The organism is Xanthobacter sp. ZOL 2024 (genome assembly GCF_052932325.1).
The window spans coordinates 3,850,797-3,906,207 of record NZ_CM128808.1; the positions used below are offsets into that span (position 1 = coordinate 3,850,797).

53 protein-coding genes and 2 tRNA genes are annotated in these 55,411 nt (G+C 67.6%); 42 read left to right on the top strand and 13 right to left on the bottom strand.

Annotated elements, in window-relative coordinates:
- Nucleotides 1–122: 122 nt before the first annotated feature.
- On the bottom strand, nt 123–407 hold the full coding sequence (locus ACU4E7_RS17635) for a helix-turn-helix domain-containing protein (RefSeq protein ID WP_447019654.1): 285 nt from the start codon (nt 405–407) through the stop codon (nt 123–125).
- 252 nt (nt 408–659) lie between these two features.
- Between ACU4E7_RS17635 and ACU4E7_RS17640 the strand changes: the two genes are divergently transcribed.
- Nucleotides 660–3,068 carry a DUF3141 domain-containing protein gene (locus ACU4E7_RS17640; RefSeq protein ID WP_447019655.1) on the top strand — a complete coding sequence of 803 codons (2,409 nt, stop codon included), beginning with the start codon at nt 660–662 and terminating at the stop codon, nt 3,066–3,068.
- Nucleotides 3,069–3,146: 78 nt separating this feature from the next.
- Here the strand turns inward: ACU4E7_RS17640 and ACU4E7_RS17645 are convergent, their stop codons facing one another.
- Together ACU4E7_RS17645 and ACU4E7_RS17650 are read right to left on the bottom strand one after the other, a co-directional pair.
- Complete coding sequence (locus ACU4E7_RS17645) at nt 3,147–3,842, bottom strand: SDR family NAD(P)-dependent oxidoreductase (RefSeq protein ID WP_447019656.1); 696 nt, start codon at nt 3,840–3,842, stop codon at nt 3,147–3,149.
- A gap of 75 nt (nt 3,843–3,917) precedes the next feature.
- Nucleotides 3,918–4,250: a Rieske 2Fe-2S domain-containing protein gene (locus tag ACU4E7_RS17650; protein WP_447019657.1), complete on the bottom strand. Its 333-nt coding sequence runs from the start codon at nt 4,248–4,250 to the stop codon at nt 3,918–3,920.
- 195 nt (nt 4,251–4,445) lie between these two features.
- On the opposite strand from ACU4E7_RS17650, the gene ACU4E7_RS17655 reads away from it, so the two are divergent.
- The 3 genes from ACU4E7_RS17655 (at nt 4,446) to ACU4E7_RS17665 (ending at nt 6,589) form a co-directional block, all read left to right on the top strand.
- Nucleotides 4,446–5,261, top strand: a complete 816-nt coding sequence (locus ACU4E7_RS17655) for an indole-3-glycerol phosphate synthase TrpC (protein WP_447019658.1) — start codon at nt 4,446–4,448, stop codon at nt 5,259–5,261.
- A 93-nt stretch (nt 5,262–5,354) separates the two neighbouring features.
- The gene (locus ACU4E7_RS17660; protein WP_447019659.1) at nt 5,355–5,987 is read left to right on the top strand and encodes an alpha/beta hydrolase; all 633 of its coding nucleotides are present in this window, start codon (nt 5,355–5,357) and stop codon (nt 5,985–5,987) included.
- Entirely contained in the window at nt 5,984–6,589 is a 606-nt protein-coding gene (locus ACU4E7_RS17665; protein WP_447019660.1) for a hypothetical protein, read from the top strand. Before ACU4E7_RS17660 ends, ACU4E7_RS17665 begins: the two co-directional genes overlap by 4 nt.
- Nucleotides 6,590–6,689: 100 nt before the next feature.
- On the opposite strand, the gene ACU4E7_RS17670 is transcribed toward ACU4E7_RS17665, so the two are convergent.
- Together ACU4E7_RS17670 and ACU4E7_RS17675 are read right to left on the bottom strand one after the other, a co-directional pair.
- Nucleotides 6,690–6,881 carry a hypothetical protein gene (locus ACU4E7_RS17670; protein ID WP_238122677.1) on the bottom strand — a complete coding sequence of 64 codons (192 nt, stop codon included), beginning with the start codon at nt 6,879–6,881 and terminating at the stop codon, nt 6,690–6,692.
- A 145-nt stretch (nt 6,882–7,026) separates the two neighbouring features.
- Nucleotides 7,027–7,102: transfer RNA gene (locus ACU4E7_RS17675), tRNA-Lys, on the bottom strand.
- Between the two features lie 335 nt (nt 7,103–7,437).
- On the opposite strand from ACU4E7_RS17675, the gene ACU4E7_RS17680 reads away from it, so the two are divergent.
- Nucleotides 7,438–8,397, top strand: a complete 960-nt coding sequence (locus tag ACU4E7_RS17680; RefSeq protein ID WP_447019661.1) for an AEC family transporter — start codon at nt 7,438–7,440, stop codon at nt 8,395–8,397.
- A 4-nt stretch (nt 8,398–8,401) separates the two neighbouring features.
- Here the strand turns inward: ACU4E7_RS17680 and ACU4E7_RS17685 are convergent, their stop codons facing one another.
- Nucleotides 8,402–9,583 (bottom strand): UbiH/UbiF family hydroxylase, encoded by a 1,182-nt coding sequence (locus ACU4E7_RS17685; RefSeq protein WP_447019662.1) that lies wholly within the window; start codon nt 9,581–9,583, stop codon nt 8,402–8,404.
- Between the two features lie 200 nt (nt 9,584–9,783).
- On the opposite strand from ACU4E7_RS17685, the gene ACU4E7_RS17690 reads away from it, so the two are divergent.
- From ACU4E7_RS17690 to recO, 10 genes are all read left to right on the top strand, one after another.
- A complete protein-coding gene (locus ACU4E7_RS17690) occupies nt 9,784–10,533 on the top strand; it encodes a TerC family protein (protein WP_447019663.1) in 750 nt (249 codons plus the stop codon).
- A 92-nt stretch (nt 10,534–10,625) separates the two neighbouring features.
- Nucleotides 10,626–11,600: a quinone oxidoreductase family protein gene (locus ACU4E7_RS17695; RefSeq protein ID WP_447019664.1), complete on the top strand. Its 975-nt coding sequence runs from the start codon at nt 10,626–10,628 to the stop codon at nt 11,598–11,600.
- A 226-nt stretch (nt 11,601–11,826) separates the two neighbouring features.
- On the top strand, nt 11,827–14,043 hold the full coding sequence (locus ACU4E7_RS17700) for a RelA/SpoT family protein (RefSeq protein ID WP_238122672.1): 2,217 nt from the start codon (nt 11,827–11,829) through the stop codon (nt 14,041–14,043).
- A gap of 31 nt (nt 14,044–14,074) precedes the next feature.
- The gene (locus ACU4E7_RS17705; protein WP_238122671.1) at nt 14,075–14,848 is read left to right on the top strand and encodes a pyridoxine 5'-phosphate synthase; all 774 of its coding nucleotides are present in this window, start codon (nt 14,075–14,077) and stop codon (nt 14,846–14,848) included.
- A complete protein-coding gene (gene acpS / locus ACU4E7_RS17710) occupies nt 14,848–15,249 on the top strand; it encodes a holo-ACP synthase (RefSeq protein WP_447021661.1) in 402 nt (133 codons plus the stop codon). Before ACU4E7_RS17705 ends, acpS begins: the two co-directional genes overlap by 1 nt.
- A 31-nt stretch (nt 15,250–15,280) precedes the next feature.
- Nucleotides 15,281–15,685, top strand: coding sequence for a DUF1622 domain-containing protein (locus tag ACU4E7_RS17715; RefSeq protein ID WP_447019665.1), 405 nt, complete (start codon nt 15,281–15,283; stop codon nt 15,683–15,685).
- Between the two features lie 166 nt (nt 15,686–15,851).
- Complete coding sequence (gene lepB, locus ACU4E7_RS17720; protein ID WP_238122669.1) at nt 15,852–16,604, top strand: signal peptidase I; 753 nt, start codon at nt 15,852–15,854, stop codon at nt 16,602–16,604.
- On the top strand, nt 16,574–17,311 hold the full coding sequence (gene rnc / locus ACU4E7_RS17725; RefSeq protein ID WP_238122668.1) for a ribonuclease III: 738 nt from the start codon (nt 16,574–16,576) through the stop codon (nt 17,309–17,311). Before lepB ends, rnc begins: the two co-directional genes overlap by 31 nt.
- 2 nt (nt 17,312–17,313) lie before the next feature.
- Nucleotides 17,314–18,420 (top strand): GTPase Era, encoded by a 1,107-nt coding sequence (gene era, locus ACU4E7_RS17730; protein WP_447019666.1) that lies wholly within the window; start codon nt 17,314–17,316, stop codon nt 18,418–18,420.
- 23 nt (nt 18,421–18,443) lie between these two features.
- Nucleotides 18,444–19,181 (top strand): DNA repair protein RecO, encoded by a 738-nt coding sequence (recO, locus tag ACU4E7_RS17735; protein WP_238122666.1) that lies wholly within the window; start codon nt 18,444–18,446, stop codon nt 19,179–19,181.
- Here the strand turns inward: recO and ACU4E7_RS17740 are convergent.
- A complete protein-coding gene (locus tag ACU4E7_RS17740) occupies nt 19,172–19,426 on the bottom strand; it encodes a hypothetical protein (protein WP_238122665.1) in 255 nt (84 codons plus the stop codon). The genes recO and ACU4E7_RS17740 overlap by 10 nt on opposite strands.
- Before the next feature lie 272 nt (nt 19,427–19,698).
- On the opposite strand from ACU4E7_RS17740, the gene parC reads away from it, so the two are divergent.
- Entirely contained in the window at nt 19,699–21,936 is a 2,238-nt protein-coding gene (parC, locus tag ACU4E7_RS17745) for a DNA topoisomerase IV subunit A (protein WP_447019667.1), read from the top strand.
- A gap of 4 nt (nt 21,937–21,940) precedes the next feature.
- Nucleotides 21,941–23,752, top strand: a complete 1,812-nt coding sequence (locus ACU4E7_RS17750) for a chloride channel protein (RefSeq protein ID WP_447019668.1) — start codon at nt 21,941–21,943, stop codon at nt 23,750–23,752.
- Between the two features lie 109 nt (nt 23,753–23,861).
- Here ACU4E7_RS17750 and ACU4E7_RS17755 read toward each other — a convergent pair whose 3' ends face one another.
- A complete protein-coding gene (locus tag ACU4E7_RS17755; RefSeq protein WP_447019669.1) occupies nt 23,862–24,440 on the bottom strand; it encodes a flavodoxin family protein in 579 nt (192 codons plus the stop codon).
- 157 nt (nt 24,441–24,597) lie between these two features.
- Here ACU4E7_RS17755 and ACU4E7_RS17760 point away from each other — a divergent pair, with 157 nt between their 5' ends.
- The 12 genes from ACU4E7_RS17760 (at nt 24,598) to ACU4E7_RS17815 (ending at nt 33,927) form a co-directional block, all read left to right on the top strand.
- The gene (locus ACU4E7_RS17760) at nt 24,598–24,912 is read left to right on the top strand and encodes an FtsB family cell division protein (protein WP_238122841.1); all 315 of its coding nucleotides are present in this window, start codon (nt 24,598–24,600) and stop codon (nt 24,910–24,912) included.
- Nucleotides 24,913–25,074: 162 nt separating this feature from the next.
- Nucleotides 25,075–26,088, top strand: a complete 1,014-nt coding sequence (gene pdhA, locus ACU4E7_RS17765) for a pyruvate dehydrogenase (acetyl-transferring) E1 component subunit alpha (protein ID WP_447019670.1) — start codon at nt 25,075–25,077, stop codon at nt 26,086–26,088.
- Nucleotides 26,089–26,097: 9 nt separating this feature from the next.
- On the top strand, nt 26,098–26,451 hold the full coding sequence (locus ACU4E7_RS17770) for a hypothetical protein (protein ID WP_238122660.1): 354 nt from the start codon (nt 26,098–26,100) through the stop codon (nt 26,449–26,451).
- Nucleotides 26,452–26,456: 5 nt separating this feature from the next.
- The gene (locus ACU4E7_RS17775) at nt 26,457–27,815 is read left to right on the top strand and encodes a pyruvate dehydrogenase complex E1 component subunit beta (protein WP_447019671.1); all 1,359 of its coding nucleotides are present in this window, start codon (nt 26,457–26,459) and stop codon (nt 27,813–27,815) included.
- 13 nt (nt 27,816–27,828) lie between these two features.
- Complete coding sequence (locus ACU4E7_RS17780) at nt 27,829–29,184, top strand: pyruvate dehydrogenase complex dihydrolipoamide acetyltransferase (RefSeq protein WP_238122657.1); 1,356 nt, start codon at nt 27,829–27,831, stop codon at nt 29,182–29,184.
- Between the two features lie 229 nt (nt 29,185–29,413).
- Entirely contained in the window at nt 29,414–29,653 is a 240-nt protein-coding gene (locus ACU4E7_RS17785; protein ID WP_238122656.1) for a YdcH family protein, read from the top strand.
- Between the two features lie 110 nt (nt 29,654–29,763).
- The gene (locus tag ACU4E7_RS17790; protein WP_447019672.1) at nt 29,764–30,417 is read left to right on the top strand and encodes a nucleoside 2-deoxyribosyltransferase; all 654 of its coding nucleotides are present in this window, start codon (nt 29,764–29,766) and stop codon (nt 30,415–30,417) included.
- A complete protein-coding gene (lpdA, locus tag ACU4E7_RS17795) occupies nt 30,410–31,825 on the top strand; it encodes a dihydrolipoyl dehydrogenase (protein WP_447019673.1) in 1,416 nt (471 codons plus the stop codon). Before ACU4E7_RS17790 ends, lpdA begins: the two co-directional genes overlap by 8 nt.
- A gap of 91 nt (nt 31,826–31,916) precedes the next feature.
- Nucleotides 31,917–32,195 (top strand): GlsB/YeaQ/YmgE family stress response membrane protein, encoded by a 279-nt coding sequence (locus ACU4E7_RS17800; RefSeq protein ID WP_447019674.1) that lies wholly within the window; start codon nt 31,917–31,919, stop codon nt 32,193–32,195.
- 9 nt (nt 32,196–32,204) lie between these two features.
- Entirely contained in the window at nt 32,205–32,459 is a 255-nt protein-coding gene (locus ACU4E7_RS17805) for a GlsB/YeaQ/YmgE family stress response membrane protein (protein WP_238122652.1), read from the top strand.
- A gap of 52 nt (nt 32,460–32,511) precedes the next feature.
- Nucleotides 32,512–33,465, top strand: coding sequence for a lipoyl synthase (gene lipA / locus ACU4E7_RS17810; protein ID WP_447019675.1), 954 nt, complete (start codon nt 32,512–32,514; stop codon nt 33,463–33,465).
- A 6-nt stretch (nt 33,466–33,471) separates the two neighbouring features.
- On the top strand, nt 33,472–33,927 hold the full coding sequence (locus ACU4E7_RS17815) for a type II toxin-antitoxin system RatA family toxin (RefSeq protein WP_238122650.1): 456 nt from the start codon (nt 33,472–33,474) through the stop codon (nt 33,925–33,927).
- A gap of 16 nt (nt 33,928–33,943) precedes the next feature.
- On the opposite strand, the gene ACU4E7_RS17820 is transcribed toward ACU4E7_RS17815, so the two are convergent.
- Both ACU4E7_RS17820 and ACU4E7_RS17825 read right to left on the bottom strand, forming a co-directional pair.
- Nucleotides 33,944–34,435, bottom strand: coding sequence for a CinA family protein (locus ACU4E7_RS17820; protein WP_447019676.1), 492 nt, complete (start codon nt 34,433–34,435; stop codon nt 33,944–33,946).
- Nucleotides 34,432–35,625 carry a bifunctional 2-C-methyl-D-erythritol 4-phosphate cytidylyltransferase/2-C-methyl-D-erythritol 2,4-cyclodiphosphate synthase gene (locus ACU4E7_RS17825; RefSeq protein WP_447019677.1) on the bottom strand — a complete coding sequence of 398 codons (1,194 nt, stop codon included), beginning with the start codon at nt 35,623–35,625 and terminating at the stop codon, nt 34,432–34,434. The genes ACU4E7_RS17820 and ACU4E7_RS17825 overlap by 4 nt, the downstream gene beginning before the upstream one ends.
- Nucleotides 35,626–35,922: 297 nt before the next feature.
- Between ACU4E7_RS17825 and dusB the strand changes: the two genes are divergently transcribed.
- The 11 genes from dusB (at nt 35,923) to hflX (ending at nt 50,021) form a co-directional block, all read left to right on the top strand.
- A complete protein-coding gene (gene dusB / locus ACU4E7_RS17830) occupies nt 35,923–36,867 on the top strand; it encodes a tRNA dihydrouridine synthase DusB (RefSeq protein WP_447019678.1) in 945 nt (314 codons plus the stop codon).
- Nucleotides 36,868–36,884: 17 nt separating this feature from the next.
- A complete protein-coding gene (locus ACU4E7_RS17835; protein ID WP_238122840.1) occupies nt 36,885–38,009 on the top strand; it encodes a two-component system sensor histidine kinase NtrB in 1,125 nt (374 codons plus the stop codon).
- Between the two features lie 7 nt (nt 38,010–38,016).
- Nucleotides 38,017–39,459 (top strand): nitrogen regulation protein NR(I), encoded by a 1,443-nt coding sequence (gene ntrC, locus ACU4E7_RS17840; protein WP_238122646.1) that lies wholly within the window; start codon nt 38,017–38,019, stop codon nt 39,457–39,459.
- A 215-nt stretch (nt 39,460–39,674) separates the two neighbouring features.
- On the top strand, nt 39,675–41,915 hold the full coding sequence (locus ACU4E7_RS17845; protein WP_447019679.1) for an ATP-binding protein: 2,241 nt from the start codon (nt 39,675–39,677) through the stop codon (nt 41,913–41,915).
- Nucleotides 41,916–41,918: 3 nt separating this feature from the next.
- A complete protein-coding gene (gene ntrX / locus ACU4E7_RS17850) occupies nt 41,919–43,286 on the top strand; it encodes a nitrogen assimilation response regulator NtrX (protein WP_447019680.1) in 1,368 nt (455 codons plus the stop codon).
- A gap of 142 nt (nt 43,287–43,428) precedes the next feature.
- Nucleotides 43,429–44,805, top strand: a complete 1,377-nt coding sequence (gene trkA, locus ACU4E7_RS17855; RefSeq protein WP_238122643.1) for a Trk system potassium transporter TrkA — start codon at nt 43,429–43,431, stop codon at nt 44,803–44,805.
- A 12-nt stretch (nt 44,806–44,817) separates the two neighbouring features.
- Nucleotides 44,818–46,233 carry a potassium transporter TrkG gene (locus tag ACU4E7_RS17860; protein WP_447019681.1) on the top strand — a complete coding sequence of 472 codons (1,416 nt, stop codon included), beginning with the start codon at nt 44,818–44,820 and terminating at the stop codon, nt 46,231–46,233.
- A 118-nt stretch (nt 46,234–46,351) separates the two neighbouring features.
- On the top strand, nt 46,352–47,152 hold the full coding sequence (locus ACU4E7_RS17865) for a class I SAM-dependent methyltransferase (protein ID WP_447019682.1): 801 nt from the start codon (nt 46,352–46,354) through the stop codon (nt 47,150–47,152).
- Between the two features lie 34 nt (nt 47,153–47,186).
- Nucleotides 47,187–48,047, top strand: a complete 861-nt coding sequence (locus tag ACU4E7_RS17870) for a D-amino-acid transaminase (protein ID WP_238122640.1) — start codon at nt 47,187–47,189, stop codon at nt 48,045–48,047.
- Between the two features lie 190 nt (nt 48,048–48,237).
- Nucleotides 48,238–48,492 carry an RNA chaperone Hfq gene (gene hfq, locus ACU4E7_RS17875; RefSeq protein WP_238122639.1) on the top strand — a complete coding sequence of 85 codons (255 nt, stop codon included), beginning with the start codon at nt 48,238–48,240 and terminating at the stop codon, nt 48,490–48,492.
- A gap of 59 nt (nt 48,493–48,551) precedes the next feature.
- Nucleotides 48,552–50,021 carry a GTPase HflX gene (gene hflX, locus ACU4E7_RS17880; protein WP_447021662.1) on the top strand — a complete coding sequence of 490 codons (1,470 nt, stop codon included), beginning with the start codon at nt 48,552–48,554 and terminating at the stop codon, nt 50,019–50,021.
- A gap of 17 nt (nt 50,022–50,038) precedes the next feature.
- Here hflX and mazG read toward each other — a convergent pair whose 3' ends face one another.
- Complete coding sequence (gene mazG, locus ACU4E7_RS17885; protein WP_447019683.1) at nt 50,039–50,932, bottom strand: nucleoside triphosphate pyrophosphohydrolase; 894 nt, start codon at nt 50,930–50,932, stop codon at nt 50,039–50,041.
- Nucleotides 50,933–51,201: 269 nt separating this feature from the next.
- Between mazG and tsaA the strand changes: the two genes are divergently transcribed.
- Complete coding sequence (tsaA, locus tag ACU4E7_RS17890) at nt 51,202–51,672, top strand: tRNA (N6-threonylcarbamoyladenosine(37)-N6)-methyltransferase TrmO (protein WP_447019684.1); 471 nt, start codon at nt 51,202–51,204, stop codon at nt 51,670–51,672.
- Between the two features lie 478 nt (nt 51,673–52,150).
- Here the strand turns inward: tsaA and ACU4E7_RS17895 are convergent, their stop codons facing one another.
- Together ACU4E7_RS17895 and ACU4E7_RS17900 are read right to left on the bottom strand one after the other, a co-directional pair.
- Nucleotides 52,151–52,999 (bottom strand): MBL fold metallo-hydrolase, encoded by an 849-nt coding sequence (locus ACU4E7_RS17895; RefSeq protein WP_238122636.1) that lies wholly within the window; start codon nt 52,997–52,999, stop codon nt 52,151–52,153.
- A gap of 201 nt (nt 53,000–53,200) precedes the next feature.
- A tRNA-Pro gene (locus tag ACU4E7_RS17900) sits at nt 53,201–53,278 on the bottom strand.
- Nucleotides 53,279–53,580: 302 nt separating this feature from the next.
- Here ACU4E7_RS17900 and ACU4E7_RS17905 point away from each other — a divergent pair.
- A complete protein-coding gene (locus ACU4E7_RS17905) occupies nt 53,581–53,934 on the top strand; it encodes a septal ring lytic transglycosylase RlpA family protein (RefSeq protein ID WP_443266882.1) in 354 nt (117 codons plus the stop codon).
- Nucleotides 53,935–55,411: the final 1,477 nt, after the last annotated feature.

Consider the following 55,411-nt stretch of genomic DNA (forward strand, 5'->3'; position numbering starts at 1 on the left):
CCAGCTGCCCAGAAAGGCCAGCACCGCCACGATGAGGATGATGGCGACGATGATGTAGTGGCGGGCGGCGAGATTGTGCAGGATCATGGGTCGTCCGTTGGGCTGGAAGGAAGGGGTCGGAATCAATCGTCGTTGGAGGCGTTGAGGTCGCCCACAGCCACGGCATGATCGGCCGGCATGACACGCACCCCCGGTGAACCGCCGTTGGTGAAGGCGATGCCGGCGGCCTCGAGCACCCGCCGCATGCGCTCGCGGGTGCCGGCCAGGGCCGGCATGATGGTCTCGTCGCTCTCGACGATCTGGACCGTTTCGGCGGTGACGCCGACATGTCCGGCGAGGTCCTTGCGGGTCCACCCCAGCAGCGCGCGCGCTGCCTTGATCTGCCGGCCGGAAATTGAATTCAGCATGGGCGCCTCATGGGGTGAGCGAGAACGTCCCCCTATCGCACGCCCGCCAGGACGGGTCGAGAGCGGAGCCTTGCCTCTGTGGGGCCGTCCGAGGCCGCCAGTGGAAAACCGCGCTGTGCAATCCAGGCGCAATGCTGGCGCAATCTAAATGCAATACGTCTGCTCTACTCTTTTGCGTTGCAGCAATCCGGGGGGCTGGTAAGGTCCGTCTCGGTCGGTTTCATAACGCCGCCCCGCGGCGAGGAGGATCGTTTGAACGCTCAACTCTCGCCCACGAAATTCACCAATCCCTTCTTTGCTTCGGTGACCGACGGCAATGCGTGGACGGCGCGGCAGCGTGCCCTGGCGATGACCGCGCAGCTTTCTGAATGGTCGGCCATGAGTGAGCTGATCTCGAAGGCGGCGGGTCGGCATTTCATGAACATCTCGGCCACCCATGGCCAGCGGCTCCGCGCCACGTTCAATGAGCTGACCGCCCTCATGGGCACCATCACCAATACCGAGCGCTCCGCTTCCGAACGGGCGAAGGACGCGCAGGCTTATATGGTGGATCGCCTGCAGCGTGCCGTGCTCACGTGCGACACCCTGCGCCAGCGCGGTGACAATTTCTTCGAGCACGAGGCCGCCGGCTGCCCGCCGGTGCTGATCTATGACTACGAAGTGGTGCTGGACGGCCGCTCCCTGCCGCGCCCGTGCAACTACGCGCTGTTGAAGATCACCCCGCCGGATGGGGTAGAGGTCTACCCCTGGAAGCGCCCCTATGTGATCATCGACCCGCGTGCGGGGCACGGCGCCGGCATCGGCGGGTTCAAGTCCGACAGCCAGGTGGGGGTGGCGCTGAAGGCCGGGCATCCGGTCTATTTCGTCTCCTTCAGCCGCAATCCCGAGCCCGGCCAGACCCTGGCCGACGTGGCGCGGGCCGAGGCCACCTTCGTGCGTTATGTGCAGGATCACCATCCGGATGCCTCCAAGCCGGTGGTGATCGGCAATTGCCAGGGCGGGTGGGCCACCCTCATCCTCGGCGCCTCCAATCCGGACATCACCGGCCCGCTGGTGCTGAACGGTGCGCCGGTGGAGACCTGGTCTGGCGACGTGGGCGCCAACCCCATGCGTTACAACGCCGGCGTGCTCGGCGGCCAGATCATGCCCATGTTCTGGTCGGACTACGGTGACGGCGTGTTCGACGGCGCCTGGCTGGTGCTCAATTTCGAGATGCTCAACCCGAGCCGCACCTGGTTCCGCAAATATTACGACCTGTTCGAGAAGGTCGACACGGAGCGCCATCGCTTCCTGGAGTTCGAGAAGTGGTGGTCGGGCTTCTTCCTGCTCAACGAGCCGGAGATCGTGTGGATCGTCCGTGAGCTGTTCGTGGGCAACAAGCTGGCCCGGAACGAGGCGCGGCTAGAGCACGGGCGCGTGCTGGACGTGAAGCAGATCCGTTCGCCCATCATCGTCTTCGCCAGCCATGGTGACAACATCACGCCGGTGAAGCAGGCCATCAACTGGATCATGGACACCTATGCGGACGAGACGGAAATCCGCATCCGGGGCCAGCGCATCGTCTACATGGTGCACGATAAGGTGGGCCATCTCGGCATCTTCGTGTCGTCCTCCATCGCCAAGCGCGAACATACCGAGGTGTCCTCCACCCTGAAGACCATCGAGGCGCTCGCGCCCGGTCTTTACGAGATGACGATCGACGAGATCCACGGCGAGGGTCAGGACGCGCACTTCACCGTCTCTTTCGCCGAGCGGAAGATGAATGAGCTGCCGGGCTTCGCCGACGGGCGGGAAGACGAGGTTCCCTTCGCCGCCGTGCAGCATCTTTCCGAGCTCCAGGGCGAGCTTTATGACGTCTTCCTGCGGCCGATGGTGCAGGCTTCGGTGACGCGGGCGAGCGCCGAGATGGGCCGCATGCTGCATCCGCTGCGGGTGCAACGGGCGCTCACCTCGTCGCGCAATCCGCTGATGCTGCCGCTGGAGGGCGCCGCCAAGGTGATCGGCGAGGGCCGCAAGCCGGTGCCCGATACCAACCCGTTCGTGCTGGCCGAGAAGCTGATGGTCGATGCCTTCGAGCAGACCATCGACATCATCCGCGACGTGCGCGACGCCTGGTATGAGGTCACCTTCTTCTCCATCTATGCCACGCCGTTCATGCGCTGGTTCGGTCGCAACTACAATTTCGAGCGGACCCGCAAGAGCAAGGAAGAGCTGGTGGGCCTGCCGGAGGTGCGCGCGGCGCTGCTGCACGTGAATTCCGGTAGCTTCGTCGAGGCCGTCATCCGCATGCTGATCCTGCTGGCCGAGGCCCGCGGCAACGTGCGGCGCGATCGCCTGGAGCGCTCCGCCCAGGTGCTCACCAAGGACGAGCCGTTCCAATCCCTGCCCATGGCGCGGCGGGCGGAGATCATCCACGAGCAGAGCCTGATCGTGGAATATGCCCGCGAGCAGGCCATCGAGAGCCTGCCCGAGCTGTTGCGCACTCCGGAGGATCGCCGCCGCGCGGCCGAGGTGGTGCAGTTCGTCCCAGGCCCGCTGGATGAGATGGACCCGCACACCCTGACCATGCTGCAGCGCATGCGCGCGGTGCTGGGCCTCGAGCCCGCCACCGTGGACGTGGTGCGCGATCCGCTGGCGGAAGTGGCCGAAGCTGCGCAGTAAACGGCGCGACTTTTTCAAGGTTCGGGTAGGGCGGCCGGGTGAACCCCGCGCCGCCCTTTCTTTTGGGCCGCCCCCGGCTCAGAACTTCTCCACCCAGGGCCGCAGGTCCACCTCGAACGACCAGGCTGAGCGGTGCTGGCGGTGGAGCGCGGCATAGGTCTCGGCAATGGCATCGGGATCGAGCCACTTGTCTTCCGGCCCTGGCTCGCCGGCGGTGGCCCAGGATGAAGAGATGCCACCGTCGATGAGGATGTGAGCCACGTGGATGTTGCGGGGCCCGAGTTCCCGCGCCAGGCTCTGCGCCAGCCCCCGCAGCGCGAACTTCTGCATGGCGAAGGGAATGGAATGGGGCATGCCCTTCACGCTGGCGGTGGCGCCGGTGAAGAAGATGGAGCCTCCGCCGCGGGCCAGCATCCGCCGCGCCGCCGCCTGGGCAGTGAGGAAGCCGCCGAAGGCACCCACCGCATAGGCATTCATCACCTCGCCCGGATCCAGCTCTTCCACCGGGCCGCGATAGCGGGCGGCGGCGTTGAAGATCACCAGGCGGGGGGTGCCCAGCGCCCGCTCCACCTCGGCGAACACCGTTTCCACATCCTGCGGGTTCTGCACGTCACCGGCGAGCGCCAGGGCGCCGGTTTCTTCCAGAACCGGCCGGAGCTTGGCGATGTCCCGGGCCATCAGGGCGATGTGCATGCCCTCCTGCCGAAACCGGCGGGCGAGGGCCGCGCTGAGGCCCCGTCCGGCGCCGATGATGAGCGCGACGTTGTCTTCCATGGTCTGTCGTCCTCGTGTGCGCGGGCGTGGAGGTATCCCCCACGGCCCAGTCGATCACTTCACCCGTAGTCCCGCTTAAGGGGCGGCGAACAGCGGGGCGACGCCCTCGGTATCGATGTAGACGACGCCGTCCTCCACCTTCACGGGATAGACGGCAAGGGCGCTTTCCTGTGGCTCGATTGGGGCACCGCTGGTCACGTCCCAGGTCCAGTTATGGACCGGGCAGGTGAGCACGCGCCCGTCGAACTCGGCATCCGCCAGCGGAGTATTGGTGTGGGGGCACACCCCCTGCACCGCGGTGAGGTCACCCTCCTCCGGCCAGGCGAGCACGATGAGGTGTTGATCGGCAATCACCAGGCGCATGCCGCCCTCGGGGACGGTTTCCGCCTTACAGACCCGCGTAAACATCGAAAAATCTCACGAATGAACAAAGACCAGCCCATGATGATCCTTCGGCGCCAGGCTGAAAAGCCTGCTGCCCGCCCACCTTGTGCAGCAGGCTGGCCAAAGGCCGCGAAATCTGTGAGGCTCGGTGAACCGTCGCCTTTTTCGCGATCGGTGTCGTCGTTTTGCGTTTGACCGTTTCACACTGGATTTTCAGACATGACCTTGCCCGCAGGCAGCCGCCTCACCCCTTTTGTCGCCCAACGCACGGAGCAGCTGAAGAAGGCCAAGGCCCGACGCTCGCTGGGCCAGATGCAGGGCAAGATCGGCGAAATGCCCATGACCATCGGCTTTCAGGGGGCGCTGGCCGCAAAGTTCAAGGAAACCGGGGCGCCGGGCGTCATCTGCGAGCTGAAGGGTGGCTCGCCGTTCGACCCCGGCTTCCGCACCATGGTGCCCTACAAGGCCCTGGCCGAGGATTTCGAGGCGGTGGGGGCGGCGGCCCTGTCTGTGGCGGTGGAGCGGCAGGCTTTCAAGGGCTCGGCCTCGGATCTGGCCACCGTGCGCGGCGCCGTCGCGCTGCCGCTGATGGCGCAGGACATCATCTTCGACGTCTATCAGATCCTCGAGGCCCGTCTCGCCGGCGCCGACGCGGTGATGCTGTCGGCCGGGCTGCTGGGCGAGCAGCTGGGCGACTTCCGCGGTCGGGCCGCCGCCGTCGCCCTGGATGCCCTGGTGGCGGTCCATACCCCCGCCGAACTCGAATTGGCGTTGAAGGTGGGGGCGGATTTCATCTGCGTCACCAACCGCGACATTCACAGCTTCGAGCTGGCGATGGGCACCTGCGAGACGCTGTTGCCGCAGATCCCCGCCGGACAGGCCTTCGTGGTCGCCGAAGGGGGGCTTGCCACGGCGGATGACCGCGCCCGGCTTGGCGCCCTGGGTGCCAAGGCCATGCTGGTGGGCAGTGCTCTGATGAAGGACGAGGATCCCGCCGGCGTCCTGGAGCAGATCCTGGGCATCGAGACCGAATAAGCCGCGCGATCTGGCAAGCTCGATCTGGCAAGAAAGTTGCTCGTCCGCTGCTTGGGTCGGCGTCGGTGCCGACCGCCATCTGCGGGGATGCTCATGAACATCGTCGAGGGGCCGCGGATCGCCGCCCTGTCCTGCGGTAAGCCGGTCCATCTGGTCATCCTTCTCCACGGGGAAGGGGAAGACGGCGCGGCCATCATCGACCAGGCTTTGAACTGGGCGCCGACGCTGCCGAAGGCGGACTTCATCGCCCTCGAGGCGCCTGCGATCCCTGGCGATCGCCTGTGGTTCGGGGCCGGTACCGGCATCGAAGCTACGGTTGCCGCCCTCGACAGCTTCATCGACAACGCTCTCGCCCAGCGCCGCCTGCCCGACAGCCATCTCGCCCTCGTGGGGTTTTCCCAAGGCGCGGCAATCGCCCTGGTGACGGCATTGCGCCGACCACGCCCCATGGCCGCGGTGGTGGCCTTTTCCGGGGTGGTGCCCGATGACGTGCCCCTCGCTCTGGGCACCTCCACGCCCATTCTTTTGATCCATGGCGAGGACGACGACGCCATTCCCTTTGCCGCCATGATGGCCACGAAGGAACGCCTGAAGGCGGCGGGCGTGCCAGTGAAAAGCCTGCGCCGCCCGGGGCTTGGACACCGCATGGACGACGAGGGGATCATGGCCGCAGGCATCTTCCTGACGGATCACGTCGCCGCCCGCCCGCGGGAGATCCAGCCATGAGCATGCGGGTGCCCGAGCCGCTGCGCCGTTTCATCTGGGATATCCAGTCCATGGTGGAGCTTGCGGACGATCCGCGCGAGATCCTCATGATCGGCGCCGACCTGATGCGGCGCCTGGTGGCCCGGGACGATTGGCTGCCGCCTGACCTGCGCGCCGCCGGGTCCACTCCGCGCCTTTACAAGCTCTATCACGACGAGATGGAGCGGTTCTGCGTGGTCGCCTCAATGCTGGGGGAAGGGCAGGGCTGGCCGCTGTTCGCCGACCAGACCTGGGAGATCTGCGGCGTCCTGAGTGGGACCCTGGAGCGCCGCTCCTTCGTGGTGCTGGGCGAGGGGGCGCCGCAGGCAGTGAGCGAGGGGCGGGAGCTGGCAGCGAGCGAAATCGCGACCGCCCGCGCCCGTGAGGGACAGGCGAGCGAGATCCGCAATCCCGGGCCCGGCGCAGTGCTCTCCATCCACGTCTTCGGCGCCGACATAGGCACGGTCCCGCGCCTGAGCATCGGAGCCGATGGCGCGCGGGCCCCTCTGGTTCTGGGCTACGCCAATCCGGACCATGCGCCGGCCTTTGACATCCTCACCATCCAGGCCGACATCGTCGACTGAGGTGCGGCAATGTCGTGTCCGCGCCCGGCGCCTGTCGCAGACCGGACAGGTTCCGACACGGGGCCGGAACCTGTCCGCCGCAAGCGGCCGCAGCCGAGCCCTATTTTTTCACCTTGCGCAGCATCATCTCGATGGCGGTGACGGATTCCGAAACGTTGAGCCAGTTTTCCGCCTGCTCGTCATTCTTGAATTCCCGCCCGAGATTGATGGGTTCGCCCTGTCCTTCCACATGAAGGAAGCAGGCCCATTTGCCGCTCGGTAGCTGCTCCACGGTCACCTTATGATCCGCCATACCTGCGATCCTCCGCCTTCGGTCCGCCCGATGGGGCGAACACCCTCCCGGCGCCTCTCCGCGCGCGCAGCGCAGATGCAAGCCGGCGGCCAGCACGGACCTGACGCACGTTCTCGCAAGGTGTCGACGATGGGTGATGGGAGGATGGTGAGCCCGTCGGGATTCGAACCCGAGACCCCATGATTAAAAGTCACGTGCTCTACCGGCTGAGCTACGGGCTCACTCCCGGCAGTGGTTAGGCTGTGGCGGCGGCAGGGTCAAGGGCGGTGGGCGGCCAGGAGGTGGAAACCGCGGTGCGCCTGTGAAAATCCTGCGTTTCGCGGGCGGGACGCCGCGGGCGGCATGCTGGCCGGGAGCTGGAGGGCGAATTGAGGCGCTTGACGATTCCCGCGGCGCGGAAAATGGCCTAGCCTGCCGGTACCAAAAGACCAAGATCAGAGGAAACCCATGCCGCCCCGCGCCATCGAGCCCTAATCCGCGCCCGTGCCGTGACCTTGCTGCCCTTCCCTGTTTCATCTGGCGCCCCAGAGCGCTGCGCGGTGAGCGATGCCGTCTCATGAGTGACCTGTTCGGCTTGGCCTTTCCCTTCTTTGGCTTGATTTTCCTTGGCTATTTCTGCGGACGGGTGGCACGGCTGCCGGAGGCGGGGCTGGCCTGGCTGTCGTTCTTCATTATCTATGTGGCGCTGCCGGCGCTCTTCTACCGGATCGTCGCGCAGACGCCGTTCGAGGAACTGGTGAATCCCGGCTTCATCCTGGCGGTGGTGACCTCCACGGCCACCGTCGCGGTGATCGCGCTGGGCATCGGGCTGTGGGCGCGCCGCGGCAATCTGGGCGAGGCCGCCATCGCCACCACCGTGGGCGCGTATGCCAATGTGGGCTATATGGGCCCAGGCCTGAGCCTGGCGGCGCTGGGGCAGGGGGCGGCAACCCCCGCCGCGCTCATCTTCGCCTGTGACAGCCTGTTGTTCTTCACGCTGGTGCCGCTGCTGATGGCGGCCCAGGGGCGGGGCGAGCGCCTGCTCTCCACCTTGGGCTTCATCGCCAGGAGGGTGCTGACCCACCCGTTCAACATCGCCACGCTGCTGGGCGTGCTCGCCGCCGCTCTCCATGTCCGCGAACCCGAAGCGGTGGGGCGGATGCTGGATTTTCTGAAGAATGCCGCCGCCCCCTGCGCGCTCTTCACCCTGGGGGTGACGGTGGCGCTGCGACCGCTGCGCCGCATTCCCACCGAGCTTGCGCCGCTGCTGGCTTTGAAGCTGGTGGGGCATCCGGCGATCGCGCTAGTCTGCCTTTCCTTGTTCGGTGGCTTCTCACCCGCCTGGGCGCAGACCATGCTGCTGATGGCGGCGCTGCCACCGGCGCTGAACTGCTTCGTGCTGGCCCGGCAGTACCACACCTATGTGGAGGAGGCCTCCACCGCCGTCATGCTGGGCACGGTGGCGTCCGTGGTGACGGTCACCACCATGCTTTATCTGCTGCGGGCGGACCTTCTGCCGCTGAACCTGCTTCCGTGAGGAATCAGGCGGCCCGCTCGCCGATGCCGAGGCGCATCACCGCCCGCCGCAGGGGGCCGACCCGATCCAGCAGATAGAGGCCGAACCCCCGCATGCTCTGGATCGGCAGGAAATCGGAGAGCAGGGACCGGTTGAGGACGTCCACCGCGCGCATGCGCCCCTCGATGTCCGAGCGCCGGGCACGGTCGTAGCGGGCCAGCAGTTCGGCTCCACCCACATCCTCGCCGAGGGCGGCGGCCCGATCCACCAGGGCCACCAGCTCGGCGACGTCGCGCAGGCCGAGGTTCAGCCCCTGCGCGCCGATGGGCGGCATGATGTGCGCGGCTTCGGCCACAAGGGCGATGCGCGGGGCCACCAGCGTCTCGGCGGTTTCCGCCGCCAGCGGGAAGGCGCCGCGCCCGGGCTCGACCGTGAAGCGCCCGAGGATGGAGCCGGCGCGGGCTTCCAGCTCCCGCGACAGGTCCGCTTCGGAAAGGCCCATCAGCCGGATCGCCTCGCGTTCACTCACCACACAGACGATGCTGGAGCGATCGCCGGGCAGGGGCACCAGGGTGAAGGGGCCGCTCTCGGTGTGGAATTCGGTGGAGGTTTCCTCATGGGGGCGCGTGTGCCGCACGGTGGCGGTAAACGCCACCTGCGGATAGGCATGGGCGCGCATGCCGATGCCGGCGGCGGCGCGCACCAGGGAGCCGCGCCCGTCCGCCCCCACCACCAGCCGGGCCCGCAGCGGTGCGCCTTCGGCCAGCTCCACCGTGGCGGCGGTGTCGTCCACCTCGACGCGGGTCACGCTGGTGCGCGCCACATGCAGGCGCGGCTGTTCCAGCGCTGCAGCCAGCAGGCCGAGGCGGAGCGCATCGTTCTCGATATTGTAGCCGAAGGCCTCGAGGCCGATCTCGGCGGACCGGAAGGTGACCTCCGGTGCCCGCACCAGGCGGCGCGTGGCGTCGGCAATGCGCATGTCGCGCAGGGGCGCGGTGGAGGCGGCGAGGCGGCTCCACACGCCAAAATCGTCCAGGATGCGCACCGAGCCTTCCAGCAGCGCGGTGGTGCGGTGGTCCACGTTCCGCTCTGGGCCGGTGACGAGAGCTGTCGAGATCCCGCGCGCCGCAAGGCCAAGTGCCAGCGCCAGCCCGGCGGGGCCCCCGCCGACCACGACGACGTCGTGCATCTCATGCGCTGCCATCATCTTCTCCTCGATCTGCGAACGGCACACTCCCGCCGCGCCGCGCGAGCCTAGACGACATTGACGCCGGATGCCGCGCGGTCTGTTGCCCCATCATAGCAGAGGTGTGCGCGCCCGCCTTGAACCGGCGCGGGGTGCGCGCGACAAGGGTGCAACTTGCGCTGGGGCAGCCCGGGAGCTGTGTCGCATCGTTCGGAGGATCCATGCTTGAGCTGATCACCGCGCCGGAGGCATGGGCGGCCCTCGTCACCCTCACCGCCATGGAAATCGTTCTCGGCATCGACAACGTGGTGTTCATCTCGCTGGTCATCCAGCGCCTGCCGCCGGAGCAGGGCCTGCGGGCGCGGCAGATCGGCCTGTCATTGGCGCTGGTGCTGCGGATCGGCCTGCTGTTCGCCCTGTCCTGGCTCATCCGCATGCAGACGCCGGTGTTTTCCCTCGCCGGTCATGACTTTTCCTGGCGCGATGTGATTCTGATCTGCGGCGGGGCGTTCCTGGTGGCCAAGGCCACGCGGGAGATGCACACCGAGGTGGAGGGCGACGACACGTTTGGCGATGACGACACGGCCCTCAACCTAGCGGGCCGGGCCTTCGCGGTGATCGTGGCCCAGGTGGTGGTGCTGGATCTGGTATTTTCGGTGGATTCCATCCTCACCGCCATCGGCATGGCCGAGCACGTGTCCATCATGATCACGGCGGTGATCATCGCCGTCGGCATCATGTTCTGGGCTTCCGGGCCGCTGAGCGCCTTCATCGCCACCCATCCGACCACCAAGATGCTGGCCCTCTCCTTCCTGCTGCTGGTGGGGGTGACGCTGGTGGCGGATGGATTCGGCGTGCATATCCCCAAGGGCTACATTTATGCGGCGATGGCCTTTTCGGTGGGGGTGGAGATGCTGAACGTCTCCGCCGCCGGCCGCCGCCGGCGCAAGCGGGCCGATGCATCGGACTGAGCGTGGACATCTCGCGCCCCGCCCCGTGGGTGCTTGCGGGGCGCGATAGCACCCCTATGATCCCCTCCATTCGTCGAATGGGAGGCTGAGGCATGGTCCACGCGGTCAGAGTGCATCACACGGGTGGACCGGAGGTGCTCACCTATGAGGAGGTGACTGTTCCCCCTCCCGGGCCGGGCGAGGTGCAGATCCGCCATACCGCCATCGGTCTCAATTTCATCGACGTCTATTTCCGCACCGGCCTCTACAAGGCCGCCGCGCTGCCGTTCATTCCCGGCAACGAGGGGGCGGGCGTGGTCACCGCGGTGGGCCCCAATGTCACCGATTTCCATGAGGGTGATCGGGTGGCTTATGCCATGACGATCGGGTCCTATTGCGAGGTGCGCAACATTCCGGCGGCGACGCTGGTGCATCTGCCGGCTTCCATCGACGATCGCACCGCCGCCGCCATGATGCTGAAGGGCATGACCGCCCAATATCTGGTGCGCCGCACCCATCAGGTGAAGCCGGGCGACGTGATTCTGGTGCAGGCGGCAGCGGGTGGCGTCGGCCTCATCCTGTGCCAGTGGGCCAAGCATCTGGGCGCGACCGTGATCGGCACGGTGGGATCCAAGGAAAAGGCCGAGCTCGCTTTGGCGAATGGCTGTGACCAGGTCATCCTCTATCGGCAGGAAGACTTCGTGCAGAAGGTGAAGGAGATCACCTCCGGCAAGATGTGCGACGTGGTCTATGACGGCGTCGGTCAGGCCACCTATCCCGCCTCTCTCGACTGCCTGCGGCCGCTCGGCCTTTGGGTGAGCTTCGGCAATGCCTCCGGCGCGGTGAAGAATTTCGATCTTCTGGCGCTGTCGCAGCGGGGCTCGCTCTATGCCACCCGGCCCACCCTCGCCACCTTCGTCGCCAAGCGCGCCGACCTGCTGGCCACGGCCAACGACCTGTTCGAGGTGGTGCTGAACGGCGCGGTGAAAATTCCCATCCACCAGACCTATGCTCTGAAGGACGTGCAGAAGGCGCATAAGGATCTGGAATCGCGCAAGACCACGGGTACGACCCTGCTGCTGCCCTGAGGCCTTGTGCCACCGCGCTCGCTCCCGGCCCTGCCCGAATGCCTGCCATGCGCGATGCGCGCGGCAGGGCCGCTTTTGCCAGACATCCTGTCAAATCCTTGGAATAAGGGCGCATTAGCGGCTTGCGCGGAACATTTTCCGCACGATATGTACGAAAATGAAGAGGTGCGGCGGCCCGCAATCGAGCGGTATCCGCTGGCCCGTGCTGCGACGGATCGTTCCGGCAATGATGCGCCAATACGAACTCGTCGAGCGCGTTCGACGGTATAATCCCAACACCGACGAGGCGCTGCTCGACCGCGCCTATGTCTACGCCATGAAGGCGCACGGCAGCCAATTGCGTGCGTCCGGCGACCCGTATTTTTCCCATCCGCTGGAAGTGGCGGCCATCCTCACGGATCTGAAGCTGGACGACGCCACCATCGTGGCGGCGCTGCTGCATGACACCATCGAGGATACGGACGCCACCAAGGCCGAGATCGAGCGCCTGTTCGGCGCCCAGATCGCGACGCTGGTGGAGGGGCTCACCAAGATCAAGAAGCTGGACCTCGTGTCCAAGCAGGCCAAGCAGGCGGAAAACCTGCGCAAGCTGCTGCTCGCCATCGCCGACGATGTGCGGGTGCTGCTGGTGAAGCTGGCCGATCGCCTGCACAACATGCGCACCCTGAAATGGGTGCCGCCGGAAAAGCGCGATCGGGTTGCCCAGGAAACGCTCGACATCTATGCGCCGCTGGCCGCCCGCATGGGCATGCAGGAAATGCGCGAGGAATTGGAGGACCTGGCCTTCCGCCAGCTGTCCCCCGAAGCCTACGACTCCATCACCACCCGCGTTTCCGAGCTGCGCCAGCACAACGGGCCGCTGGTGCAGGAGATTGAGCGCGAGCTGACCGAGGAACTGGAGCGCCGCGGCATCCATGCCGAGGTGAAGGGGCGGGAAAAGCGGACCTTCTCCATCTGGGGGAAGATGGAGCGCAAGGCCATCGGCTTCGAGCAGCTCTCCGACCTCTACGGCTTCCGCGTCATCGTCGACAGCGTGGAGGATTGTTACCGGGCGCTCGGTGTGGTGCACACCAAGTGGGCCATCGTGCCGGGCCGCTTCAAGGATTACATCTCCACCCCCAAGCCCAACGACTACCGCTCGGTGCACACCACGGTGGTGGGGCCGCGCCGGCAGCGCGTCGAGCTGCAGATCCGTACGCGGGATATGGACGAGATTGCGGAGTACGGCATCGCCGCCCATGCGCTTTACAAGGATCCCTCCGGTGCGCCGGGGGTGATGCTCTCCAGCGAGACGCGCGCCTATGCCTGGCTGCGCAAGACCATCGAGAACCTTTCCCAGGGTCTCTCGCCCGAGGAGTTCCTCGAGCACACCAAGCTCGAGCTGTTCCACGATCAGGTGTTCTGCTTCACCCCCAAGGGGCGGCTGATTGCGTTGCCGCGCAAGGCGACGCCCATCGATTTCGCCTATGCGGTGCACACCGATGTCGGCAACACGGCGGTGGGCTGCAAGATCAACGGCACCATCGCCCCCCTGGTGTCGGAGCTGAAAAACGGCGACGAGGTGGAGATCATCACCTCCAAGGCGCAGACCCCGCCGGGGGCGTGGGAAACCATCGCCGTCACCGGCAAGGCGCGGGCCGCCGTGCGCCGCGCCACTCGGGCGGCTGTGCGGGCGCAATATTCCGGGCTCGGCCGCAAGATCGCCGAGCGCGCCTTCGCCAAGGCGGGCAAGGCGCTCTCCGATGAGGAGATGGCGCGCGCCGTGCCCCGCCTGGCGCGGGCCGCCGCCGACGATGTGTTCGCCGCGGTGGGGCGGGGCGAGATCAAGACCGATGATCTGATCCGCGCGGCCTATCCCGAATGGGTGCCGCCGCGCCTGGAGGATCGGGCGCTGGGCGCCGCCGCGGCCAATGCCGAGGGCTGGTTCGAGCTGCGGCGCGGCCATAATCTCAAGTTCAAGATCCCCGGCGGCGCCACGGATGAGCGGCTCGATGCCATTCCCATTCGCGGCATCAACGGCGACCTGCCGGTGCGCTTCGCGCCGGATGGCGGGGCCGTGCCGGGAGACCGCATCGTCGGCATTCTCACCCCCGGCGAGGGCATCACCATCTATCCCATCCAGTCCCAGTCCCTGCAGGGCTTCGAAGATGCCCCCGAGCGTTGGCTGGATGTGCGGTGGGATGTGGATGAGCTCTCCGAAGCCCGCTTTCCGGCGCGGCTGGCAGTGACCGCTCGCAATGAGCCAGGCTCCCTGGCCCAGGTGGCGAGCGCCATCGGCGATCGCGGTGGTAATATCGAAGGGTTGCAGATGCGCACCCGTTCCGCCGACTTCACCGAGATGATGATCGACATCGAGGTGTTCGATCTGCGCCATCTCAATGGGATCATGTCGGGCCTGAAGGACCGGGACGTGGTCTCCAACGTGGAGCGGGTCAACGACTGACGCCCGCCTCAATGCGCCGAAGGAACCAGCCATGACGCAGGCCAAGCCGGTGCGGCTCGGGGTAAATGTGGACCATGTGGCCACCGTGCGGAACGCCCGTGGTGGCGCGTTGCCGGATCCGGTGCGGGCGGCGCTGCTGGCGCAGGCCGCCGGTGCCGACGGCATCACCGCCCACCTGCGGGAGGATCGGCGGCACATCCGCGATGCCGACATGGAGCGGCTGAAGGCAGAACTCGCGGTGCCCCTCAATTTCGAGATGGCCGCCACTGACGAAATGGTCGCCATCGCCCGACGGGTGCGGCCCCATGCCTGCTGCCTGGTGCCGGAGAAGCGGGAAGAGCGCACCACCGAAGGCGGGCTGGATGCCCTCGGCCAGGAGCGGGATCTGGCGCCACGCATCGGCCTCCTGAAAGAGGCGGATATCCGCGTATCCTTGTTCATCGCGGCCGAAGGCGCGCAGATCGCGGCGGCGCGGCGCCTTGGCGCGGACATTGTCGAGCTTCACACCGGTGCCTGGTGCGATGCGCTGGCGGAGGGGCGCCGCGCGGATGCGGATGCCGAATTCGAGCGGCTGCGCGCCGGGGCGGCCGAAGCCGCTGCGGCGGGTCTTGAGGTGCATGGCGGCCACGGCCTCGATTTCGCCACCGCCGAGGCGATGGCCGCCTTTCCAGAGGTGGTGGAGCTCAATATCGGCCATTTCCTGGTGGGCGAGGCCATCTTCGTCGGCCTGCCCACGGCCATCGCCAACATGCGCGCGGCGATCGTGCGGGGCGTCGCCCGGCGGGCGCGGGGGGCGGCGGCATGATGATCCTCGGCATCGGCTCCGATTTCACTGACGCGCGTCGGATCGCCCGTTCCATCGAGCGGTTCGGGGATCGCTTCCTGGACCGGGTGTTCACGCCGGCGGAGCGGGCCAAGGCCGACGCTCGGCGTCTGCGGGCCGAGACCTATGCCAAGCGCTTCGCTGCCAAGGAGGCTTGTTCCAAGGCCCTGGGCACCGGGCTGAGCCATGGGGTGTTCTGGCGCGACATGGGGGTGGTGAACCTGCCCACCGGCCAGCCCACCCTGGAACTGACCGGCGGCGCCGCCCGGCGCCTGGCCAGCCTGGTGCCGCCGGGGTTCGTGCCGCACATTCATCTGAGCCTGACCGATGAGGGCCACCTCTCCGCGGCCTATGTCATCATCTCCGCGACGCCACGGGGCTGAGCGCCGGCACGGCTGGTCGGGGAGGGGCGGAATGGAAGCGTTTCTGAGTGCGACCTTGCACTGGACCACCCGGGGTATCGAGGTGGCTGGGACTCTCGTGATCGTGATCGGCATTCTCGGCGCCGGCTACGTCTTCCTGCGGGATCTGCTCCGGGGCCGCGCGCCACAGGACGCGTTCCGGGTCTGCCGTTCGGCGCTGGGCATGGCGATCCTGATGGGGCTCGAACTGCTGGTCGCGGCCGACATCATCAGCACGGTGGCCATCGAGCCCACCTTGTCCAGCTTGGCGGTGCTGGCCGGCATCGTGCTCATCCGCACCTTCCTGTCCTTCTCCCTGGAAGTGGAGATCGAGGGGCGATGGCCGTGGCAGACGCCGCGGCGGCGCGGCACCGACAAGGCCGAGCAAGCGCGCGCGCAGGGGCCGGGCGGCCAGTGAAACGCCCGGCTCGCGGTCGCCTGCCGTTGGGGTGCGCGTTGCCGCAGGACCGGGAAGTCTTTATAGGGGGCCGATGCCCGCGAGGGGCGGCGGGTTTCCGTCGTCGTCTCAGTTTTGGCGCAGTTTGCTGCACGCTGCGCCTCGCTCTCATTTTCTCGGACTCTCGATGACCGCGACCAGCGATTCGAAGAAGGACGGCGGCTTTCTCGAAACCGTCCAGGTGATCGTCCAGGCGCTGCTGATCGCGCTCCTGATCCGCACCTTCCTGTTCCAGCCCTTCAACATCCCCTCGGGATCCATGAAGGACACGCTGCTGATCGGGGATTACCTGTTCGTCTCCAAATACAGCTACGGCTATTCGCGCTTCTCGCTGCCGCTGTCGCCGGATCTGTTCTCTGGCCGCATCTTCGGCGCTGAGCCCACCCGGGGCGACGTGGTGGTGTTCAAGCTGCCGCGGGACAATGAGACCGATTACATCAAGCGCGTGATCGGCCTGCCCGGCGACAAGATCCAGATGATCGACGGTGTGCTGCACATCAATGGCGTGGCGGTGAAGCGCGAGCGGCTGCCCGATGTGACGCAGGACGATGGCACCGGCCGCATGGTGCCGGTGAAGCGCTGGCGCGAGACGCTGCCGAACGGCGTCTCCTATGAAACCCTCGATCTCGTAGATAACGGTTTCTACGACAATACCCCGGTTTATGACGTGCCCCTGGACCACTATTTCATGATGGGGGACAACCGGGACAATTCCGCCGACAGCCGCGTGCTGAGCCAAGTGGGCTACGTGCCGTTTGAAAACCTCATCGGCAAGGCCCAGATGATCTTCTTCTCCATTGATGAAGGCGCCTCGGCATGGCAGGTGTGGCGGTGGCCCTGGACGGTGAGATGGGATCGGTTGTTCAAAATGGTGGACTGACGGGCAGGTTCGATGACCTCGCCGCAGTCGAAGAGCGCATCGGCTATCGCTTCAACGACCGCGCGCGGCTAGATCTCGCCCTCTCCCACATCAGTGCCGTGAAGGGTGAAGCGCCGCGGGTGCGCTCCTATCAACGGCTGGAATTCCTCGGCGACCACGTGCTCGGCTCGGTGGTGTCGCATATGCTCTATGAGGCGTTTCCGGGCGCGGAGGAGGGCGAGCTCTCGCGCCGCCTGGCCGAGCTGGTGCGCGAGGAAGCCTGCGCCGAAGTCGCGGCCGACATGAACCTCGGTCCGTTCATCCGGCTCGGTCCGGGGGAGGCCCATTCCGGAACCCACAAGCGCCGGGCGATCCTGGCGGATGTGACCGAGAGCGTGGTCGCGGCGGTGTTCCTGGACGGCGGCTATGAGGCGGCCAACGCCTTGGTGGAACGCTATTGGCGCCACCGGCTGGAAGCGCCGCGGCGGCCGTTGCGGGATGCCAAGACGGTGCTGCAGGAATGGGCCCAGGCCCGTGGCCTGCCGCCGCCGACCTATCGCGAGGTGGCGCGTTCCGGGCCGGATCACGCGCCGCGGTTTACCGTGGCGGTGGACCTGCCGGGCCAGAATTCCGTTGAGGCCGAAGGGGCCTCGAAACAGGCGGCGCAGAAGGCCGCCGCTGCCACTTTCCTGATGCGGGAAGGGGTTTGGAAGGAAAACGAGAACTGAACATGACCGACAGGCGACGGGGTAAGGGACAGAGCGACGGGCAGGACGGCTCCGGGAACATGCCGGAGACCGATGCCGCGCGCCCGCCGGCGCCGCATGAGCTGGAGGCCGCGCCCGAGTTCGAGGACGACCTCGACGCGGACTTCGAGGACGACGACGAGGCGGACGAGGACGGGCTGACGGCCGACGAAACGCCCGAGCTGCCCTCGGGACCGACCCGCTGCGGCTTCGTCGCCCTCCTCGGCGCGCCCAACGCCGGCAAGTCCACCCTCACCAACGCGCTGGTGGGCACCAAAGTGTCCATCGTCTCGCACAAGGTGCAGACCACTCGCTCCATCGTCCGCGGCATCGCGCTGGCCGGGTCGGCGCAGATCGTGCTGGTGGATACCCCCGGCATCTTCGCCCCCAAGCGGCGGCTGGAGCGGGCCATGGTCACCAGCGCCTGGACCCATGCGGCGGATGCCGATGTGGTAGCCCTGCTGGTGGATGCCAACCGGGGCCTGGATGCGGACATCGAGGCGCTGATTGCTCCCCTGTCCGAGATCCGCCGGCCGCGGGCGCTGATCCTCAACAAGATCGACCTCATCCGCCGCGATAGCCTGCTGGCGCTGGTCACCGAGCTCACCGCCAAGCTGGCGTTCGATCGTGTGTTCATGATCTCCGCTCTCACCGGCGACGGCATCGAGGACGTGCGCCGCTGGTTCGCCGAAACCGTGCCGCTCGGCCCCTGGCTCTATCCGGAAGACCAGATTTCGGACGCGCCCATGCGCATGCTGGCGGCGGAGATCACCCGCGAGAAGATGTTCCTGCGGCTGCATGACGAGCTGCCTTACCGCTCCACCGTCGAGACGGAGAGCTGGAAGGAGCTGAAGGACGGCTCGGTGCGCATCGAGCAGACCATCTTCGTGGAGCGGGAAAGCCAGAGGAAGATCGTGCTCGGCCGCGGGGGCCAGGCCATCAAGACCATTTCCTCGGAATCGCGGGCCGAGCTCGCCGAGATCCTGGAGGCGCGGGTGCACCTGTTCCTGTTCGTGAAGGTGCGCGAGAACTGGGCTGACGATCCCGAGCGCTACCGCGAGATGGGGCTGGAGTTCCCGCGCGGCGAATAGCGGCTCGGCGGGGGAGCGCGGCCGTGGAATGGAGCGACGAAGGCATCGTGCTCGGGGTGCGCCGCCACGGCGAGAGCAATGCCATTGTGGAGCTGCTCACCGCCCGGCGCGGCCGCCATCTCGGCATGGTGCGCGGCGGCGCCTCCCGGCGCCAGGCGCCCATGCTGCAGCCCGGCAATACGGTGAGTGCCACCTGGCGCGCCCGGCTCGACGAGCACATGGGCAATTACACCCTGGAGCCGCTGGTCATCCGGGCGGAAGTGTTCATGCGCGCGCCGCATGCGGCCTATGGCGTCAGCCATATGGCGCAGCTGCTGCGGCTGCTGCCGGAGCGCGATCCGCAGGACGGGCTCTACGCCACCCTGGGCGCGATCCTCGATGCCTTCGAGGTGCCGGCGGCGGCGGCGGTGCTGCTGGCCCGGTTCGAGCTGGCGCTGCTCGGCGAGCTGGGCTTCGGCCTGGAACTGGAGCGCTGCGCGGCCACCGGCCAGAGCGATGACCTGATCTATGTCTCGCCCAAGAGCGGCCGCGCGGTATCGCGCGGGGCCGGCCAGCCCTATGCCGACCGGCTTCTGCCCTTGCCTCCCTTCCTGGTGGGAGACCCCACCGCACCGGCACCGGGGGATGTGGAGGCGGCGCTGCGGCTCACCGGCTTCTTTCTGCTGCGCCGGGCGCTGGAGCCGCGGGGCCTCGGTTTCTCCGAGGCCCGCGCCCATTTCATCGCCGCTTGGCTGCGGCAGACGGCGCCCGATCACCAATAGGGTCGGGGCCGCGGACGCACCCAGGCGCTGCCACAGCGGGTGACCCAATGCCAGCGGCCACCCCACCAGCGCCGCTCGCGCCAGCAGCGGCGCACCCAATAGACATTTTCCGGCGCCACCTGCTGCACCGTGCCGCCGAGGGCTGCCGCCGCGCCCCCCAGTGGGGCCGCCATCGCCGGTGCCGGCAGGCCCGCCCAAAGCCCAAGAGCCAAGACGCCGCCCGCCACCCAAAGGATCGTTCGCATCGTCATCTCCTCCGCTGCGGGCCGCACCGCCCGCTGTGCGAAGGAATAAGAGTCGACCCTGCGGAATTTGTTCCCGGACCCGCCAACGGCATGGGAATAAAGGGTAAAAGCAGCCCAATGGTACCGCTGCGGAGGCACGGGGATGCCGCCCCGCCTCGCACCACCTCCGAGCCCGGAAGACCCATGGCGCGGGCCCCTGGAAATCGTCGCGCGGAGGGACAAAAACCGAACAAGCGCCTTGTCGGAGGCGGCGCCGCGCGGTACTCGAAGCCATGGCCACCCGCACACTTCCGCCCGGTGACGGCAATATCGAGAACGTCGCCCTGAAGGCAGCGCTGGAAGAGCGCTACCTTGCCTATGCCCTTTCCACCATCATGCATCGCGCCCTGCCCGATGCGCGCGATGGGCTGAAGCCCGTGCACCGGCGCATTCTGCACGCCATGCGCCAGTTGCGGCTGGATCCGGGGCAGGGGTTCAAGAAGTCCGCCCGCGTGGTGGGCGACGTGATCGGCAAGTTCCACCCGCACGGTGACCAGTCCGTCTATGACGCGCTGGTGCGCCTCGCCCAGGATTTCGCCCAGCGCTATCCGCTGGTGGATGGCCAGGGCAATTTCGGCAATGTGGACGGCGATAACGCCGCCGCCATGCGATACACCGAGGCCCGCCTCACTGAGACTGCCCGCCTGCTGCTGGAGGGTATCGACGAGGATGCGGTGGACTTCCGCCCCACCTATGACGGCTCCGAGGAGGAGCCGGCGGTGTTGCCGGCGGCTTTCCCGAACCTGCTGGCCAACGGCTCCCAGGGCATCGCCGTGGGCATGGCAACCTCCATCCCGCCGCACAATGCGGCCGAGCTGCTGGACGCAGCGCTGCACCTGGTGGAGCACCCCAACGCGTTGGCGGTGGACCTTCTGAAATTTGTGCCGGGTCCGGATTTTCCCACCGGCGGCGTGCTGGTGGATGATCCGGTAGGGGTGGCGGAAGCCTATGCCACCGGCCGTGGCGCCTTCCGCGTACGGGCGCGCTGGCACAAGGAGGAGACCGGGCGCGGCACCTATGTGGTGGTGGTGACGGAGATTCCCTATGGGGTCGCCAAGTCCCGGCTGATCGAGAAGATCGCCGAACTGCTCACCGACAAGAAGCTGCCGCTGCTCAACGACATCCGCGACGAGAGCGCCGAGGACATCCGCGTGGTGCTGGAGCCGCGCGCCCGCACCGTGGATGCGGAAGTTTTGATGGAGAGCCTGTTCAAGCTCACCGAGCTTGAGGCCCGCGTTTCCCTCAACATGAACGTGCTGGTGCGCGGCCAGATCCCCAAGGTGCTGTCGCTGGCCGAGGCGCTGCGGGAATGGCTGGACCACCGCCGCGAGGTGCTGCTGCGCCGTTCCAACTATCGGCTGGAGCAGATCGCCCACCGGCTGGAGGTGCTGGGCGGCTACCTCATCGCTTACCTGAACCTCGATGAGGTCATCCGCATCATCCGCGAGGAGGACGAGCCCAAGCAGGAGCTGATGCGCACCTTCGAGCTCTCCGACGTGCAGGCGGAAGCCATCCTCAACATGCGCCTGCGCTCCCTGCGTCGGCTGGAGGAAATGGAGATCCGCAAGGAGCATGACGCTCTGACCAAGGAGCAGGAGGGGCTCAACAAGCTGGTGGGCTCTGAAGGCGCCCAGTGGAAGGCCATCAGCAAGGAGATCCGCGAGACCCGCAAGATCTATGGGCCGGACACCGCCATCGGCAAGCGCCGCACCACCTTTGCTGCGGTTGTGGAGTTGGGCGAGGAGGCGTTCGCGGAAGCGCTGGTGGAGCGCGAGCCCATCACCGTGGTGGTTTCGCAAAAGGGCTGGATCCGCGCCCTGAAGGGCCATGTGGCGGATGTCTCGAACCTGCAGTTCAAGACCGACGATGCCGTGGGCCATGCCTTCTTCGCGGAGACCACCTCCAAGCTCATGGTGTTCGCCTCCAACGGCCGCTTTTACACCCTGGAGGCGTCCAAGCTGCCCGGCGGGCGCGGCCATGGCGAGCCCATCCGGCTGATGATCGACCTCGACCAGGAGGCGGAGATCGTCTCCGTCTTCACCCACCAGCCGGCCCGCAAGCTGCTGGTGGCCTCCAAGCAGGGGCGGGGCTTCGTGGTGGCGGAGGACGATTGCCTCGCCACCACCCGCAAGGGCAAGCAGGTGCTGGTGACCGATCCGCCGGACGCGGCGCTGGCGGTGCGCTTCGTGGACGGGGACTGGGTGGCGGTGATCGGCGAGAATCGCAAGCTGCTGCTGTTCCCGGTGGCCCAGGTGCCGGAGATGACGCGGGGCCGCGGCGTGCGGCTGCAGCGCTATCGCGAAGGGGGGCTGTCCGATCTCAAGGTGTTCCCCATCGCCGACGGGCTCACCTGGCAAGATTCCTCCGGCCGCACCTGGACCGTGACCGAGCTGCTCGACTGGCAGAGCGAGCGCGCCACCGCCGGGCGCCTGCCGCCCAAGGGCTTCCCGCGCACCAACACCTTCTCCTGAGCCCATGGACGCGCGCCCCGACCGCGACAGGACGGGGCCGCATGCCGGCCGGCTGGCTCGCTTCTGGAGCCGGCTGCACACCCTGATCCGGGCTGAAGCGCGGGCTCAGGTGCGCGCCCACGAGGTGGGGGTGGTGCTCATCGCCATGGTCATGGGCGTTGGCGCCGGCATCGCCATCACCCTCATGAGCGTGGTCACCCAGGCCATGCACGAGCTGTTCTTCGGTCTTGCCCCCGGCCAGCGGCTCAGTGGCTCCGGGGCACTGCATTCCCCCTGGCTGGTGCTGGTGCCCGCCGTCGGCGGCCTGGTGATGGGGCTCGGCACCCTGGCGCTGAAGCGCTGGCGGCCGCACCCCATCGTCGATCCCATCGAGGCGAATGCCCTGCATGGCGGGCGCATGTCGCTCACCGACAGCGCCATCCTGGCGCTGCAGACCATGGTTTCCAACGGCTTCGGCGCCTCGCTCGGCCTGGAGGCCGGCTATAGCCAGATCGGCGGCGGCCTCGCTTCCCGGCTCGGGGCGATGTTCGCCCTGCGGCGCACCGACATGCGCATTCTGGTGGGGGCGGGGGCGGCGGCCGGCATCGGCGCCGCTTTCGATGCGCCGCTGATGGGGGCCTTCTATGGCTTCGAGCTGATCATCGGCGTCTATTCCATTCCCGCCGCCGTGCCGGTGCTGGCGGCCACCATGTGCGCGGTGCTCACCGCGCGCGGCTTCGGCCTGCACCTGGACCCGCTGCCCATCCCCGCCGCGCCGTTGGCGGATCCCGCCTTGATTCTGCCGGTGGCCGGACTGGGGCTGACGGCGGCCATGGTCGCCATCCTCATCATGCGGCTCGTCACCGGGGTGGAATGGTTGGTGGGCCACAGCCGCCTGCCCGCGCCGCTGCGGCCGGCGCTGGCGGGGCTCGGGGTGGGGTGCCTCGCCCTCTATAGTCCCGAGGTGCTCTCCGACGGGCACGGCGCCCTGCACCTGCAGGTGGCGAGCCCGGTGACCGTTTCGGTGCTGCTGGTGTTCCTGTTCAAGGTCACCGCCTCGGCGCTCTCGGTGGGTTCCGGCTTTCGCGGCGGCCTGTTCTTCGCCTCGCTCTTCCTCGGCGCGCTGCTGGGCAAGCTCTATGCGGCGGCGCTGGCTTTCATGTTTCCCGGCTATGGGCTCGATCCCACCCTCGCGGCCGTGGTGGGCATGGGGGCTCTGGCGGTGGGCGTCATCGGCGGCCCGCTCACCATGAGCTTTCTGGTGCTGGAGATGACCGGCGACCTCACCCTCACCGCCTTCGTGGTGACCGCCGCCGCCGTCACCTCGCTGACGGTGCGGGAGACCTTCGGCTATTCCTTCTCCACCTGGCGGCTGCACCTGCGCGGCGAGAGCATCCGCAGCGCCCAGGATGTGGGCTGGCTGCGCGACCTCACCGTGGCGCGCATGATGCGCAGCGATATCGCGACCTTCTCGGCGCTGGGAACCCTCGCGGACTTTCGCACAGCCTATCCGCTCGGCGGGGTGCGGGTGGTGATGCTGGTGGACGGGGCAGGGGCCTATGCCGGGCTGGTGCGGGTGTCGCTGGTCCATGCCAGCCGCTCGGCGCCCGACAGCCCGGTGGCGGCCCTTGCCGCCCATATGGACGCCATGCTCACGCCCGGGATGAATGTGAAGGAGGCCGCCCTCGCTTTCGATGCCGCCCATGCGGACGAACTGCCGGTGGTGAGTGATCGCGAGAGTCGGCGTCTCGTGGGGCTGTTGAGCGAAGCCTATGTGCTGCGTCGCTATGCCGAGCACCTGGACATGGCCCGCCGCAGCCTCGGCGCTGACGACTGACGTCTCTTTCCAGACATGAAAAAGGCCCCCGGGCGCACTGCCCGCGGGCCTTGGATGGCAAAAGGCTCACCGGCGATGGCACAGGTGAGCCTTGAGGGTGCTCAGATGCTCAGGCGCCTTTGGTCCAGCGCACGGCGGCTTCAGCCACGCGCTTGCCGAGATGCGACGCCGTCTTGCGGTCGGCGGTCGGGGGCACCACGTCCGGGCCCTGGTCCACATTCGACTGGGCGAAGGCGCCGGAGAAGCCGCCGAGGCGGTTCAGGTCATTGACGGTGGCGCCGGAGGCATTGTTGCCCGGGTGCAGGCCGAGACCCACCCAGATCATGCCGTGCTGCTGCGCGAGGGTGAACAGGGCGTTCATGCCCTGGGCCTTGTCGCCGTTCTGGGCGCCGGAATTGACGAAGCCGGCGGCCAGCTTGTCCTTCCACTTCAGCTCCATCCAGCGCTTGGAGCTCTTCTCGGCAAAGCCCTGGAAGGCGGCCGAGACATTGCCCATGTAGATGGGCGAGCCGAAGATGATGGCGGCGGCGCCATCCAGCAGCTCCCACTTGGACTCCACCTCCTCCACCGGGACCAGCACGCCCTCCACGGCGTCCACTTCCCGGATGCCGGCGAGGACGGCCTCGGCCTGGGCCTTGGTGTGGCCGTAGCCGGAATGAAACACGATGGCGACAACAGGCTTGGACATGATGAGTCTCCCCGAAACGATGTTCGGCCCCCTTTTGCCGTGCATTTCTGACCGGATCTAGGCGATTTTCTGCAATCGCTTTGTGCACCCATGCAAGGGTGGGGCGATGACGCGGCGGCTTAAGGGGCTGGAAACCAGGAGCGGCGAAACTGCGCCCATGCAAAGCCGCTCCCGCCTTCGCTCCTTTCTCGCCACCCTCGCCCTGCATGTCGGTGCGGCCGGGGTGATCGGCTATTTCGCCTACCACGCCTACACCGGCGACCACGGCCTGGTGGCGCAGCGCAGCTATGAGCAGCAGGTGGCGCAGCTGGAGACCGAGCTGGCGGGGCTCAAGGCCCAGCGGGCGGCCATGGAGCACAAGGTCTCCCTGCTCAACCCCACCCGCCTCGATCCCGACATGCTGGACGAGGAAGGGCGGCGCCAGCTCAACTTCATCCACCCCAAGGATCTGGTGCTGCTTCGCAGCAAATGAACTTCGCATCAGTTCATATAGCATGTGAACGATATTTTAGTTCATCATAGCAAAATCAAGCATTTGCAACGTGTTGCGGTGCAGCAATTCCAATTGATGCTTTGAGCCTGCGGCAAGGTGCGCTAGAGAGTCCGCGAACTTCAGCGCATCCAGAGGTCGCCGATGGCTCCCAGGAAACCCGCCGCCCGCGCCGCCACTGCCGCGGCCGCGCCTGCAACTTTCACGAAAGAAGAGGATTTTCTCGCCTATCGTGAGATGCTGCTGATCCGCCGCTTCGAGGAGAAGGCCGGCCAGATGTACGGCATGGGCCTCATCGGCGGATTCTGTCACCTCTACATCGGCCAGGAGGCCGTGGTGGTGGGCATGCAGATGGCCATGCAGCCGGGCGACCAGGTCATCACCGGCTACCGCGATCACGGCCATATGTTGGCCACCGGCATGGAAGCGGGCGGCGTGATGGCCGAGCTCACCGGCCGTCGCGGCGGCTATTCCAAGGGCAAGGGCGGCTCGATGCACATGTTCAGCATCGAGAAGCAGTTCTTCGGCGGCCACGGCATCGTCGGCGCCCAGGTGTCGCTGGGCACCGGCCTCGCCTTCGCCGATCGCTACAAGGGCAATGGGGCGGTCTCGGTCACTTATTTCGGTGACGGCGCGGCCAACCAGGGCCAGGTCTACGAGAGCTTCAACATGGCGGAGCTGTGGAAGCTGCCCGTCGTGTATGTGATCGAGAACAACAAATACGCCATGGGCACCTCGGTGACCCGCTCCTCGGCGCAGACCGATTTCTCCAAGCGCGGCGCCTCCTTCAACATCCCCGGCGAGCAGGTGGATGGCATGGACGTGCGCGCGGTGCGCACCGCCGGCGAGCGGGCGCTGGCCTTCGCTCGCGAGGGCAACGGGCCCTATATCCTGGAAATGCAGACCTACCGCTATCGCGGCCACTCCATGTCGGACCCGGCGAAATACCGGTCCAAGGAGGAGGTGCAGAAGATGCGGACCGAGCACGATCCCATCGAGCAGGTGCGGGCCCGCCTCCTGAACGCCCATGCGGCGAGCGAGGAGGAGCTCAAGAAGATCGACGGCGAGATCCGCGAGATCGTCAACGCCGCCGCGGACTTCGCCAGCCACGATCCCGAGCCGGATCCGGCCGAGCTCTACACCGACGTGCTGCGCTGAGGTCGCGCCGTGGCGTCCGCCTTCCTCATCATCGCCCTGGCGGCCCTCGCGGGCGCCGTGGTGAGCTGGGGCGTGGCGGTCGTCAGCGCGCGCCATGCGCTCGCCGCGCGCAAGCGGGCGCACCACGCCAACGGCATCGGCCTTCGTGTGTTGCTGCTGGTGTGGCCGTTCGCGGTGCGGCGCCGTCGCGACGACGACAGCGTCGATGCGGTGCGCAGCAGCAAGGCGGTCATCGCCTTCTTCGTTTGCCTGACCGTCGCGGTCGCCGCGACCTCCGCCTACACCAACCTCACCCATAAGCCCGCCACTGCCGGTCCCCAGGGCTCCGTCCCGGCCGGTGGCGCGGCGCCGATCAAGAGCTGACAGCCATGGCCATCGACGTCCTCATGCCGGCCCTCTCGCCCACCATGGAGAAGGGCAACCTCACCAAATGGGTGAAGCAGGAAGGTGACACGGTCAAATCCGGCGACGTGCTCGCCGAGATCGAGACCGACAAGGCCACCATGGAGGTGGAGGCCGTGGATGAAGGCATCCTCGGCAAGATCCTGGTCCCGGAAGGCACCCAGGATGTGGCGGTGAACACTCCCATCGCGATCATCGTCGCCGAGGGTGAGGATGTGAACGCGGCCCCCGCCGCCGCGCCGGTTGCTCCCGTGGCCGCTCCTGCGGCGCCGGTCGCGGCCGCCGCCCCGGCGGCTCCGGTCGCCGTCGCCCATGCCGATCCGGAGGTGCCGGCCGGCACCGAATATGTGACCATGACCGTGCGCGAGGCCCTGCGGGACGCCATGGCGGAAGAGATGCGGCGCGATGGCGACGTGTTCGTGATGGGTGAGGAGGTGGCCGAATATCAGGGCGCCTACAAGATCACCCAGGGCCTGCTCCAGGAATTCGGCGACCGGCGCGTCATCGACACCCCCATCACCGAGCACGGCTTTGCCGGTGTAGGCGTGGGCGCGGCCTTCGCGGGGCTGAAGCCCATCGTCGAGTTCATGACCTTCAACTTCGCCATGCAGGCCATCGACCAGATCATCAATTCGGCGGCCAAGACCCATTACATGTCGGGCGGGCAGGTGAGCTCGTCCATCGTGTTTCGCGGCCCCAACGGCGCCGCCGCCCGGGTCGCCGCCCAGCACAGCCAGGATTATTCGGCCTGGTATTCCAACGTGCCCGGCCTGAAGGTGGTGGCGCCCTATTCGGCGGCCGATGCCAAGGGCCTCCTGAAGGCCGCCATCCGCGATCCCAACCCGGTGATCTTCCTGGAGAACGAGATCCTCTACGGCCACTCCTTCGAGGTGCCGAAGCTGGATGATTTTGTGTTGCCTATCGGCAAGGCGCGCATCGCCCGCCCGGGCAAGGACGTGACGCTGGTGTCCTTCTCCATCGGCATGACTTACGCGCTGAAGGCGGCGGACGAGCTGGCCAAGCAGGGCATCGAGGCGGAGGTGATCGACCTGCGCACCATCCGCCCCATGGATGTGCCCACCATCGTCGCCTCGGTACAGAAGACCGGGCGCTGCGTGACGGTGGAGGAGGGGTGGCCGCAGTCCGGCGTCGGCGCCGAGATCGTCGCCCAGCTCATGGACAAGGCGTTCGACTATCTCGACGCCCCGGTGCTGCGGGTGACCGGCAAGGACGTGCCCATGCCCTACGCCGCCAATCTCGAAAAGCTGGCCCTGCCGTCGGTGGCCGACGTCATCGAGGCCGTCCACGCCGTGACCTATCGGTGAGGGAGCAAACGCGATGCCCGTCGATATTCTGATGCCGGCCCTGTCTCCCACCATGGAGAAGGGCAACCTCGCCAAGTGGGTCAAGCACGAGGGCGACACCGTCAAGTCCGGCGATGTCATCGCCGAGATCGAGACCGACAAGGCCACCATGGAAGTGGAGGCCGTGGACGAGGGCGTGCTGGCCAAGATCCTGGTGCCGGAAGGCACCCAGGATGTGCCGGTGAACCAGCTCATCGCCGTGCTCGCCGGCGAGGGTGAGGATCCGAAGGCGGTCGCCGCCTCGGCCGGGCAGGGCGGCGCGCCCGCACCGGCTCCGGCACCCGCTCCTGCCCCCACCGCGGCGCCGGCTGCCGCAGCACCCGCGCCAAGCGCTCCTGCGCCTGTGGCGGCCGCACCGGCGCCGGCTGTTGCGCCGGCCCCGGCGGGCCGGGTGTTCGCCTCGCCGCTGGCGCGACGGCTCGCCAAGGAAAAGGGCGTGGATCTCGCCGCCGTGGCCGGCTCCGGCCCCCATGGCCGCATCGTCGCCCGCGACATCGCCGGGGCCCAGCCGGGCGCCAAGGCGCCGGTGGCTGCGGCGGCGCCCGCCGCTGCCGCTGCGCCCGCCGCCAAGCCGGCGTTGGCCACGGCCCCGGGCGTGGAGCAGATCAAGGCCATGTTCGAGCCCGGCTCCTATGAGGAGATCCAGCTCGACGGCATGCGCAAGACCATCGCCCGCCGCCTGGTGGAGAGCGAGCAGGTCACCCCCACCTTCTTCCTGACGGTGGATTGCGACCTCGACGACCTCATGGCCCTGCGCGAGCAGGTCAACGCCAATGCCGCCAAGGACAAGGACGGCAAGGCCGCCTACCGCGTCTCGGTCAACGACTTCATCATCAAGGCGCTGGCTCTGGCGCTGCAGAAGGTGCCAGCCTGCAACGCCGTGTGGGCGGAAGACCGGGTGCTGCGCATGAAGCATTCGGACGTGGGCGTGGCGGTGGCCATCGATGGCGGCCTCTATGCCCCGGTGGTGAAGAAGGCCGAGCAGAAGACGTTGTCGGCCATCTCCAACGAGATGCGCGACCTCGCCACCCGCGCCCGCACCAAGAAGCTGAAGCCGGAAGAATATTCCGGTGGCTCTTCCTCGGTGTCGAACCTGGGCATGATGGGGATTCGCAACTTCACCGCCATCATCAACGCCCCGCAATCCTCCATCTTCGCCATCGGCGCGTCCGAGCAGCGGGTGGTGGCGCGCGACGGCGAGATGAAGATCGTCACCCAGATGACCGTGACCATGACCTGCGACCACCGGGTGATGGACGGCGCCCTGGGCGCCGAGTTGCTGGCCGCCTTCAAGGGCTTCATCGAGAAGCCCATGAGCATGCTGGTGTGAGCAGGCTGGTTTGAGCTTGCGGACGTGAGGCCGGGCAGGGCGGGTGGTCCACAGCCGTCCGGCACCTCCGGGTTGCCCCGGCCTGTCCCCACGTCTCCGGCTGGTGTAAGGCAGGCGCGGCGCGCATCACGCGCGTGCCCTGCGCCCCTCCGGGCGCTGGAGAGGCTTGGTGCCGGCGCCCGTTGCGGATCTCGCAAGGCGGCGGCGCCCAACACAGGTGAAACGACAGATGAGCACCCATACGCCCCACGAGCTCGCCGCCGACCTCCCGGAATATGCCGAGAAGATGCAGGCGCTGAAGGAGAGCGATGCCCACTTCGCCAAGCTCTACGAGGCTTATCACGAGGTGAACCGCCAGGTGCACCGCGCCGAGACCGACGTGGAGCCCCTCGGCGACGACGAGATGGAAGAGCTGCGCAAGCAGCGCATGACCCTCAAGGATGAGCTTTACGCCATCCTGAAGAAGTGACCCCGGGGCGGGGCGCACCCGTCCCCTGATCCTCCGGAACGCGGCCATGGCTTGCGTTCCGGAGCCGAGGGGCCGGCGCCTGGGCGCCGGCGCCATGGAGTGCGGACGCGATGAAGCTCTACCTCGCCGGCCCGGAAGTGTTCCTCGACGACGCGCGCGAGATCGGCCGGCGCAAGATGGCGCTGTGCGCGCGCTTCGGCTTCACCGGCCTCTACCCCATTGATGGCGAGCCGCTGCTGGTGGACGCCGGCGGCACCTTGAGCCGCACCATTTTCCACAACAACATCGGTTTGATGCGCTCCGCCGACGCCGTGGTGGCGAATCTGACCCCGTTCCGCGGTGTCAGCGCCGATCCCGGTACCGCGTTCGAGCTGGGCTTTGCCTTCGCCCTGGGCAAGCCGGTAGCCGCCTATTCCAACAGTCCTGGCGAACTGAAACACCGCGCCCATGCCACTATCGGCAGCGCGGAGGTCACCGATGCGCCGGCCACGCTGCTGCGCGACGGCCTCCATGTGGAGGACTTCGGCCATTTCGACAATCTCATGCTGGCGGAGGCCCTGAGCGCCTCCCGCCTGCCGGTGATCCAGGCCGAGACGGCCGCCGGCGACCCGTTCCGCGACCTCGATCTGTTCGAGCAGGTGCTGGAAACCCTGGCGGCGGCCCGCGCGGCGGGCCGCCTTGGCGCCGGGTCGTCGTCATCCCATCCGGAAGTCGCCCCAGACATGCGCGGCGAAAAGGCATCCGAGGAGGCATCCCATGGCTGATACCTACGACATCATCGTCATCGGCGGCGGGCCGGGCGGCTATGTGGCCGCCATCCGCGCCGCCCAGCTCGGCTTCAAGACCGCCGTGGTGGAAAAGAGCCACCTGGGCGGCATCTGCCTCAACTGGGGCTGCATCCCCACCAAGGCGCTGCTGCGCTCGGCCGAGATCTACCATTATATGGAGCACGCCAAGGACTATGGTCTCTCGGCGGAGAAGATCGGCTTTGATCTCGATGCCGTAGTGAAGCGCTCGCGCGGCGTCTCCGCCCAGCTCTCCACCGGCGTCGGTTTCCTGCTCTCGAAGAACAAGGTGGACGTGATCTGGGGCAAGGCCCTCATCACCGCCCCCGGCAAGATCAAGGTGGAGGCGGCAGAAAACCCGCCCAAGGGCGCCAAGGGCGGCGGCGAGTATGCGGCCAAGCACATCATCGTCGCCACCGGTGCCCGCCCGCGCGCGCTGCCGGGCCTGGAGCCGGACAAGAAGCTCATCTGGACCTATTTCGAGGCCCTGAAGCCGGACCGCATGCCGAAAAGCCTGCTGGTGATGGGCTCGGGCGCCATCGGCATCGAGTTCGCCTCCTTCTATCGCACGCTCGGCGCCGAAGTGACAGTGGTTGAAGTGCTGCCGCAGATCCTGCCCGTGGAGGACGAGGAGATCGCCGCCCACGCCCGCAAGCGCTTTGAAAAGCAGGGAATGAAGATCCTCTCCGGCGCCAAGGTCACCGGCGTCACCAAGAAGGCCGACAGCCTGGTGGTCCATGTGGAGGACGCCAAGGGCGCCAAGCAGGACATCGAGGTGGAGCGCATGATCTCCGCCGTCGGCGTGGTGGGCAATGTGGAAGGCCTCGGCCTCGAAGCGCTCGGCGTGAAGATGGAGCGCGGCATCATCGCCACCGATGGCTATGGCCGCACCAACGTGGCGGGCCTCTATGCCATCGGCGACATCGCCGGCGCGCCCATGCTGGCCCACAAGGCCGAGCACGAAGGGGTGATCTGCGTCGAGACCATCAAGGGCCTCCACACCCATCCCATGGACAAGCTGAAGATCCCCGGCTGCACCTATTGTACGCCGCAGATCGCCTCCGTGGGCCTCACCGAGAAGAAGGCCAAGGAGGCCGGCCGCGAGATCAAGGTCGGGCGCTTCCCCTATATCGGCAATGGCAAGGCCATTGCCCTTGGCGAGCCGGATGGGCTGATCAAGACCATCTTCGACGCCAAGACCGGCGAACTCCTGGGCGCCCACATGGTGGGGGCGGAGGTGACCGAGCTCATCCAGGGCTTCGTGGTGGCCATGAATCTGGAGACCACCGAGGAGGAGCTGATCCACACGGTGTTCCCGCATCCCACCCTCTCGGAAATGATGCACGAGAGCGTCATGAGCGCCTACGGCCGGGCCATCCATATCTGACGCGCCAGCGGGCCTTGCCGACGCTGCGTCGGCGGGCCATCTGGGGTATGAAGGGATGCCGGCGGGGCCGGCGCGAGGCGGAGGGGCAAGGATGAACGCGGAAACCTATGCGTTTCTGAACCAGCCGGGTGTCGGTTTCTTTTCCATGATCGTCATCGGCATCATCGCCGGCTGGGTGGCCGAGCGGGTGACCGACAGCAGTCACGGACTGCTCACCAACCTCATCGTCGGCATCGCCGGCGCGTTCGTGGGCGGCGAGTTCGCCACGCTGCTGAACATCCCGGTGTTCGGCTTCTTCCGCACGCTGATTGCCGCCATCGTCGGCGCCATCGTGGTGCTGTGGGTGTGGCGGGCGATCCGCTCGCGATAGGAGGGGCGCATGGGTCTCATCATCTCCATCGTGGTCGGCATCCTGGCCGGATACATCGCCGAGAAGGTGATGAAATCGAATGGCGGCCTGTGGACCAACCTCTTCGTGGGGCTCGTGGGAGGTCTGCTCGGAGGCTGGGTGGCGAGCGGGCTGGGCCTGAACTATATCGGGGATGGTTTTCTGGATCGGCTGGTGGTCTCCACCTGTGGCGCGATCCTGCTGCTCGCCATCTGGCGCGCCATCCGCGGCACCAAGCCGGCCTGACGCCGGCACAGACAGTGGGCGCCTCGCGCGCCGCAGGACGTTGGACACCGTCATGGTCAATGTGATCAACACGCTGAACCGCCCCCGTCACCCGGAAAAGGCCCACCGCCCGCTCACCGAGGTGCTGCGCAAGCCCGAGTGGATCCGCGTGAAGGCGCCGGGCTCGGCCGGCTGGTCGGAAACCGCCGGCATCGTGCGGGCCAACGGCCTGCATACGGTGTGTGAGGAGGCCGGCTGTCCCAATATCGGCGAGTGCTGGGAGAAGAAGCACGCCACCATGATGATCATGGGGGACACCTGCACGCGCGCCTGCGCCTTCTGCAACGTGCGCACCGGCCTGCCCGGCCCGCTCGATGCCGACGAGCCGCAGAAGGTGGCCGATGCGGTGGGCAAGCTCGGTCTTTCCCACGTGGTGATCACCTCAGTGGACCGGGACGACCTCGCCGATGGCGGAGCCGCCCATTTCGCCCGCACTATCGCCGCCATCCGCGCGGCGAGCCCGGCGACCACCATCGAGATCCTCACCCCCGATTTCCTGCGCAAGGACGGGGCGCTGGAGGTGGTGGTGGCGGCGCGGCCGGACGTGTTCAACCACAATCTGGAAACCGTTCCGGCTAAGTATCTCACGGTCCGCCCCGGCGCCCGCTATTTCCACTCGCTGCGGCTGCTCCAGAAGGTGAAGGAGCTGGACCCCACCCTGTTCACCAAGTCCGGCATCATGGTCGGCCTCGGCGAGGAGCGGAACGAGGTGCTGCAATTGATGGACGACCTGCGCTCGGCGGACGTGGATTTCCTCACCATCGGCCAGTATCTCCAGCCCACCCGCCAGCACCACAAGGTGGAGCGTTTCGTGACCCCGGACGAGTTCAAGGCCTATGAGACGGTGGCCTTCGCCAAGGGCTTCCTGATGGTCTCCTCGAGCCCGCTCACCCGCTCCTCGCACCATGCCGGCGAGGATTTCGAGAAGCTGCGCACAGCGCGCGCGGCGAAGATCGGGCGGGCCTGAGCGACCGTGCCATCCTTCTCCAACGCGCGGCGGGTTCAGCACAGCGCCGCCGACATGTTCGACCTCGTCGCCGATGTGGAGCACTACCCGGAGTTCGTGCCCCTGTGCGCAGCCCTGCGGGTGAAGCGGCGTGCCCGCTCCGATGAAGGAGTGGAGATCCTGGTGGCGGACATGACCGTCGCCTACAAGATGATCCGCGAGACCTTCACCTCGCGGGTGTTGCTGGATCGCCCACGCCTCACCATCCATGTGGAGTATCTCGACGGGCCATTTAGTCGGCTCGACAATCGATGGGAGTTCGTATCGCAGGGGGATAAAGCCTGCGATGTGAAATTCTTCATCTCCTACGAGTTCCGCTCCCGTACCCTCGGCATGCTGATGGGCGCCATGTTCGATGCGGCATTCCGGCGCTTCGCGGACGCCTTCGAGGAGCGGGCCAACACGGTCTATGGCGCCGGCTGAGGGTCGCCGCAGGTCCTTATCGCGCGGCTTCCGCCAATAGGGAGAGCGCCACCAGAACGGCCTGGTGGCGGATTTCGGCGCGGCCGGGATCACCGAATTGCATGGCGCGATGGGTGGTTGTCCCATCCCGGCGGGCGCAGCCGAAATGCACCAGCCCCACCGGCTTGAGAATGCTGCCGCCGCCCGGCCCGGCCACCCCGGTGACGGAGACCGCCACATCCACGCCGGCGGCGGCGCGTGCGCCCTCTGCCATGGCGCGGGCGGTTTCCTCGCTCACCGCACCATGGGCCAGCAAAGTGGCCTCCGGCACCGCGATCATGGCGACTTTGGCGGCATTGGAATACGTGACGAAGCCGCGGTCCACCACGTCCGACGAGCCCGGCACCGCCGTCAGCGTGCCGGCAACCAGGCCGCCGGTGCACGATTCGGCCGTGGCCAAGGTCCAGCGGCGGGCGCGAAAGGCCACCAGCACCGCCTCGGCGGCGGCATAGGCATCAGCGTCGATCATGCCTCCTCCTGGAACGGCAGGCGCACCGTGGCGGTGGCCATGGCGGCGATGCCTTCACGACGGCCCGTGAAGCCGAGCTTCTCGGTGGTGGTGGCCTTGACGCTCACGCGCCCCACCGGCAGCCGGGCAATGCCCGCCACCGAGGTCCGGATGGCTTCACGATGGGGCCCTACCTTGGGCGCTTCGCAGATGATGGTGAGATCCACATGGGCGATGCGCCCGCCGCGCGCGTGCACGAGATCCACCGCATGGGCCAGGAAGCGATCGGAGGCGGCGCCCTTCCACTGCGGATCGGACGGCGGGAAATGCGAGCCGATGTCGCCATCGCCGAGGGCACCGAGGATGGCATCGGTGAGCGCATGCAGCGCCACGTCCGCATCGGAATGGCCGGCGAGGGCGAAGGCGTGGGGAATGGGAATGCCCCCCAGCATCACATGATCGCCGGGGGTGAAGGCGTGCACATCGAAACCGCTGCCGGTGCGGATGTCGCCGAGGGGGGCGAGTTCGGAGCGCGCCTCCATGCTGCGCTCGGCCTGCAGCAGGTCTTCGGCGAATGTGAGCTTCACGTTGGTGGTCTCTCCCTCGAAGGTGGCGACGCGGTGCCCGGCCCATTCCACCACCGCGGCATCGTCGGTGAAACTGGAGATGCCGCAGCGCGCGGCGGCATCATGGGCCCCCGCCAGCAGCCCATAGGCGAAGGCCTGCGGGGTCTGAACCGCCCGCAACGCGCGCCGATCCAGAGTGCCGGTGACCCGCCCGGCCACATCCACGGTCTTCACCGTATCCGTCACCGGCACCACCGGGATGGCTGCCCGCTCCGCATTCGCGGCGGCGACCGCGCGCGCGATCAGGGCCGCGGAGGTGAAGGGGCGGGCGGCATCATGCACCAGCACACTGGTGGGTGGCGTGGCCCGCAGCGCATGCAATCCGGCACGCACTGACGCCTGTCGGCTCTCGCCGCCCACCACCGGTGCCATGATCTTGGGCAGACCCTGCGAGACTTCGGCGAACAGGCCCGAATCATCGTCATGAATCACCGGTAGCACGCCGGCGATCTGCGGGTGTGCCGCAAAGGCCCGCAGGGTGTGGCGCAGCACCGGCTCGCCGCCAACGCTTTGATATTGCTTCGGCAGGGCCCCACCCGCGCGGCTCCCCCGACCCGCGGCGACGACGATGGCCACGCAATTCATGCCCACGAACTCCTCTTGATCACACCTTTGAAGCGCGGCGGTGCGGCCGATGCAAGGTCCGCGACCGCCGCGCGTGCGAGGTTGGGCAGGGCAGGGGTCGGGCAGCGGGTGAGGCAGCGGGCGTGTCCATGATGCGCCGCACATCTACGCACACTGCCCTTGCGCATGGCGCGCAAATGTCTAAGATGTAGGCACACCTGATCTGGCCCAATTTCTGTGCACGAAACTGCGACTTCTTTCACCCCTGCGTTGCAAATCGGGCCGCATGTCCTGCCCAATGCAGTGCTGCTTGCGCCCATGGCGGGCATCACCGACGCGCCGGTGCGGCGGATGGCGCTGCGCTATGGCGCTGGACTTGTGATCTCGGAGATGGTCGCCAGCCAGGCGCTGCTGGACGGGCATCCGGAAATGATGCTGCGGGCGGAGGGGCAGGGCGTGGCGCTCCACGCCGTGCAGATCGCTGGCAACGACCCCTATTGGATGGGAGAGGCCGCGCGCGTCGCCGAGGCGGCGGGGGCGAGGCTCATCGACATCAACATGGGCTGTCCGGCCAAGCGGGTCACCACAGGCGCAGCCGGCGCGGCGCTGTTGCGCGACCTGCCGGTGGCCCGGCGGATCATCGAGGCGGTACGCGGCGCGGTTTCGGTGCCGGTGACGGTGAAGACGCGCCTGGGGTGGGATGAGGCCACGCCCACGGCGGTGGAGCTGGCGCGCATTGCCGAGGCGAGCGGCCTCGCCCTGGTGACGGTGCACGGGCGTACCCGGTGCCAGTTCTACACCGGCCAGGCCGATTGGCGGGCCATCCGGGCGGTCAAGGTGGCGGTCCGGCTGCCGGTGGTGGCCAATGGCGACCTGGTGGAAGCGGGATCGGCCCGCGCCATGCTGGATCAATCGGGGGCCGATGGGGTGATGATCGGGCGCGGTGCCCAGGGACGGCCCTGGTTTCCCGGGCAGGTGGCGGCGACGCTGGCCTGCGGGCGCGTTCCGGATCCGCCCGCCCTGGACGAGCAGCGCGATGTGTTGCTGGAGCTTTATGACGACTGGCTGGCGCTTTACGGGCGTGAGCTGGGCTTGCGACAGGCCCGCAAGCATGTGGGCTGGGCCCTTGAGGCAGCCGGGGGGATCGGCTCCGAATTCACGCGGCGGTGGCGTTCGCGCCTGCTCACCAGCGAAGATCCAACGGCCGTGAAGGCCGGGATTGCCGCCGCTTATGACGAACTCATGTGGAGGGCTGCGGCATGACCGCCGAAGCCAGGAAAATGGACAGCGAACGCAAGCCCCAGCCCGAGGATCAGTGCCTCACGCGGGCCATTCTGGACGCCGTGCCGCACCCCCTCTTCACCATTTCCGATACCGGCCACGTGGTGGACGCCAACGTGGCGGCGGAAGCCTTTTTCGAGGTCAGTGCGCCGCTGCTGCGGCGCCGCCCGTTCCAGGAGTTCGTGCCCTTCGGCACACCTTTGCTCGGGTTGATCGAGCAGGTGCGGGTGCGCGGCGCGCCGGTGAACGAATATCGGGTGGATCTCGGCACCCCCCGCAATGGCGGCGAGCGGATCGTGGATATCCACGTAGCGCCGGTGGCCGAGCGTCCGGATCATGTGGTGGTGATGCTGCAGGAGCGCACCATCGCCGACAAGATGGACCGCCAGCTCACCCATCGCGGCGCCGCCCGCTCGGTCAGCGGCCTTGCGGCCATGCTGGCGCATGAGATCAAGAACCCGCTGTCGGGCATTCGCGGCGCCGCCCAGTTGCTGGAGCAGTCGGCGGATGACGAGGACCGGGCGCTGACCCGGCTGATCTGCGACGAGGCGGATCGCATCGTGAAGCTGGTGGACCGTATGGAGGTGTTTTCCGACGAGCGCCCGGTGGAGCGCGAGCCGGTGAACATCCATTCGGTGCTGGAGCATGTGCGCACCCTGGCCATGAGCGGATTCGCCCGCAACATCCGCTTTGTGGAGGATTACGACCCCTCGCTGCCGCCGGTGCTGGGCAATCGCGACCAGCTGATCCAGGTTTTCCTCAATCTGGTGAAGAATGCGGCGGAAGCCATCGACGGCGACCCCGATGGCGAGATTCAGCTCACCACCGCCTTCCGCCCCGGCGTGCGGCTCACCGTGCCGGGTGCCTCCTCGCGGGTCAGCCTGCCCCTTGAGTTCTGCGTGCGCGACAATGGCAAGGGGGTGCCGGACGACCTCGTCCCGCACCTGTTCGACCCGTTCGTGACCACCAAGCCTTCGGGCAGTGGCCTCGGACTTGCTTTAGTTGCCAAGATCATCGGCGATCACGGCGGCATCGTGGAATGCGAGAGCCAGCCGCGCCGCACCACCTTCCGCGTGCTTCTGCCCATGTATCGCAGCACGAGCACTGCCAAAGAGGCCAACTGAGGTGTCCATGCCAACCGGAAGCATCCTGGTCGCCGACGACGACGCCGCGATCCGCACGGTGCTCAATCAGGCCCTGTCCCGGGCCGGCTATGAAGTGCGCTCCTGCGGCAACGCGGCCACCCTCTGGCGCTGGGTCAGCCAGGGCGACGGCGACCTCGTGATCACCGACGTGGTCATGCCCGACGAGAACGCCTTCGATCTGCTGCCCCGCATCAAGAAGGCACGGCCGGATCTGCCGGTCATCGTGATGAGCGCGCAGAACACCTTCATGACCGCCATCCGCGCCTCCGAGCGCGGCGCCTATGAATATCTGCCCAAGCCGTTCGATCTCAAGGAACTGATCTCCATCGTCGGCCGCGCTCTGGCGGAGCCGAAGAAGGGCGACAACGGGGTTCCGCTGAACGAGGAGCAGGACAATATCCCGTTGGTGGGGCGCTCCCCCGCCATGCAGGAGATCTACCGCCTTCTGGCCCGCCTGATGCAGACCGATCTCACGGTGATGATCGTCGGCGAGAGCGGCACCGGCAAGGAACTGGTGGCCCGCGCCCTGCACGATTATGGCAAGCGCCGCACCGGGCCGTTCGTCGCCATCAACATGGCGGCCATTCCCCGCGACCTTATCGAGAGCGAGCTGTTCGGCCACGAGAAGGGCTCGTTCACCGGCGCCACCACCCGCAATCCCGGCCGCTTCGAGCAGGCGGAAGGCGGCACCTTGTTCCTCGACGAAATCGGCGACATGCCCATGGAGGCGCAGACCCGCCTCCTGCGCGTGCTGCAGCAGGGCGAATACACCACCGTGGGCGGGCGCACCCCCATCAAGACCGATGTGCGCATCATCGCCGCCACCAACAAGGACCTGCGGACGCTCATTCAGCAGGGCCTCTTCCGCGAGGATTTGTTCTTTCGCCTCAATGTGGTGCCGCTACGTCTTCCACCTTTGCGTGAGCGCTCGGAAGACGTGCCGGACCTGGTGCGCCACTTCTTCCTGCAGGCCGAGCGAGAAGGTTTGCCGGCGAAACAGATCGACGCGGCGGCGCTCGACCGGCTCAAGCGCTACCGCTGGCCGGGCAACGTGCGCGAACTGGAAAATCTGGTGCGGCGGCTGGCGGCGCTGTATCCGCAAGAGGTCATCACGCCCGTCATCATCGATGCCGAGCTGTCCGAACCGGTGCCGAGCGCCCTCACCGAGGAAGGGCCGGTGGACACCACGTTGTCCGCGTCCGTCGAGCGGCATCTCAACACCTATTTTGCCGGCTTCGGAGAAGACCTGCCGCCGCCCGGCCTCTATCACCGCATCTTGAAGGACGTGGAATATCCGTTGCTGTCGGCGGCCTTGGCGGCCACCCGCGGCAACCAGATCAAGGCGGCGGAGCTCCTCGGCCTCAACCGCAACACGCTGCGCAAGAAGATCCGCGACCTGGACATCCAGGTGATCCGCACCAGCCGTTGAGCTGCGTCCGCTCGCGTCGCCGGCCGGCGGCGCGAGCCCATCCCCGGAAGGGGCGAGGGCGGGAGCCCGCTACCCAAGCCACGAGATCCGCAGGGGAAAGTGGCAGACACCTCTCCCTTCTGTCACATTTTTGCACCAGTGTCGTTCCACTGCATCAGTACGCATGCGGCGACTCACGCCGCGGCCGCAGGCTGAGCTGAGGGACGACCGAGATCATGATCGATACGCCGGCCGAAGCGGTCGCGCCTGTTCCCGTGCCCCGCCGACGGCTGGCGGCGCGGCTGTTCGCGCCGGTGGTGGTGGTGCTCTCCCTGGCGGTGGCGCTGGGGGCGTTCCTCATCCTGATGGGCCTCACCAGCATCGTGCCCACCAAGCAGGTCACCGACTGGGTGCTGGGCGGCTGCGGGGTGGCGGGCCTCATTCTTCTGGTGGTCATCGGCCATGAGGTGGCCGGCATCATTCGGGCGCGGCGGCGCGGGCGCGCGGCGGCGCGGTTGCATGTGCGGATCATCGCGCTGTTCACCGTGGTCTCGGTGGTGCCGACCATCGTCGTCGCCATCGTCGCCAGCCTCACCCTCGACCGCAGCCTCGATCGCTATTTCTCCACCCGCACCCAGCAGATCGTCGGCATGGTGGGGTCGGTGGCGCAGACCTATTGGCGCGAGCATGCCCTCTCCATACGCGGCGACGCGCTGGCCATGGCCAACGACCTGTCCCGCCTGAAGCCGCTCTATGAGAAGGACAAGGCGCAGTTCTCGCAGGTGCTGACGGCGCAGGCGGCGCTGCGCAACGTTCCGGGCGCGCAGATCATCCGTCGCGACCGCTCGGTGGTGGAGCGCAACAACCTGCATACCGACCGCGAATTCCTGGTGCCGGAGAACATCGCCATCAACGATGCCAGCGCCGACGAGCCGGTCATCTACAGCCCCATCAACGGGGATTTCGTCGGCGCCGTGGTGCCGCTGCGGGATTTCGACGGCCTGTTCCTTTATGTGGCCCGGCCGGTGGATCCGCGCATCATGGGCTATCTCACCCTGACCACTGAGACGCTGCGCGACTACCAGGCGCTGGAGGCGCGGCGCTTCAACGTGCAGCTCGCCTTCGCGCTGATGTATGCGCTCATCACCCTCATCGTGCTGCTGAGCGCGGTGTGGCTGGGCATCAACTTCTCCAAATGGCTGGTGGCGCCCATTCGCCGGCTGATGTGGGCGGCGGGGCGGGTCGCCAATGGCAATCTGGACGTGCAGGTGCCGGTGAACCGCGCCGAAGGCGACCTCGCCACCCTGGGCGAGACCTTCAACACCATGACCTCGGAGCTCAAGGCGCAGCGCAACGACCTGGTGCACGCCAGCGAGCAGATCGACAGCCGGCGCCGCTTCACGGAGGCGGTTCTGGCGGGCGTGGGGGCCGGCGTCATCGGCCTCGATGCGGCTGAGCGGGTCACCATCCTCAACCGGTCGGCCGAGCGGTTGCTGGGGCTCAGCGAGCCGGACACCCTCGGCCGCAAGCTGGCCGACGTGGTACCGGAAACGGCGGCGCTGATGGCCGAGGCCGAGCATGCCGGCCAGCGCATCATCCAGGGCAATATCACCCTGCAGCGGGACGGCCGGGAACGCATTTTCGCCATGCGCGTCACCACCGAGCAGTCCACCGAGGACGATCACGGCTGGGTGGTGACCCTGGACGACATCACCGCCCTCATCACCGCTCAGCGCACCTCCGCCTGGGCCGACGTGGCGCGGCGCATCGCCCACGAGATCAAGAATCCGCTCACGCCCATCCAGCTTTCGGCGGAGCGGCTGAAGCGCAAATACGGCCGGCACATCACCCAGGATCGCGACGTGTTCGACCAGTGCACGGACACCATCATCCGCCAGGTGGGCGACATCGGCCGCATGGTGGATGAGTTCTCCTCCTTCGCGCGCATGCCCAAACCCGTGGTGGACGCCCAGGACCTTGCCGAGACCATCCGTCAGGCGGTGTTCCTGATGCGCGTCGGCCATCCCACCGTGACCTTCGAGACCGAGCTGCCGAACGCCCTGCCGGCGCGCTTCGACCGGCGGCTGATCTCCCAGGCGCTTACCAACATCCTGAAAAACGCAGCTGAGGCCATTGATGGCCTGCCGGAGGCCGATCGCGGCGCGCCGCGCATCAAGGTCAAGGCCGCGGCGGAAGGCGAGGATCTCATCATCGACGTCATCGATAACGGCATGGGGCTGCCTCAGGATAAGCGCAGCCGCCTTCTTGAGCCTTATGTGACCACCCGGGAGAAGGGCACCGGCCTTGGCCTTGCCATCGTGGGCAAGATCATGGAGGAGCACGGCGGGGGCATTGAGTTGAACGATTCTCCGGAGGGGCGCGGCGCCTGGATTCGCCTGCGCCTGCGCGCCGATGGCCAGCCGGCCGGCGGTGGCGCCTCTCCCACGCCTTCCACCCCCGTTTTCGGGAGAGCCTGAACCATGGCCATGGATATCCTGATCGTCGATGACGAGGCCGACATCGGCGAGCTGGTGGCGGGCATCCTGGAGGACGAGGGCTATGGCGCTCGCACCGCCCGTGATGCCGACAGCGCCCTGGCGGCCATCGCCAGCCGCCGGCCCAATCTCATTTTCCTCGACATCTGGCTGCAGGGCAGCCGGCTGGATGGGCTGGAATTGCTGAACGAGATCAAGACCCAGCACCCGGATGTGCCGGTGGTGATGATCTCCGGCCACGGCAATATCGAGACCGCGGTGGCGGCCATCAAGCGCGGTGCCTACGACTTCATCGAGAAGCCGTTCAACGCCGACCGGCTGGTGATGGTGGCCGAGCGGGCCCTGGAAACCCTGCGCCTGAAACGGGAACTGAAGGAGCTGAAGCAGCTCGCCCCCCATGCGCGGGTGCTGGTGGGCCGGTCCGGCGCGGTGCAGCAGCTCAAGGCGACCATCGAGCGCGTGGGCCCCACCAACAGCCGCATTCTCATCGTCGGCCCTTCCGGTTCGGGCAAGGAACTTGCGGCGCGGATGATTCACGCCCAGTCGGGCCGGGCGGCTGGCCCGTTCGTGGTGCTGAATTCCGCCGCCATCACGCCGGAGCGTCTGGAGTTCGAGCTGTTCGGCGTGTCCGAGGGGGAGGGGCGGGAGGCCAAGCGCGGCGCCCTGGAAGAGGCTCACGGCGGCACCTTGTTCCTGGACGAGATCGCCGACATGCCGCGCGAGACGCAGAACCGCGTGCTGCGGGTGCTGGTGGAACAGACCTTCACCCGCATCGGCTCCAGCGAGCGCGTCAGTGTCGATGTGCGCATCATCTCGTCCACCGGCCGCAACCTGGAGGAGGAGATCGCCAAGGGGCGGTTCCGCGAGGATCTCTACCATCGCCTGTCGGTGGTGCCGATCCGCGTGCCGCCGCTGGCGGAGCGCCGCGAGGACATTCCAGACCTGGTGGATTTCTTCCTCGACACCATCTCCCAGAGCACCGGCATGCCCCGCCGCCCCATTGGCGACGATGCCATGGCGGTGCTGCAGTCCCACGACTGGCCCGGCAACGTGCGGCAGCTGCGCAACAATGTGGAGCGCCTGCTGATCCTCGCCGGAGGCGATCCCGAAGCCACCATCACCGCCGGCATGCTGCCGCCGGACGTGGGTGCCCTGGTGCCCAGCCTGCCGAACGGGCACGGGGGCGAGCACCTTATGGGCCTGCCCCTGCGGGAGGCGCGGGAGGTGTTCGAGCGGGAGTATCTGGCGGCGCAGATCAACCGTTTCGGCGGCAACATCTCGCGCACCGCCGAGTTCGTGGGCATGGAGCGCTCGGCGCTCCACCGCAAGCTCAAGGCCCTGGGGGTCGGCTGATCCCGCGTCGCGGCGCTGGACTCGTCATCCGGTTCCGAAACGCATAGCCTGCGGCGGAATCGGATGCTGCGCACGGGTGGGCCTGCCCACGCGCAGCCGCGGGCGGGGCCCGCGGCCGAGGCTGGTGGGCAAGGGGGACTCCATGAGGGTCGTGATCTGCGGTGCGGGGCAGGTGGGGTTGGGAATCGCCGAGCGCCTCGCCGGGGAGCAGAACGATGTCTCCATCATCGATTCGGATGCGCGCCGGATCCAGATGGTGACCGAGCAGATCGACGTGCGGGGCGTGGTGGGCTGGGGGTCCCATCCCGACGTGCTGGCGCGGGCCGGCATCGACCAGGCCGACATGCTCATCGCCGTCACCCTGCACGACGAGGTGAACATGGTGGCCTGCCAGGTGGCCCACGCCTTGTTCAACGTGCCCACCAAGGTCGCCCGCATCCGCGCCCAGACCTATCTCGCGCCCGAATGGCGCGACCTGCTCTCGCGCGATCACCTGCCGATCGACGTGGTGATCTCCCCCGAGATCGAGGTGGGCGAGATGGTGCTGCGGCGCCTCTCCCTGCCCGGCGCCATCGACACCGTCTCCTTCGCCGATGGCGCCATCGTGGTGGTGGGCGTGCTGTGCGGCGAGGAATGCCCCATCGTCGACACGCCCCTGAGCCAGCTCACCCAGCTGTTTCCCGATGTTCAGGCCACCATTGTCGCCATCAGCCGGGCCGGCAAGACGCTGGTGCCCAGCTCCACCGAGCAATTGCAGACCGGCGACATCGCCTATTTCGTGGCCAAGGCGGACCAGGTGCAGCGGGCGCTCGGCATCTTCGGCCATGACGAGGCCCCCGGCCAGCGCATCGTCATCGCCGGTGGCGGCAACATCGGCTTCTACGTGGCGAGCGAGCTGGAACGGCGCAATCCGCTGGCGCGCATCAAGGTCATCGAGCACAACCGGACCCGGGCGCAGAGCATCGCCGAGCTGCTGTCGCGGGCGGTCGTGCTCAACGGTGATTCCCTCGATCGCACCATTCTCGACGAGGCCGGGGTGGGCGAGGCGGACACCATGATCGCCCTCACCAACGACGATCGCATCAACATCCTCTCCTGCCTGCTCTCCAAGCAGATCGGTGCTCGCCGCATCCTGGCGCTGCTGAACGAGCAGGGCTACGCAGCCTTCGCCAGGGGGCTCGGCATCGACGCCCACGTCAATCCGCGCCAGATCACCGTGTCGAAGGTGCTCCAGCACGTGCGGCGTGGCCGCATCCGCGGCGTCCACGCCCTGCTCGACGGCACCGGCGAGGTGATTGAGGCCGAAGCGCTGGAAACCTCGCCCCTGGTGGGCAAAACCCTGCGCGATCTCGATCTTCTGGACGGCCTGCGCATCGGCGCCATTGTCCGCAACGGTCAGGTGCTGCAGCCCCGCGGTGATTTCGTGGTGCGCGCCCACGACCGGGTGGTGCTGTTCGCCCTGGCCGATCGCATCAAGCGGGTGGAGCAACTGTTCCGCGTCGCGCTCGAATTCTTCTGAGAGCTTCATGCGATGATCAATGCGGTGCGTCCGCTCGCCAGCGCCCTGGCCGCGACTGGCCTGATGGCCCTGGTTCCCGCTGCCGTGGCGGGCCGGGGCGGGACCGGTCACGCGCCCATCTTCCTCGCCACCGCCGCCTTCTGCATCTTTCTTGCCGGCGCCCTGCGCTTCACCACGGAGGGCAGCCACCTGCGGCTGCGGCAGGCCCAGGGCCTCGCCGGCCTCACCCTCTTGTGGCTGGTGCTGCCGCTGGCCGCCACGCCGGCCATTTCGGTGGCGGCGGGGCTGCCGCCCCTGGCCGCCTGGCTGGAAGCCGTTTCCGCTTTCACCACCACCGGCGTCACTGCCGTCCACAATGGCCCGCGCAGCCTTTATGTCTGGCTCGCCCTGCTGCAATGGAGCGGCGGGCTGCTGACCATCGTCTCGGCGGTCACCGTGCTGGCGCCGGCCGGCCTCGGCGGGCTGCCCGATCGCACCCCGAAGGGGGGAACCCTCTTGGACGTGGTGGACGTGCGCGGCGTGGTGCGCGAGATCGCCCCCCTTTATGTGCTGCTCACCCTGGCCGCCGTGCTGGTGCTGATGGTGGGGGGGCATAGCCTCTATGTCTCCTTCACCCTCGCCACCGCCGTCGCCTCCACCGGGGCCCATCTGCCGCCCGAGGCGCAGCTGGCCCTGACCCTGGAGAGCACCCCCAAGTGGCTGATGCTGCCCTTCCTGCTGTGGGCGGCCACCTCGGTGCGTTGGCACCGGGCGCTGGTGACCCGCCGCATCAATGCGGCGCCGGAGCAGAAGGAAAGCGTGGTGCTGCTGCTCTACTGGCTGGCGCTGGGCCTGGTGTTCGGCGTCATCTTGTTCAACCACGCCGACTCGCCGGTGGTGGATGCGCTGCGCGATGGGCTGTTCACCGCCGCGTCGCTGATCTCCACCAGTGGCATCGGGCCCCATGACGGCACCTATGCCAGCCTGCCCATGGGCGTGATCATCGCCGTGGTGCTGCTGGGCGGCGGCGCCCTTTCGGCCGCTGGCGGGCTGAAGATGCTGCGGCTGCGGGCCATGCTGCTGCGCGCCCGTGGCGATCTGCTGCGCCTCGTCTATCCCAACCTGGTGCAGCCGGCGGCGCTGGAAGAGGGCGGGGTGGGCTCGGCCATGCGCGGCGTATGGGTGGGAGCGGCCACCCTGTTCGCCGTCTATGGCGCGTGCATCATCGCCCTCGCACCCGGCCTGCCGAGCTTCGATGCGGCTTTGACGGCGGGGGCCGCCATCATCAGCAACACCGGGCCCATCTATGACGCCAGCGGCGCCGGCTGGCCGCCGCTGGCCACGCTGCCCGCCGGATCGGTGGTGGTGGCGGGGCTGGGCATGATCGCCGGCCGGCTGGAGATCATCGGCCTGTTCGTCATGGCCCACCTGGCGGTGTGGCGCACCTGACGGGGCAGGGGCCTTTGCTTCGCGCCCCCGCACCATGCTAAGCGTGGCGCGAGCCCGGGGGCGGCCGCGACGGCCCGCGCGCGGCCCCTGGCCGGACCCGGAAACTGGACCCAAATTGATGAGCATCGAAGCCTGCCGCAAGACCTTTCCGGCAGTCACGTTCGCCTTCCCCGAGGATCTGCGCCCTTCGGCCTGGACCGAGCATGTGCCGTTCGCCTTCTGGCTGATCGCCACCCTGCAGCCGCGCACCCTGGTGGAGCTGGGCACCTTTCAGGGCACCTCCTTCCTCGCCTTCTGCCAATCGGTGGTCGCCACCGGCTGCGACACCCGCGCCTATGCGGTGGATTCGTGGGAGGGCGATGCCCATGCCGGGCCGCTGCCGCCCCAGGTCTATGCCGACCTTAAGGCGGTGGTGGACCTGAAATATGCCGGCTTCGCCAACCTCCTGCGGATGGATTTCGATGCCGCCACGGCCCATCTGGCCGATGGCAGCGTGGACCTGCTGCATATCGACGGCTTCCACACCTATGAGGCGGTCAGCCACGATTTCGAGACCTGGCGCGGCAAGCTCAGCGCCGATGCCGTGGTGCTGTTCCACGACACCCAGGTGTTTGAACGGGGCTTCGGGGTGAACAAGTTCTGGACCGAGGTGCGCGGCCTTGGCCGCAGCTTCGAGTTCCACCACGGCCACGGACTTGGCGTGCTGGCCTTCGGCCGCAGCCAGGAGCGGCTCGCCGCCCTGCTGGACGCCGACGAAGCCGATGTCGCCTATGTGCGTGCCCTGTTTTCCCGGCTGGGGCGCGGGCTCACCGACCACCAGCGCCGCGGCGATGCCGAGCTGGAGATCGCCCGCACCCGGCGTTCCAAGGAATTCCGCCTGGCCCAGAAGATCCGCCGGCTGATGTCCGGCCGCATCTGAACGTTAGCGCCACGCTCACCGCATCGGAAGTCCCATGTCCCGCATCGCCTATGTCAACGGCCGCTACCTGCCGCACCAGGAGGCCGGCATCCATATCGAGGATCGCGGCTATCAGTTCGCCGATGGCGTCTATGAGGTCTGCGAGGTCCGCCACGGCCACCTGATCGAGGAGCGGCGCCACCTGGATCGCCTCGATCGCTCCCTGCGCGAGCTGCGCATTCCTGCGCCCATGAGCCGCACGGCGCTGGGGCTGGTGCTGAAGGAGGTGGTGCGGCGCAACGGCGTCATCAATGGCAGCGTCTATCTGCAGGTGACCCGCGGCGTGGCCCGGCGCGAGCATGTCTTTCCCGCCCCCGATACGCCGCCGAGCCTGGTGGTGACGGCCCGTCGGGCCAATCCCGCCACCCAGGAGGCGACCGCGCTCCACGGCGTCGCGGTCATCAGCGTGCCCGAGAACCGGTGGCCGCGGGTGGACATCAAATCCCTGTCCCTGCTGCCAAATGTGCTCGCCAAGCAGGCCGCGAAGGAGGCCGGTGCGCGTGAGGCTTGGTTCGTGGATACCGACGGATACGTCACTGAGGGCGCTTCCAGCAATGCCTGGATCGTCACCCGCGGTGGCGCCATCGTCACCCGTCCGGCCGAGGCCGGCATTCTGCGGGGGATCACCCGCACGGTGGTGGTGGAGGTGGCCCATGAGTTGGGTTACCAGCTGGAGGAACGCCCCTTCACCCTGGCGGAGGCCCGCGAGGCAGCCGAGGCCTTTATCACCGCCGCCTCGACGCTGGTGATGCCGGTGGTGACCCTTGATGGCTCGCCCATCGGCGCCGGACATCCCGGCCCGGTGGCCACCGCCCTGCGCCAGCGCTTCCACGACTTCGCCGAGGTGACCGCCTGAACAGCGCACGCCAACCGCGCACACGCCAGCCGCGCACACGCTTGGACGCCCGCCAGGGGTGGACGGATACAAAATGATATTGCGCTGCCGCAAGGCTGTGCCATTGTAGGCTGATAACTCCCAGGGATCATCGTGCAACGCATAATTGCATCGACCCTGGACTCAACGCCGGAAACAAACGGATACGAAAATGGCGGCGGAACGGACCCAAAATCTGCAAGACACTTTTCTCAATCACGTCCGCAAGAATAAGACCCCCCTCACGATTTTTCTGGTGAACGGGGTGAAGCTGCAGGGCGTCGTGACTTGGTTCGACAATTTTTGTGTGCTTCTGCGTCGGGATGGGCATTCTCAGCTGGTCTACAAGCACGCCATCTCGACCATCATGCCGGGGCATCCCATCCAGTTGTTCGATCCCACCGATGAAGGGACGGAGAAGGCCTGACACACGTGGAGCGCAGCATCGCCCGCATGGGGGCGAAGAGTGGTGTGCCGTCGTCGCACATGGGGGACGGCGCACCGTCTGCGGTTGAGCGCAAGGGAGCGGGTGCCGGCGTTGATCGCCGCGCGCCCCCGACTCGTTGTGCCGTGCTGACGCCGGCCTTGAGCCGGCGTGCGCGCATCAGCCCAGCGGAACGTTCGCTCAGCGATCGGCGCGCCCCCGAAGCCCGGCTGGATGAAGCGGTGGGCCTGGCGGCGGCCATCGACCTCGACGTGGTCTATTCCGCGGTCATCCCCCTCGCTGACATCCGCCCTGCCACCTATCTGGGCACCGGCAAGGTGGAGGAGATCGCCAGCATCGTCGCCAACGAGGCGGTGGACCTGGTGTTCTTCGATGCGGCCTTGACGCCGGTGCAGCAACGCAACCTGGAAAAGGCGTGGTCCACCAAGGTGGTGGACCGCACCGCCTTGATTCTGGAGATCTTCGGCCGCCGGGCGCGCACCCGCGAAGGCGCGCTGCAGGTGGAGCTCGCCCATCTCAACTACCAGCGCTCGCGTTTGGTCCGCTCCTGGACCCACCTGGAGCGCCAGCGCGGCGGCTTCGGCTTTCTGGGTGGCCCCGGCGAAACCCAGATCGAGGCCGACCGCCGGCTGATCGGCGAGCGGATCATCCGCATCGAGAAGGACCTGGAGCAGGTCAAGCGCACCCGCGGCCTGCACCGGGCCAGCCGCAAGCGCGTGCCCTATCCGGTGGTGGCGCTGGTGGGCTACACCAATGCCGGAAAATCCACCCTCTTCAACCGCTTGACCCGCGCCGACGTGACCGCGCAGGACCTACTGTTCGCCACTCTCGATCCCACCTTGAGGGCGGTGGACCTGCCCCATGGCACCCGCATCATCCTGTCGGACACCGTTGGCTTCATCTCCGAGCTGCCGACCCAGCTGGTGGCCGCTTTCCGGGCCACCCTGGAAGAGGTGGTGGAGGCCGACCTGATCCTGCACGTGCGCGACATCTCTCATCCGGATACCGCGGCCCAGGCGGCCGACGTGGCGGACGTTCTGGGTGAGCTGGGCATTGCGGTGGAGAGCGGCGGCCGGGTGCTGGATGTCTGGAACAAGGTCGACCGGCTGAGCCCCGAGGCGCGCGATGCCGCCTTCAACAGTGTCGCCCGGGCGGAGAGCGGCGCGGCGCCGGTGCTGGTGTCCGCCCTGACCGGAGAAGGGACGGACGCTTTGCTCGACGAGATCGAGCGCCGCATCACCAGCGGCCGGGACACCCTCTCCATCGCCCTCGCCGCCGAAGACGGGGAGGGGATGGGCTGGCTCTATCGCCATGGCGAGGTGCTGGCCCGCGAGCTGGGGGCTGACGGCCAACTGCACGTGACCTTGCGCGTCGCGCCGGAGAAGGTGGGGCTCGTGCGCCGGCGGTTCGGTGCCGACCATGTGGCGGCTCAGGCTCCAACGGGGCTCGCGATGCCCCCCATCGAGACAGGCGCTACCGGAGCCACTCCCGCAGCCAAGCCGCGCGACTAAGTCGCGCGGCAAGCGCGTCAGCCCGTCCGTCGCGTCGCGCCATCCACCACGGGCGGAGTGATCGACGGCTCGGCCGATGGCGTCGCGCGCTCCAGCGCCTTCGCCTCGCTCCACAAGCGCTCCATCTGGTCGAGATCCGCGGCGGCCGGGGTCAGATCCTGCGCCGCCAGGCGCGTCTCGATATGGCGGAACCGCCGCACGAACTTGTCATTGGTGCCGCGCAGCGCCGCTTCCGGGTCCACCCCCGCGTGGCGCGCGAGGTTGGTGACGGCGAACAGAAGATCGCCAATCTCATCCTGAACCGCCGTGGCGTCCGCGTCTTCCAACGCTTCGGCCACCTCCGCCGCTTCCTCCTGGATCTTGGCCAGCACCTGGCGGGCATCATCCCAGTCGAACCCGACCTTGGCGGCTTTTTCCTGCAATTTCAAAGCCCGGGTGAGGGCGGGGAAGGGCAGGGGCACGCCGGCGAGCGCACTCTTGCCATCCTCTTCCGCCGGAAGTCCCGCCGCGGCGCGGCGCGCCGCCCGCTCCTGCTTTTCCTGGGCCTTGATCTCGCCCCACAGGGCCTTCACCCGCTCCGGTGACAGCTCCCGCGCGGTGCCGAACACGTGCGGATGGCGGCGGATGAGCTTTTCGGTGATGGCCTGAACCACATCGCCAAAATCGAACGCGCCCAGTTCCTCACCCATGCGGGCGTGGAAAACCACCTGCAACAGCAGATCCCCCAGTTCCTCGCGCAGATCCCCGAGGTCCGCCCGCGCCACCGCGTCGGCCACCTCATAGGCCTCCTCGATGGTATAGGGCACCACCGTGCCGAAGGTCTGCTCCAGGTCCCAGGGGCAGCCGCTATCCGGGGTGCGCAGGGCGGCCATGATCTCGATGAGCCGCGCAATGTCGCGGGATGGGGTCATGGCTGCCTCTCCGAGGGTGCGAAAGGCGAGACTGTAGCGCCCTCAGCCCAGGATCGACAACGCGGCATCGCCACCCGCATTTTCAAGCGTTATTTCAATGCTTTGCCTGACATTTCTGAGACTTCACGTTGTTCGCGAAGCGAATCGGAGGCGTCTTTCGAGCTCGCGCCGCCAAGCCATAGCGCTGGCGCGGCAATTGGTGGCCTCGCCGACTCAGTATGGGCGGTGAATGCTCGGCGCCAGAACCTATTCGCCAGCAGGACCCTTCGATGAGCGATATTCCGTCCGGCGATCACGACGCCAGCATCCGTCCGGGAGAAAAGTCCGTGGCCCTGCCGGACCACTACGACGCCCAGGTCTATTTCATCGGTCGCATCCGCACCCCCTGGACCGATCGCGGCGCCTGCCCCCGTCGCGGGGATCCGCAGCACGGGCCGGTGTGCATCCTGGACATCGATCCGCGATGGGCGGAGGCGCTCACCGGCATCGGCGAGAATGCGAACCTCCAGGTGCTTTACTGGATGGATCAGGCGCGGCGCGATCTGGTGGTGCAGACACCGCGCCACGACGGCAGCGTGGTGGGCACCTTTGCCCTGCGCTCGCCCGTGCGGCCGAACCCCATCGCCTCATCCATCGTGACCTTATTGGAGGTGGATGGCACGCGCCTCAAGGTGCGCGGCCTCGATTGCCTCGATGGAACGCCCATGGTGGACCTCAAGCCCGAGCATCCCCGCGGATAGCGTCCATGGGCCCGGAGGCGGCTGCCAGGGTAGGGCAGGCCGGCCCGTGGCACCCTAAGGGACCCCCGGTGGCAAGGCTCCTGCGGTCGCACGGCCTTGTGGCGCGTCGCAGCCCGACATCCTCGGTGCCGATGGGACCCCGGCGCATCTGCGGTCACTGCCATCCGCCCGCGCTTGCGAGGCGTGCACGTCATGACCTGACCTGATGGTGGATGGCCAGTGAGACTTGTTGAGCCACGCGAGCCGATCTGGAGGCCATGAGGCGTAGGCTCCGGCCCAGATTGGCGCGAGTCGCAGAAGAGATATTATGGAACAAATATCTCTTCGGGGCCAAAGCACAGCAGCTGGATGGGATTTGCGCCGCGCCGCTGTTGTTGCCGCTGTAGCGTCCCGGCCTTCACAAAACTACAATTTGATTTCAGTATGTTGTGGTCAGATATCAATGTGTCGCGCGAATCTGCGGCACTCAGTTTGGTGCTCAGCCTTCGGTCGCCGACGGGGTCAAATCGGCAGAGCCATGCCAGACCGGAGCCGCCACCTCGAAGCTCATCCCGTCATAGGCCGGCTCGACGCCTGCGGGACACTGACGGGCGAGAGTTCCATAATCCAGGTCGGTATGCAGATCCGTCAGGATGGCGCGGCGCGGCTTTAGCCGGGCGATGTGTCCCAGCGCCTCGTCGAAGGTGAAATGCGAGGGATGCGGCGCATAGCGCAGCACGTCGATGATCCAGACATCGAGATGGTGCAGCTGGGCCAATGAGGCTTCGGGCAGGCCGTTCACGTCGCTCGAATAGGCCATGTCGCCGAAGCGAAAGCCGAAGGAATCGATGTCGCCGTGGTGCTGCAGAAAGGGCAGCGCCACAATGGGGCCGCCCGCCCCTTCCACCACCACCTCCCTGCCCTCCACGAAGGTGTGGGCGTTCAGGATGGGCGGATAGGCGCTGCCGGGTGGCGTTTCGAAGCAATAGCCGAAGCGCTTGCGCAGGGCGCGCAGGGTATCGTCGTCGGCAAACACGTCGATGCGCTTGCGATGCTCGATGGCGAGCGGCCGCAGGTCGTCGATGCCATGGGTATGGTCAGCGTGCGCGTGGGTGAAGAGCACGCCGTCGAGGGCCCGGACATCGGCGTCGAGGAGCTGCTCGCGCAGATCGGGCGAGGTGTCCACCAGCACTGTCGTGGTGCCGCCGGGGCCGGTGCGCTGAACGAGAATGGAGCAGCGCCGACGACGGTTGCGCGGTTCCGCGGGATCGCAGGCGCCCCAGCCCTGCCCCACCCGCGGCACGCCGCCGGATGAACCGCAACCCAATATGGTGACCGTCAGGGACATGTGGACCTCGGCGCGCCGGCGTTGCTCCCATGGAGTCGCCGTCAAAAAGGGATCTGCGCCCATGTAACGCCGGAAGGGCGCCAGCTCAAACAGAAGCGGAACGGGGTCCGCAATGGTGAGTGCGCCCGTTCCAAACGAAAAAGGCGCCCTGGGGCGCCATCTTCGGTGGGGATCATCATGAAGACAGTGGGGATTTTGAAATGGTCGGAGCGAGAGGATTTGAACCTCCGACCCCTAGTCCCCCAGACTAGTGCGCTAACCGGGCTGCGCTACGCTCCGACGTGGGGGGAGGCTTAGACCATCATTTCCGGGACCACAAGCCCTATTCTCCCCTGCCCCGCATTCGTCCCCAGGCATCCACAGCTGAGGCCCGCATCGGTTATCGAAAGCCGCCGGAGCGGCCGCAACCCTCGGAACAATCGGACTCTTTACCACCACAAGCAGAAGCTGCGCTGATGTAAATGCGGCGGAAATGCGGCAAGTCACAGACAATTGCCCCTGCCGTGACCCCGAATCGAGACATTGTGAACACAATCAAGGGGCATTCGGCCTTGTCCTCAACAACAAGGAAGACCGGACGCATGAAGAAACGCGTGGTCATGTCCTGCGCGGCGTTGAGCTTGATGGCGTTCGCGCCCGGCTCGGCACGTGCAGACACCTCCACCGGCATCGCCTCATTCTATTGGCAGAGCCAGCGCACCGCGAACGGAGAGAAGTTCAACCCGGAGGCCATGACTGCGGCCCACCGGAAGCTTCCGTTCGGAACCAAGGTGCGTGTCACCAACCTGAAGAACGGCAAGACCGTCGTTGTCCGGATCAACGATCGCGGTCCCTTCGTGCGCGGACGCATCATCGATGTCTCCCGTGCCGCCGCCAGCCACCTCGGCTTCACCAGCCACGGGATCACCAAGGTGTCCGTTTCGGTGGTCGAGTAACGCCACCGCGGTGGCATGCGCGGCCGGAATGAGAGATACGTTGCGTCAAGTCGCTTTTCCGGCCGTGCCGGGGGCCTCCTCGGGCTCCTTCTTCTCAACGACGTCGTTCAGCAGGCGCCGGCATTCGCCGAGCTCATAGAGCGCCGCCTGCAGGCGGTGCACATCATCCCGCGACAGAATCGGCTGCACCCCGGCCATCGGCGGCATCACGCGCGGATCCGGCGCCGGTGGCGCATAGGTCTCCGGCCGCACCATGCGGGACATCTCATAAGGATCACGCACCGGCCACGCGCCGACCCCGGCATATGACGCCCCCGGCAACGGCAGCGGCGTGCCTCCGGGTGCGGGTGCCTGCCCATAGGTGGCTGCCTCGCCGGCCATGCCCCAAGGTGCGCCGTGAGGTGCACCATGGGGTGCGGGGTAGGCAGCGGCAAAGGACGCACCCGCTGGCGACGCCGGTGCGGCGGCCGGGGCATAAGGCTCATCCTCCAGCGGTCCCGTCAGCGGGCCCACCCGCATCGGGCCGGGCGCCGGTGCGGCCTGGCGCGCGGGACGGGACGGAGCTGGTTCTGGTGGCGAAGCGCGGTGTGGCGACGCGGCGGGGTCCCCGACGTTCTGCCGGCCCGTGCCAGCGTGGCTCTCCCGCGCCTGCGGCCCGCGTGCGCCGCCAGCCGACATGCTCGCGCTTTGCTGTCGGGCCGGAGCGGCACTCAGGCTGCCGCGCGCGGGCAAAGGCGGCATGTCGATCTCCTCGTCTCCCGCGTCATCGAGATCATCCGCGTCGTCCAGGTCGGTGATCGACGGCACTGGAGGCGCGGTACGCAATGCGGCGGGTGCCGGGGGCTGAGCCATCGCCAGGGGGGCCGCCCTGCCGCCATGGGGCGACGCGTGCTGCGCCGCAGCCGCTGCGGCGCGTGGCGCGGCCGTGGGCGCGCGGGCCGGCGCCGGCGTGTCCCAGTCCTCCGGCCACTCCTCTGCCGGCGCATCGTTCTCGGCCTCCCAGTCGGGCCGAGCGTCCGCCCACCGTTCGGAATTGTATTCGGGGGCGTTGGCGTCGGGCTCCGCGTGGTCGGAACGCGCATCGAAATCGTCGGTGTCGTCCCACGCGTCTTCGGGCGGCGGGGCCGCGGTGCGGGCCGCAGGAGCGACCGCCTCACGGCGCGGAGCGGCGGGGCGTGGCTCCGCATAGGCTGTCCGATCCGCCTCGAGGGGGGCAGCCTGTCGCCGATTGTCGTGTCGCGCAGCGTCCTGCGGCTCTATCCTTTCCCGGTCCGGCGGTTGCCGCACAGGGGCACGACGGGGGGGCGGTTCTTCAGCCTCGGCCCGGGCGAGCTCCGGCCAATAGGTGCCGGGCGGGGGCACGTCATCCCGCTGTCGCGGCGCCGGGCGCGGCTCCTGAGGCCGCGCGGGATCGCGATGGCGCAGCTTGGGCGGCAGATATTCTTCCGGCGGGCCCGGTTCGCGCGCCTTCAGGCGG

Bases quoted from the DNA above. Each gene is read 5' to 3' on its own strand.
- ACU4E7_RS17635 (WP_447019654.1), bottom strand. From the start codon at position 407: ATGCTGAATTCAATTTCCGGCCGGCAGATCAAGGCAGCGCGCGCGCTG.
- ACU4E7_RS17645 (WP_447019656.1), bottom strand. From the start codon at position 3,842: ATGGAAGACAACGTCGCGCTCATCATCGGCGCCGGACGGGGCCTCAGC.
- ACU4E7_RS17650 (WP_447019657.1), bottom strand. From the start codon at position 4,250: ATGTTTACGCGGGTCTGTAAGGCGGAAACCGTCCCCGAGGGCGGCATG.
- ACU4E7_RS17655 (WP_447019658.1), top strand. From the start codon at position 4,446: ATGACCTTGCCCGCAGGCAGCCGCCTCACCCCTTTTGTCGCCCAACGC.
- ACU4E7_RS17660 (WP_447019659.1), top strand. From the start codon at position 5,355: ATGAACATCGTCGAGGGGCCGCGGATCGCCGCCCTGTCCTGCGGTAAG.
- ACU4E7_RS17665 (WP_447019660.1), top strand. From the start codon at position 5,984: ATGAGCATGCGGGTGCCCGAGCCGCTGCGCCGTTTCATCTGGGATATC.
- ACU4E7_RS17670 (WP_238122677.1), bottom strand. From the start codon at position 6,881: ATGGCGGATCATAAGGTGACCGTGGAGCAGCTACCGAGCGGCAAATGG.
- ACU4E7_RS17680 (WP_447019661.1), top strand. From the start codon at position 7,438: ATGAGTGACCTGTTCGGCTTGGCCTTTCCCTTCTTTGGCTTGATTTTC.
- ACU4E7_RS17685 (WP_447019662.1), bottom strand. From the start codon at position 9,583: ATGATGGCAGCGCATGAGATGCACGACGTCGTCGTGGTCGGCGGGGGC.
- ACU4E7_RS17690 (WP_447019663.1), top strand. From the start codon at position 9,784: ATGCTTGAGCTGATCACCGCGCCGGAGGCATGGGCGGCCCTCGTCACC.
- ACU4E7_RS17695 (WP_447019664.1), top strand. From the start codon at position 10,626: ATGGTCCACGCGGTCAGAGTGCATCACACGGGTGGACCGGAGGTGCTC.
- ACU4E7_RS17700 (WP_238122672.1), top strand. From the start codon at position 11,827: ATGATGCGCCAATACGAACTCGTCGAGCGCGTTCGACGGTATAATCCC.
- ACU4E7_RS17705 (WP_238122671.1), top strand. From the start codon at position 14,075: ATGACGCAGGCCAAGCCGGTGCGGCTCGGGGTAAATGTGGACCATGTG.
- acpS (WP_447021661.1), top strand. From the start codon at position 14,848: ATGATCCTCGGCATCGGCTCCGATTTCACTGACGCGCGTCGGATCGCC.
- ACU4E7_RS17715 (WP_447019665.1), top strand. From the start codon at position 15,281: ATGGAAGCGTTTCTGAGTGCGACCTTGCACTGGACCACCCGGGGTATC.
- lepB (WP_238122669.1), top strand. From the start codon at position 15,852: ATGACCGCGACCAGCGATTCGAAGAAGGACGGCGGCTTTCTCGAAACC.
- rnc (WP_238122668.1), top strand. From the start codon at position 16,574: ATGGGATCGGTTGTTCAAAATGGTGGACTGACGGGCAGGTTCGATGAC.
- era (WP_447019666.1), top strand. From the start codon at position 17,314: ATGACCGACAGGCGACGGGGTAAGGGACAGAGCGACGGGCAGGACGGC.
- ACU4E7_RS17740 (WP_238122665.1), bottom strand. From the start codon at position 19,426: ATGCGAACGATCCTTTGGGTGGCGGGCGGCGTCTTGGCTCTTGGGCTT.
- parC (WP_447019667.1), top strand. From the start codon at position 19,699: ATGGCCACCCGCACACTTCCGCCCGGTGACGGCAATATCGAGAACGTC.
- ACU4E7_RS17750 (WP_447019668.1), top strand. From the start codon at position 21,941: ATGGACGCGCGCCCCGACCGCGACAGGACGGGGCCGCATGCCGGCCGG.
- ACU4E7_RS17755 (WP_447019669.1), bottom strand. From the start codon at position 24,440: ATGTCCAAGCCTGTTGTCGCCATCGTGTTTCATTCCGGCTACGGCCAC.
- ACU4E7_RS17760 (WP_238122841.1), top strand. From the start codon at position 24,598: ATGCAAAGCCGCTCCCGCCTTCGCTCCTTTCTCGCCACCCTCGCCCTG.
- pdhA (WP_447019670.1), top strand. From the start codon at position 25,075: ATGGCTCCCAGGAAACCCGCCGCCCGCGCCGCCACTGCCGCGGCCGCG.
- ACU4E7_RS17775 (WP_447019671.1), top strand. From the start codon at position 26,457: ATGGCCATCGACGTCCTCATGCCGGCCCTCTCGCCCACCATGGAGAAG.
- ACU4E7_RS17780 (WP_238122657.1), top strand. From the start codon at position 27,829: ATGCCCGTCGATATTCTGATGCCGGCCCTGTCTCCCACCATGGAGAAG.
- ACU4E7_RS17785 (WP_238122656.1), top strand. From the start codon at position 29,414: ATGAGCACCCATACGCCCCACGAGCTCGCCGCCGACCTCCCGGAATAT.
- ACU4E7_RS17790 (WP_447019672.1), top strand. From the start codon at position 29,764: ATGAAGCTCTACCTCGCCGGCCCGGAAGTGTTCCTCGACGACGCGCGC.
- lpdA (WP_447019673.1), top strand. From the start codon at position 30,410: ATGGCTGATACCTACGACATCATCGTCATCGGCGGCGGGCCGGGCGGC.
- ACU4E7_RS17800 (WP_447019674.1), top strand. From the start codon at position 31,917: ATGAACGCGGAAACCTATGCGTTTCTGAACCAGCCGGGTGTCGGTTTC.
- ACU4E7_RS17805 (WP_238122652.1), top strand. From the start codon at position 32,205: ATGGGTCTCATCATCTCCATCGTGGTCGGCATCCTGGCCGGATACATC.
- lipA (WP_447019675.1), top strand. From the start codon at position 32,512: ATGGTCAATGTGATCAACACGCTGAACCGCCCCCGTCACCCGGAAAAG.
- ACU4E7_RS17820 (WP_447019676.1), bottom strand. From the start codon at position 34,435: ATGATCGACGCTGATGCCTATGCCGCCGCCGAGGCGGTGCTGGTGGCC.
- ACU4E7_RS17825 (WP_447019677.1), bottom strand. From the start codon at position 35,625: ATGAATTGCGTGGCCATCGTCGTCGCCGCGGGTCGGGGGAGCCGCGCG.
- dusB (WP_447019678.1), top strand. From the start codon at position 35,923: ATGGCGGGCATCACCGACGCGCCGGTGCGGCGGATGGCGCTGCGCTAT.
- ACU4E7_RS17835 (WP_238122840.1), top strand. From the start codon at position 36,885: ATGGACAGCGAACGCAAGCCCCAGCCCGAGGATCAGTGCCTCACGCGG.
- ntrC (WP_238122646.1), top strand. From the start codon at position 38,017: ATGCCAACCGGAAGCATCCTGGTCGCCGACGACGACGCCGCGATCCGC.
- ACU4E7_RS17845 (WP_447019679.1), top strand. From the start codon at position 39,675: ATGATCGATACGCCGGCCGAAGCGGTCGCGCCTGTTCCCGTGCCCCGC.
- ntrX (WP_447019680.1), top strand. From the start codon at position 41,919: ATGGCCATGGATATCCTGATCGTCGATGACGAGGCCGACATCGGCGAG.
- trkA (WP_238122643.1), top strand. From the start codon at position 43,429: ATGAGGGTCGTGATCTGCGGTGCGGGGCAGGTGGGGTTGGGAATCGCC.
- ACU4E7_RS17860 (WP_447019681.1), top strand. From the start codon at position 44,818: ATGATCAATGCGGTGCGTCCGCTCGCCAGCGCCCTGGCCGCGACTGGC.
- ACU4E7_RS17865 (WP_447019682.1), top strand. From the start codon at position 46,352: ATGAGCATCGAAGCCTGCCGCAAGACCTTTCCGGCAGTCACGTTCGCC.
- ACU4E7_RS17870 (WP_238122640.1), top strand. From the start codon at position 47,187: ATGTCCCGCATCGCCTATGTCAACGGCCGCTACCTGCCGCACCAGGAG.
- hfq (WP_238122639.1), top strand. From the start codon at position 48,238: ATGGCGGCGGAACGGACCCAAAATCTGCAAGACACTTTTCTCAATCAC.
- hflX (WP_447021662.1), top strand. From the start codon at position 48,552: ATGGGGGACGGCGCACCGTCTGCGGTTGAGCGCAAGGGAGCGGGTGCC.
- mazG (WP_447019683.1), bottom strand. From the start codon at position 50,932: ATGACCCCATCCCGCGACATTGCGCGGCTCATCGAGATCATGGCCGCC.
- tsaA (WP_447019684.1), top strand. From the start codon at position 51,202: ATGAGCGATATTCCGTCCGGCGATCACGACGCCAGCATCCGTCCGGGA.
- ACU4E7_RS17895 (WP_238122636.1), bottom strand. From the start codon at position 52,999: ATGTCCCTGACGGTCACCATATTGGGTTGCGGTTCATCCGGCGGCGTG.
- ACU4E7_RS17905 (WP_443266882.1), top strand. From the start codon at position 53,581: ATGAAGAAACGCGTGGTCATGTCCTGCGCGGCGTTGAGCTTGATGGCG.